This window comes from Cohnella yongneupensis (assembly GCF_042655785.1).
In the GTDB taxonomy this organism is placed as follows: Bacteria; Bacillota; Bacilli; order Paenibacillales; family Paenibacillaceae; genus Cohnella; species Cohnella yongneupensis.
The window spans coordinates 1-57,671 of sequence record NZ_JBHSNC010000005.1 but is presented as its reverse complement, the minus strand read 5'-3'; the positions used below and the strand labels follow the sequence as shown (position 1 = coordinate 57,671).

At 51.2% G+C, this 57,671-nt stretch carries 45 protein-coding genes and 2 pseudogenes (1 of these 47 running past the window's edge); 39 read left to right on the top strand and 8 right to left on the bottom strand.

Going from position 1 to position 57,671, the window contains the following annotated elements; translation table 11 throughout:
- The 7 genes from ACFPQ4_RS01350 to ACFPQ4_RS01320 form a co-directional block, all read left to right on the top strand.
- A protein-coding gene (locus tag ACFPQ4_RS01350; protein WP_378109919.1) for a MurR/RpiR family transcriptional regulator crosses the window boundary here: on the top strand, nucleotides 1–796 show its 3' portion. It extends 74 nt beyond the left edge of the window; the window shows 796 of its 870 coding nt (coding positions 75–870); its start codon lies beyond the left edge, outside the window; its stop codon occupies nucleotides 794–796.
- 170 nt (nucleotides 797–966) lie between these two features.
- A complete protein-coding gene (locus ACFPQ4_RS01345) occupies nucleotides 967–2,544 on the top strand; it encodes an FAD-dependent oxidoreductase (RefSeq protein WP_378109918.1) in 1,578 nt (525 codons plus the stop codon).
- 27 nt (nucleotides 2,545–2,571) lie between these two features.
- On the top strand, nucleotides 2,572–3,516 hold the full coding sequence (locus ACFPQ4_RS01340) for an ROK family protein (protein WP_378109917.1): 945 nt from the start codon (nucleotides 2,572–2,574) through the stop codon (nucleotides 3,514–3,516).
- Nucleotides 3,517–3,540: 24 nt separating this feature from the next.
- A complete protein-coding gene (locus tag ACFPQ4_RS01335) occupies nucleotides 3,541–4,422 on the top strand; it encodes a sugar phosphate isomerase/epimerase family protein (RefSeq protein ID WP_378109916.1) in 882 nt (293 codons plus the stop codon).
- Nucleotides 4,423–4,466: 44 nt separating this feature from the next.
- Nucleotides 4,467–5,231 carry an MBL fold metallo-hydrolase gene (locus tag ACFPQ4_RS01330; RefSeq protein ID WP_378109915.1) on the top strand — a complete coding sequence of 255 codons (765 nt, stop codon included), beginning with the start codon at nucleotides 4,467–4,469 and terminating at the stop codon, nucleotides 5,229–5,231.
- Nucleotides 5,232–5,324: 93 nt separating this feature from the next.
- The gene (locus ACFPQ4_RS01325; protein WP_378109914.1) at nucleotides 5,325–6,383 is read left to right on the top strand and encodes a Gfo/Idh/MocA family protein; all 1,059 of its coding nucleotides are present in this window, start codon (nucleotides 5,325–5,327) and stop codon (nucleotides 6,381–6,383) included.
- A 19-nt stretch (nucleotides 6,384–6,402) separates the two neighbouring features.
- Nucleotides 6,403–7,242, top strand: a complete 840-nt coding sequence (locus tag ACFPQ4_RS01320) for a Gfo/Idh/MocA family oxidoreductase (RefSeq protein ID WP_378109913.1) — start codon at nucleotides 6,403–6,405, stop codon at nucleotides 7,240–7,242.
- An 82-nt stretch (nucleotides 7,243–7,324) separates the two neighbouring features.
- Here ACFPQ4_RS01320 and ACFPQ4_RS01315 read toward each other — a convergent pair whose 3' ends face one another.
- Nucleotides 7,325–8,149 (bottom strand): creatininase family protein, encoded by an 825-nt coding sequence (locus ACFPQ4_RS01315; protein WP_378109912.1) that lies wholly within the window; start codon nucleotides 8,147–8,149, stop codon nucleotides 7,325–7,327.
- A gap of 233 nt (nucleotides 8,150–8,382) precedes the next feature.
- On the opposite strand from ACFPQ4_RS01315, the gene ACFPQ4_RS01310 reads away from it, so the two are divergent.
- From ACFPQ4_RS01310 to ACFPQ4_RS01260, 11 genes are all read left to right on the top strand, one after another.
- Nucleotides 8,383–8,838: a hypothetical protein gene (locus ACFPQ4_RS01310; protein WP_378109911.1), complete on the top strand. Its 456-nt coding sequence runs from the start codon at nucleotides 8,383–8,385 to the stop codon at nucleotides 8,836–8,838.
- Nucleotides 8,823–9,752: a metallophosphoesterase family protein gene (locus tag ACFPQ4_RS01305; RefSeq protein WP_378109910.1), complete on the top strand. Its 930-nt coding sequence runs from the start codon at nucleotides 8,823–8,825 to the stop codon at nucleotides 9,750–9,752. Before ACFPQ4_RS01310 ends, ACFPQ4_RS01305 begins: the two co-directional genes overlap by 16 nt.
- 30 nt (nucleotides 9,753–9,782) lie before the next feature.
- Complete coding sequence (locus ACFPQ4_RS01300; RefSeq protein ID WP_378109909.1) at nucleotides 9,783–10,925, top strand: GNAT family N-acetyltransferase; 1,143 nt, start codon at nucleotides 9,783–9,785, stop codon at nucleotides 10,923–10,925.
- Between the two features lie 557 nt (nucleotides 10,926–11,482).
- Entirely contained in the window at nucleotides 11,483–12,790 is a 1,308-nt protein-coding gene (locus ACFPQ4_RS01295; RefSeq protein ID WP_378109908.1) for an ABC transporter substrate-binding protein, read from the top strand.
- A gap of 95 nt (nucleotides 12,791–12,885) precedes the next feature.
- Nucleotides 12,886–15,783 (top strand): extracellular solute-binding protein, encoded by a 2,898-nt coding sequence (locus tag ACFPQ4_RS01290; protein WP_378109907.1) that lies wholly within the window; start codon nucleotides 12,886–12,888, stop codon nucleotides 15,781–15,783.
- 45 nt (nucleotides 15,784–15,828) lie between these two features.
- Entirely contained in the window at nucleotides 15,829–16,701 is an 873-nt protein-coding gene (locus ACFPQ4_RS01285) for a carbohydrate ABC transporter permease (protein ID WP_378109906.1), read from the top strand.
- Nucleotides 16,702–16,704: 3 nt separating this feature from the next.
- Nucleotides 16,705–17,589: a carbohydrate ABC transporter permease gene (locus tag ACFPQ4_RS01280; protein WP_378109904.1), complete on the top strand. Its 885-nt coding sequence runs from the start codon at nucleotides 16,705–16,707 to the stop codon at nucleotides 17,587–17,589.
- A 29-nt stretch (nucleotides 17,590–17,618) separates the two neighbouring features.
- On the top strand, nucleotides 17,619–19,670 hold the full coding sequence (locus tag ACFPQ4_RS01275) for a YIP1 family protein (protein ID WP_378109970.1): 2,052 nt from the start codon (nucleotides 17,619–17,621) through the stop codon (nucleotides 19,668–19,670).
- Between the two features lie 4 nt (nucleotides 19,671–19,674).
- Nucleotides 19,675–22,221: a DUF5696 domain-containing protein gene (locus ACFPQ4_RS01270; RefSeq protein ID WP_378109903.1), complete on the top strand. Its 2,547-nt coding sequence runs from the start codon at nucleotides 19,675–19,677 to the stop codon at nucleotides 22,219–22,221.
- 5 nt (nucleotides 22,222–22,226) lie between these two features.
- Nucleotides 22,227–23,129: a carbohydrate ABC transporter permease gene (locus ACFPQ4_RS01265; protein WP_378109902.1), complete on the top strand. Its 903-nt coding sequence runs from the start codon at nucleotides 22,227–22,229 to the stop codon at nucleotides 23,127–23,129.
- Between the two features lie 19 nt (nucleotides 23,130–23,148).
- Nucleotides 23,149–24,141 carry a carbohydrate ABC transporter permease gene (locus ACFPQ4_RS01260; protein ID WP_378109900.1) on the top strand — a complete coding sequence of 331 codons (993 nt, stop codon included), beginning with the start codon at nucleotides 23,149–23,151 and terminating at the stop codon, nucleotides 24,139–24,141.
- Nucleotides 24,142–24,320: 179 nt separating this feature from the next.
- Here the strand turns inward: ACFPQ4_RS01260 and ACFPQ4_RS01255 are convergent, their stop codons facing one another.
- Nucleotides 24,321–25,880, bottom strand: coding sequence for a DUF4127 family protein (locus tag ACFPQ4_RS01255; RefSeq protein WP_378109898.1), 1,560 nt, complete (start codon nucleotides 25,878–25,880; stop codon nucleotides 24,321–24,323).
- 151 nt (nucleotides 25,881–26,031) lie between these two features.
- Between ACFPQ4_RS01255 and ACFPQ4_RS01250 the strand changes: the two genes are divergently transcribed.
- Both ACFPQ4_RS01250 and ACFPQ4_RS01245 read left to right on the top strand, forming a co-directional pair.
- On the top strand, nucleotides 26,032–26,784 hold the full coding sequence (locus ACFPQ4_RS01250; RefSeq protein WP_378109897.1) for an N-acetylmannosamine-6-phosphate 2-epimerase: 753 nt from the start codon (nucleotides 26,032–26,034) through the stop codon (nucleotides 26,782–26,784).
- 12 nt (nucleotides 26,785–26,796) lie between these two features.
- Nucleotides 26,797–28,014 carry an alpha amylase family protein gene (locus ACFPQ4_RS01245; RefSeq protein WP_378109896.1) on the top strand — a complete coding sequence of 406 codons (1,218 nt, stop codon included), beginning with the start codon at nucleotides 26,797–26,799 and terminating at the stop codon, nucleotides 28,012–28,014.
- Here the strand turns inward: ACFPQ4_RS01245 and ACFPQ4_RS01240 are convergent.
- Both ACFPQ4_RS01240 and ACFPQ4_RS01235 read right to left on the bottom strand, forming a co-directional pair.
- Complete coding sequence (locus ACFPQ4_RS01240) at nucleotides 27,997–28,911, bottom strand: DMT family transporter (protein WP_378109895.1); 915 nt, start codon at nucleotides 28,909–28,911, stop codon at nucleotides 27,997–27,999. The genes ACFPQ4_RS01245 and ACFPQ4_RS01240 overlap by 18 nt on opposite strands.
- Before the next feature lie 460 nt (nucleotides 28,912–29,371).
- Nucleotides 29,372–29,809: an IS30 family transposase gene (locus tag ACFPQ4_RS01235; protein ID WP_378109893.1), complete on the bottom strand. Its 438-nt coding sequence runs from the start codon at nucleotides 29,807–29,809 to the stop codon at nucleotides 29,372–29,374.
- A gap of 550 nt (nucleotides 29,810–30,359) precedes the next feature.
- Between ACFPQ4_RS01235 and helD the strand changes: the two genes are divergently transcribed.
- Entirely contained in the window at nucleotides 30,360–32,798 is a 2,439-nt protein-coding gene (gene helD, locus ACFPQ4_RS01230; RefSeq protein WP_378109892.1) for an RNA polymerase recycling motor HelD, read from the top strand.
- Entirely contained in the window at nucleotides 32,798–33,316 is a 519-nt protein-coding gene (locus ACFPQ4_RS01225) for a cupin domain-containing protein (RefSeq protein ID WP_378109969.1), read from the top strand. Before helD ends, ACFPQ4_RS01225 begins: the two co-directional genes overlap by 1 nt.
- Nucleotides 33,317–33,387: 71 nt before the next feature.
- On the opposite strand, the gene ACFPQ4_RS01220 is transcribed toward ACFPQ4_RS01225, so the two are convergent.
- Nucleotides 33,388–33,837: a MarR family winged helix-turn-helix transcriptional regulator gene (locus tag ACFPQ4_RS01220; RefSeq protein ID WP_378109891.1), complete on the bottom strand. Its 450-nt coding sequence runs from the start codon at nucleotides 33,835–33,837 to the stop codon at nucleotides 33,388–33,390.
- Between the two features lie 196 nt (nucleotides 33,838–34,033).
- On the opposite strand from ACFPQ4_RS01220, the gene ACFPQ4_RS01215 reads away from it, so the two are divergent.
- The 8 genes from ACFPQ4_RS01215 (at nucleotide 34,034) to ACFPQ4_RS01180 (ending at nucleotide 38,853) form a co-directional block, all read left to right on the top strand.
- On the top strand, nucleotides 34,034–34,822 hold the full coding sequence (locus tag ACFPQ4_RS01215; protein ID WP_378109890.1) for a DeoR/GlpR family DNA-binding transcription regulator: 789 nt from the start codon (nucleotides 34,034–34,036) through the stop codon (nucleotides 34,820–34,822).
- Nucleotides 34,812–35,870, top strand: coding sequence for an oxidoreductase (locus ACFPQ4_RS01210; RefSeq protein ID WP_378109889.1), 1,059 nt, complete (start codon nucleotides 34,812–34,814; stop codon nucleotides 35,868–35,870). Before ACFPQ4_RS01215 ends, ACFPQ4_RS01210 begins: the two co-directional genes overlap by 11 nt.
- Nucleotides 35,867–36,346 (top strand): heme-degrading domain-containing protein, encoded by a 480-nt coding sequence (locus tag ACFPQ4_RS01205; RefSeq protein WP_378109888.1) that lies wholly within the window; start codon nucleotides 35,867–35,869, stop codon nucleotides 36,344–36,346. The genes ACFPQ4_RS01210 and ACFPQ4_RS01205 overlap by 4 nt, the downstream gene beginning before the upstream one ends.
- A 111-nt stretch (nucleotides 36,347–36,457) precedes the next feature.
- Complete coding sequence (locus ACFPQ4_RS01200; RefSeq protein ID WP_378109887.1) at nucleotides 36,458–36,889, top strand: rhodanese-like domain-containing protein; 432 nt, start codon at nucleotides 36,458–36,460, stop codon at nucleotides 36,887–36,889.
- A 171-nt stretch (nucleotides 36,890–37,060) separates the two neighbouring features.
- A complete protein-coding gene (locus tag ACFPQ4_RS01195; RefSeq protein ID WP_378109886.1) occupies nucleotides 37,061–37,834 on the top strand; it encodes a TerC family protein in 774 nt (257 codons plus the stop codon).
- Between the two features lie 94 nt (nucleotides 37,835–37,928).
- Nucleotides 37,929–38,126, top strand: a complete 198-nt coding sequence (locus tag ACFPQ4_RS01190; RefSeq protein WP_378109972.1) for a hypothetical protein — start codon at nucleotides 37,929–37,931, stop codon at nucleotides 38,124–38,126.
- Nucleotides 38,047–38,349 (top strand): YetF domain-containing protein, encoded by a 303-nt coding sequence (locus ACFPQ4_RS01185; RefSeq protein ID WP_378109968.1) that lies wholly within the window; start codon nucleotides 38,047–38,049, stop codon nucleotides 38,347–38,349. Before ACFPQ4_RS01190 ends, ACFPQ4_RS01185 begins: the two co-directional genes overlap by 80 nt.
- A 219-nt stretch (nucleotides 38,350–38,568) precedes the next feature.
- Nucleotides 38,569–38,853, top strand: coding sequence for a hypothetical protein (locus tag ACFPQ4_RS01180; RefSeq protein ID WP_378109885.1), 285 nt, complete (start codon nucleotides 38,569–38,571; stop codon nucleotides 38,851–38,853).
- Nucleotides 38,854–39,040: 187 nt separating this feature from the next.
- Here ACFPQ4_RS01180 and ACFPQ4_RS01175 read toward each other — a convergent pair whose 3' ends face one another.
- Nucleotides 39,041–43,135, bottom strand: a complete 4,095-nt coding sequence (locus tag ACFPQ4_RS01175; protein WP_378109884.1) for an S-layer homology domain-containing protein — start codon at nucleotides 43,133–43,135, stop codon at nucleotides 39,041–39,043.
- Nucleotides 43,136–43,400: 265 nt separating this feature from the next.
- Between ACFPQ4_RS01175 and ACFPQ4_RS01170 the strand changes: the two genes are divergently transcribed.
- Nucleotides 43,401–46,007 carry a winged helix-turn-helix domain-containing protein gene (locus ACFPQ4_RS01170; protein ID WP_378109883.1) on the top strand — a complete coding sequence of 869 codons (2,607 nt, stop codon included), beginning with the start codon at nucleotides 43,401–43,403 and terminating at the stop codon, nucleotides 46,005–46,007.
- A gap of 106 nt (nucleotides 46,008–46,113) precedes the next feature.
- Here the strand turns inward: ACFPQ4_RS01170 and ACFPQ4_RS01165 are convergent.
- Nucleotides 46,114–46,287 (bottom strand): annotated as a pseudogene (locus ACFPQ4_RS01165) (stalk domain-containing protein); the annotation flags it as partial.
- Between the two features lie 97 nt (nucleotides 46,288–46,384).
- Between ACFPQ4_RS01165 and ACFPQ4_RS01160 the strand changes: the two are divergent.
- Complete coding sequence (locus ACFPQ4_RS01160; RefSeq protein ID WP_378109882.1) at nucleotides 46,385–47,326, top strand: LysR family transcriptional regulator; 942 nt, start codon at nucleotides 46,385–46,387, stop codon at nucleotides 47,324–47,326.
- 18 nt (nucleotides 47,327–47,344) lie between these two features.
- Here the strand turns inward: ACFPQ4_RS01160 and metE are convergent, their stop codons facing one another.
- Complete coding sequence (gene metE / locus ACFPQ4_RS01155; RefSeq protein WP_378109881.1) at nucleotides 47,345–49,615, bottom strand: 5-methyltetrahydropteroyltriglutamate--homocysteine S-methyltransferase; 2,271 nt, start codon at nucleotides 49,613–49,615, stop codon at nucleotides 47,345–47,347.
- A gap of 253 nt (nucleotides 49,616–49,868) precedes the next feature.
- Here metE and ACFPQ4_RS01150 point away from each other — a divergent pair, with 253 nt between their 5' ends.
- The 7 genes and pseudogenes from ACFPQ4_RS01150 (at nucleotide 49,869) to ACFPQ4_RS01120 (ending at nucleotide 57,455) form a co-directional block, all read left to right on the top strand.
- Nucleotides 49,869–50,657, top strand: coding sequence for a hypothetical protein (locus ACFPQ4_RS01150; RefSeq protein ID WP_378109880.1), 789 nt, complete (start codon nucleotides 49,869–49,871; stop codon nucleotides 50,655–50,657).
- A 25-nt stretch (nucleotides 50,658–50,682) separates the two neighbouring features.
- The gene (locus tag ACFPQ4_RS01145; RefSeq protein ID WP_378109879.1) at nucleotides 50,683–51,039 is read left to right on the top strand and encodes a hypothetical protein; all 357 of its coding nucleotides are present in this window, start codon (nucleotides 50,683–50,685) and stop codon (nucleotides 51,037–51,039) included.
- 149 nt (nucleotides 51,040–51,188) lie between these two features.
- Nucleotides 51,189–52,048 (top strand): annotated as a pseudogene (locus ACFPQ4_RS01140) (NAD-dependent epimerase/dehydratase family protein).
- 97 nt (nucleotides 52,049–52,145) lie between these two features.
- Nucleotides 52,146–53,060 carry a DMT family transporter gene (locus tag ACFPQ4_RS01135; protein WP_378109878.1) on the top strand — a complete coding sequence of 305 codons (915 nt, stop codon included), beginning with the start codon at nucleotides 52,146–52,148 and terminating at the stop codon, nucleotides 53,058–53,060.
- On the top strand, nucleotides 53,057–54,610 hold the full coding sequence (locus ACFPQ4_RS01130) for an SAM-dependent methyltransferase (RefSeq protein ID WP_378109877.1): 1,554 nt from the start codon (nucleotides 53,057–53,059) through the stop codon (nucleotides 54,608–54,610). The genes ACFPQ4_RS01135 and ACFPQ4_RS01130 overlap by 4 nt, the downstream gene beginning before the upstream one ends.
- 307 nt (nucleotides 54,611–54,917) lie before the next feature.
- Complete coding sequence (locus tag ACFPQ4_RS01125) at nucleotides 54,918–56,594, top strand: SGNH/GDSL hydrolase family protein (protein WP_378109876.1); 1,677 nt, start codon at nucleotides 54,918–54,920, stop codon at nucleotides 56,592–56,594.
- 93 nt (nucleotides 56,595–56,687) lie between these two features.
- A complete protein-coding gene (locus ACFPQ4_RS01120) occupies nucleotides 56,688–57,455 on the top strand; it encodes a YheC/YheD family protein (RefSeq protein WP_378109875.1) in 768 nt (255 codons plus the stop codon).
- Nucleotides 57,456–57,671: the final 216 nt, after the last annotated feature.

Here is a 57,671-nt window from a genome sequence, read left to right as displayed (position 1 = left end):
GAAAGCGGAGAAGAAAGTAGCGGACGTCGTTCGGAATAACCCGGAGGAAGCGGTACTGGCCACAGTCACGGATTTATCCGAACAAGCCGGCGTAGGCGAAACTTCGGTCATCCGTTTCTCGAGGAAATTAGGCTTCCGCGGGTTCCATGAGTTCAAATTGTCGGTCGCTCAGGATTTGGTGGACCGGCCGCACTCCGTGTCGAACACCGATATCGAAGATGATGACGATTTAATGACCGTAGCCCGCAAAGTGACGATTAAACACGAGATGTTGCTGAAAAACACGCTGGATCTCGTGAACGCGGACAATCTTCAAGCGGCGGTGAATAAAATTCTCGCCGCCAATAAGATATACGTCTACGGAGTAGGCTCCTCCGGCATTACGGCGTTGGATCTCCATTACCGACTGATGCGGATCGGGATGAACGTAGAAGCCCACAGGGACGCGCATATCATTGCGATGTCCGCCGCATTGGTGAAGAAGGGCGACCTAGTATTCGGCATATCGACGTCTGGGAGTACGCGGGACTTGGTGGATCCGATCCGTCAAGCCAAAAAGAACGGAGCGGACGTGATCTGCCTAACGAGTCATCTTCGTTCCCCGATTGCCGCTCACGCCGATACGGTGCTGCTGATGCCTTCCAGGGAAATGCCCATGGAGGGCGGGGCATTGTCCACGAAATACGCGCAAATTCATTTGCTCAATATTTTGACTACCTTGCTCACCATGAAAAGGGAAACAGCGAAGGATTCGTTGGAAAAGACGGCGATCTCAGTGGCGGACAAGCTTTACTAAAATACGAATTTGGCAAGGGAAAGGTCTTAGGATCTTTCCTTCTTTTTTGCTGGAAATTAACTCCTTTCAATGGTGGATTTTTTGTTCTATTACAAAATAAATAGTGGAGTAATTATTTATTACGTGATACGATAATAGCATAATAATCTCTGCAATTGAAAGGGACGCATATGAAAACATCGGCAGATATCGTAGTGTTGGGTGGAGGGTTAGGCGGCTGCATGGCCGCATTGGCTGCCGCAAAAAGCGGTCTTCACGTCATTCTCACGGAGGAGACGGACTGGCTCGGAGGTCAATTGACCAGCCAGGCTGTTCCGCCGGATGAGCATCGATGGATCGAGAGCTTCGGTTGTACGCGTACTTATCGGGAATTCCGCGAACGGGTCCGGCGTTATTATAAGGATAATTATCCTCTGAAGGAAGAGCCGTCCCTTAACGAAAGACTGAATCCAGGCAACGGGTGGGTCAGCCGGCTTTGTCATGAACCGAAGGTCTCGCTGCGGGTAATTGAAGATATGCTTGCGCCCTACACGAGTAACGGGCGTATCCTCTTGTACCTAGGATTCCGACCGGTAAAGGCCGATGCGAACGGAGACTTCGTAAACTCGGTAACGGTCTTTAATGAGTCTACGGGCTCACGGGTGACGCTTACGGCAGCGAGCTTCTTGGATGCCACGGAGTGCGGTGATTTACTTCCACTTGCAGGCATCGAATATGTTACGGGAGCCGAGGCGCGTAGCGAGACCGGGGAACCCCATGCGCCGGATATCGCGGATCCGCTCGATATTCAATCGATTACGCACGTGTTCGCTCTCGACTACGCGGAAGGCGAAGACCACACGATCGGAAAACCGGAGCAGTACGATTTCTGGCGGACGTTCGTGCCAGGCTTCTCCCGTCATCCGTTGCTAAGTTGGGTCATCCCGGATGTGAGCGCAACGGATGAGATGAGAGAAATCGTCTTTATGCCGGATGGAATCGAACCGATGCCTTTATGGACATATCGGAGAATTATAGACGCTTCCTTATATGAGGCTGCTTTCTACGAAAGCGATATCACTTTGGTGAACTGGAGCCAAAACGATTATTTCCTCGGCCCCGTTTATGAGGTTTCGGAGGAAGAGAGACTTGTGAATTTGTTAGGAGCGAGGCAACTTAGCCTCTCGCTCGTATACTGGCTGCAGACGGAAGCGCCCCGTCCCGACGGAGGCAAGGGTTATCCCGGCATAAGGCTTCGTAAGGATGTTCTAGGGACGGAAGACGGATTGGCCAAGTATCCGTATATTAGGGAGTCAAGGCGGATCAAAGCCGTACAGACCGTTACGGAAAACGACGTCAGCCGGGAGGTGCGCGGAGATCGGGGAATTCGCAGGTACGAGGACAGCGTCGGGGTAGGCAGTTATCATCTGGACCTTCATCCGACGACCCGGACCAACCGGATGTGCTACATTCCCAGTTATCCTTATGAAATTCCGCTGGGCGCATTGCTGCCGATTCGGGTCAAAAATGTGCTCCCGGCTTGCAAGAACATTGGGACGACCCAGATCGCCAACGGATGTTACCGCCTTCATCCGACGGAGTGGAATATCGGCGAATCCGCGGGGTACCTAGCCGCTTATGCGATTAAGAATGGAATTACGCCGCATGAGGTGCGTGCCGATAGCGACCATCTGAGCTCGTTCTTGGAGCTGTTGGATCGGGAAGGAATTCAAACCCACTGGCCGGATGAAGTCGCGAAGCAGGAATGAACATGTCGTAAAGGAGTGTCGGCAGCAATGAAACATTCAATAGGGGTAGATATCGGGGGAACGAAAATTCAGTTTGCGACGGTCGATCCGGAAGGGCGGATCGTGCATAGGCACTTGATTCCGACCGAAGCGCACCTTGGGCCGAAGCAGGTCATGGACAAAGTGATGATCGGCATTGACGCGCTGGCGTCTTTATACCCTTCTTTGAACGAGATAGAGGGGATTGGCATCGGTAGCGCAGGCCAAATCAATTTCCGGACGGGGGCGGTCGAATTCGCCGGAGATACGATGCCGGGGTGGACCGGAACGGAAATCAGGAGAGACGTGGAGCAACGTTTCCGCAAGCCGGTGTACGTCGATAATGACGTGAATGTAATCGCGGTTGCGGAGAAGGTCTTCGGCGCAGGCCGAAATTATAACAGTTTTGTCTGCTTGGCTTTGGGAACCGGCCTCGGAGGAGCTATCGTGGAAGCCGGTCAACTCGTGCGCGGATATTTCGGCGGAGCCGGAGAATTGGGGCACGTATCGGTCGATTTCAATGGTCCGCGTTGCGGCAGCTGTGGCAATAATGGCTGCATCGAGTTGTATGCATCGGGTACGGGAATTGCCAGATTAGGCAGCATTGCGCTCGAAGGAAGCTCGGCTGAGCACGGCTGGGAAGCGAATTCCAGGAGCATCATTCAAGCATGGCTACAAGGCGAACCTCTTGCCGCCGAGGTGATGGATCAGGTCATCCGGGCACTTGGAGCAGCTATCGCAGGGTTCATTCATATGTTTAATCCCGAAGCGGTTATCATCGGAGGGGGCGTGTCGGAAACGGGGCGCGTCTTTTTCGAAAGACTGGATCAGGCGGTACAAGCTCGAACTTCGACTGCCATGTATAAAGCATGCAAGCTTCTTCCCGCTTATGTCGGCGCGGATGCGGGTGTGATCGGGGCCGCCGCTCAAATATGGTACCATGGCGATTTTTAATGAAAATAGCAGGGAGGAATTACGTTGAAATTGACGAACAAAATCGGAGTCATCGCGGACAGCTTTCGTTTGCCGGTGCGAGAAGCGCTGCTCAAAGCCAAAGAAGTCGGTGCCGAAGGAGTCCAGATTTATGCGGTGAGCGGAGAGATGGATCCCGAGAGCTTATCCGGACCGGCACGTAAAGAGTTGAAGAAGTATATCGAGTCTCTCGGTCTCGACATTTCCGCGCTCTGCGGCGATCTGGGAGGACACGGGTTTCAGGACGGCGCCGCCAACGCGTTGAAAGTGGAGAAGTCAAAGCGCATTCTGGATCTGGCCGTAGAGTTGGGCACGAACGTCGTGACGACCCACATCGGCATCGTCCCGAGCGAACATAATGCCGTGTATGAGTCCATGCAGTCAGCATGCGAGGAACTGAGCCGCTATGCGACCGGCATGGGAGCGTACTTCGCGATCGAGACCGGACCGGAGCGCGCGGCGCATCTCAAGGCGTTCCTCGATACGTTAAGTACCAAAGGCGTATCCGTCAATTTCGATCCCGCGAATATGGTCATGGTAACCGGAGACGACCCCGTGCAAGGAGTTAAATTGTTAAAAGATTATATCGTACATACGCATGTCAAAGACGGGGTCCGTTTCAAGGAAGTCGATCCGCGCGAAGTATACGGGGCTCTTGGCTTCGAACCGATGGACCACGGGAAGATCGCCGAGATGGTCGCATCCGGCGAAGCTTTCAAGGAGGTTCCGCTCGGAGAAGGGGGCGTGAAGTTCGATGAGTACTTCCAGGCTCTTCAAGATATCGGGTATAACGGCTATCTAACGATCGAGCGCGAGGTCGGGACCAGCCCGGAAGAGGATATCCGGAAGGCCGTGCAGTTCATCCGGCAATACCGGAAACAAGCATGAAGATACATTTTCTGGGCACCTCAGCAGCGGAAGGATGGCCAGCCTTGTTCTGTCGCTGTCCGCATTGCGCCAAGGCTAGGGAACTAGGCGGCAAGAACATCCGCACGCGAAGCTCCGCCATTATCGACGATACGCTGAAAATCGACTTCCCTCCGGATACGCTGCATCACGTTCTGCGCGACCGGATCGATCTCGGATTGGTGAAGGACTTGTTTGTGACCCACACCCATTCGGATCATCTGAGAGCGGAAGATTTGGAAATGAGACTGCCTGTCTACGCGCATGGACTGGATCATCCGCTGCGCGTTTACGGACATGACGCCGTTGTCCGTAAATGTCGGGAAGCGGTCGGAAGACCCGGCGCCGAGCACATTTCGATCCGGCGGATTTTGCCGTTCGAGACCGTGGATACGGGGACGACACTCGTAACGGCGTTGCCCGCTAATCATGATCCGGACGAAACTTGCCTGCTCTATTATATTGAGAAAGACGGTAAGAGCATCTTTTACGGGCATGATACCGGCCTTCTTCCGGAAGAGACCTGGAGCTGGCTGGCGAGCCGGAAGCTGGACTTGGCGATCCTCGACTGCACGAACGGGAATCTTCCGTTTACCGGAAGCCATCTGAATATCGAAGCGGTACTCGCTATTCGAAATCGGCTGAATGACGCGGGGATTCTCCGGAACGGGGGACAAACGGTCGTAACCCATTTTTCTCATAACATCGGCTTGCTTCATGATGATCTGACGGCGATATTCAACCCGGAGTATATCATCGTCGCCTATGATGGCATGGTTATATCCATTTAAAAAAATATAATATCCAAATTAAATAAAAAATGTGGAAAATAAATCCCTTTGGTGTTACCCTAATAGCGAATACAAAACGTGGAGGTACGAACTATGTCCAAGATCAAAGTCGCTATCATCGGCTGCGGTACGATTGCAAATTCCGCGCATATCCCGGCTTACCTAAAGAATAACGAAGCGGAGATTAAATATTTCTGCGATATTAACCTGGAGAAGGCCGAGAAGGCCGTCAAGGATTACGGTTGCGGAACGGCAATCGCGGATTATAGCGAGCTTCTGTCGGATCCGGAAATCGAGGCCGTATCGATTTGCACGCCGAACAATGTTCATTCCTCTATCGCCATCGACTGTCTGCGCGCAGGCAAAAACGTTCTCTGCGAGAAACCGGCCGCCAGAACATACGCCGACGCGCTGGAAATGCAGAAGGTTCAGCACGAAACCGGCAAAGTGCTTAATATTGGCGTCGTAAACCGTTTCAATACCGGAGTAAACATCATCAAGAACATGATTGAAAACGGCGAATTGGGCGAGATCTATCATGTATACGCGAGCTTCCGGTCCCAGCGTTCGATCCCGGGTCTTGGCGGAGCGTTCACCACGAAAGAAATCTCGGGCGGCGGAGCACTGATCGATTGGGGCGTTCACTTCCTCGACATCGTTATGTACTGCACGGGCGACCCGCGTCCGAAGACGGTAACCGGGAAAGCCTACAGCAAATTGGGACGCGATATGAAAAACTATTCCTATTTGAACATGTGGGCGGGACCACCCAACTTCGAAGGGACCTATGACGTGGACGACTTCGTCACCGCTATGATCCGCACGGAAGGCCCCTCGATCACCTTGAACGGCGCTTGGGCTCAGAATATCGGCGTCGATGAAATGTATATCGATTTCTTGGGCGATAAAGCGGGTATCCGTCTCCAGTATGGTTCCGATTTCAAACTATACAGTGCCCAGAACGGCGCTTTGCTGGAAACAACGCCGAAATTCAACGCGAAGGACATGTTCCAGAACGAGGTTGATGCCTTTTTGCAGTGCATCGGGACAGGAGAGAAACTTCCGTCTCACATCGATACGGTCATTTTATCTTCCCAAATCATGCAGGCGATTTACGATTCTTCCGAAAGCGATTCAGAAATCAAATTTTGAGCGGATTGGGGAAAACGAGATGAAAAAAGTAGGTTTTATCGATTATTTTCTAGATGAATGGCATGCGGAGAAATTTCCGGAATGGATTGAAGAAGCGTCTGGCGGTCAATATAAGGTCGTCTACGCTTATGGTAAGATCGATTCTCCGGAAGGCCTCTCCAATGCCGACTGGTGTGCGAAAAAAGGCATTGAGCTGCTTGGATCGATCGAAGAAGTCGTCGAGAAAAGCGATTATTTGATCGTCTTATCCCCCGACCATTCGGAATTTCACGAGGAGCTTTCCCAGCTCCCTCTTCGATCCGGTAAGCCGACTTATATTGATAAAACCTTTGCGCCCGACAGAAAAACAGCCTTGTCGTTGTTCGACCTCGCGCATAAGCATGGAACGCCTATGTATTCCTGCTCCGCGCTGCGGTTCGCGACGGAATACACGGAAACCGATCGGCAAGGAATCGCAACGATCGCGAGCATCGGACCAGGCCGGTTTGAGAATTATGCGATCCACCAGATCGATCCTGTCGTTTACTTGATGGGGAGCGCTCCTCGGCGTCTCATGTGGATCGGGACGGACAATTCTCCGGCATTGCTCATTCAGTTCGCGGACGGGCAGCAAGCGGAAATTCGCCATTTTGGTTGGGAATGCCCTTTCGGCTTGGTCATCAATTATGCGTCGGGCAACGCCAAATCCGTCAAACCGGAATCCGATTTCTTCGCTGCCTTCATTAAAGGGATGGTTGCGTTTTTCGAATCCGGCATACCGGCGGTAAACGAGTCGGAAACAATCGCCATCATTACGATTATCGAATACGGCAAGCTAGCGGCAGAGACCCCATACCAGTGGGTCGATCTTCCGGAATAAAGCTTAGGGACTGCACGAAAAAGGGAGTTTGTCTTCACCGTCGCGGTGATGGACACGCTCCCTTTGACATGATCGGTAGGTATTACTCGGTTCGATGAATCCTCGATACTTGGTCGCATTTGTCGAAGAACTCTTTCTGAAGCTTCAGCGCGGTGTCGTCCTGTTTGAGCCGTTTGACCGCCTTGGCAAAATTGGCCGCGCAGAATTCGATGTACTTCTTGCCGTATTCAGCCGTAGAGAGAGAGGGATTTCCGGCAATTTGGTTCGGGTACTCCGTGTACCAGTGAATGCCGGCCGATAGTTTCTCCTCCGACATCCAGCCCCCCCTGCCCATCGGATCCCATTCGCCCGGATTCAATTTGTCCATCTGCACCAAAGAGGGATCGATGTGCATGATTTGCGACGTTTCCATGTGATCCGCGTGTCCGTAATCTCCGGGCGTATCGAAGCTGCTTTCGAGGTGTTGAAACTGATCTTGCGTCAGTTCCCACAAGTCGTAGGTAAAGACGATATAATCCCTTTTTTCGTCCAGCATCGTCTGCGCGAAGTATCTTAGCCAGTAGTTATTGCCGCCGTGCGCGTTCGCGAGGACGATTTTGTCGAACCCGTTACGCCGGATTTCTTTCACGACTTCACCCAACAGCATCATCTGCATCTTGCTGCTGATCGCCACCGTGCCCGCCCAATGCCGGACTTCCGATACTTGACCGAATAAATAGTAGGGGAAAATGACGAAAGGCTCAAGTTCCGCCGCTTGTTCCGTAACCTCTCTAGCAATCATCATATCCGTGCCGAGCGGTAAATGGTCCCCGTGCTTTTCAAGGCAACCGATCGGGAGCACGCAAACGCGGTTAGTAGATAAGACGGCTTCCTCGAATTGTTTGGTCGATAAATTTTCCCATAGCATCGTTATTATCCTTTCCGGGTTATGATTTTCCGCTTCGTACTAATGATCAAAGTTCATCTTCATCATACCTAACTAAGGCAAACATATAAATACAAAAGCGGATAAATCCTTCTAAAAACTTATAAATGGTGGATATTATAGCGTGGTTATATGTTACGATAATCGCGAAATAAATACTATCGGCCTTGCAGAACTTTATAGATTTGATTAAATAGCGAGAAGGGGCTATCGGCATGAATATGATCGATTGGTCTGAAACTTTGGGGTATGAGCTTATTCAATTAGAGGAGCAGGGAGTGGATCTTAGCTCGATTCCCAGCCATTTGCGCGACATAACCGGATCCCCGGAAGAACTGGCCGCAAAGTGCCGCGAGCTTTATCAAGGTCAAGCGCAATTCCAGATCAGGGATGGATACCCGTATATTGAGCCTTCTGACTTGACGGCAATAGAGAGGGAATCTCGGTTCCGAGCTCCCGGAGAATTCGTTGCCGATAGCGGCATTCTCTTAGATCGGATTCAAGGCGCATGGCTGAACGGGGCGGGGGCATTGCCGGACAAGTGGATTCGTCCGCTCCATGACCGGATTGAAAGTTACATTGCTGGAGAAGGCACGCAGTCGATCGAAAAGTTGGCGCACCGGTCCATCGCTGTGGTGAACGGGGGGAGAGTAAGATGGCTGCTTCTTTAACTTTTAATTCGAACGGACAGTTTAAAATCGTTCAGTTTACGGATCTTCATTGGGCAGACGGGGGTGACAATAACCGGAAAACCCTCGAGCTGATGGAGCGCGTAATAGCCGAAGAGCAACCGGATTTAGTTGTCGTAACCGGAGATGTGATCGAGGATGGATGCTGCACGGATCCCAGCCAGTCGATTCGGGAAGCGGTGGGGCCGATGGAAAAAAGCGGGACGCCTTGGGCCCTCGTGTTCGGAAACCATGATTCGGAGGCGCGAATATCCCGCGAGCACTTGTTGGCTTCATTGGCAGGCGTTCAACATAGCCTGACGGAAAGGGGGCCGTACTCCATAACGGGAATAGGCAACTACATCATTCGGTTGAACGGACGGGATGGAAACCTAGTTAACGCGCTATTTTTTATGGATTCCGGTGACTACGCGGAAGCGAGGATCGGCGGTTATGCCGGCTTTCAAAGGGATCAAATCAATTGGTTTGCACGGGAGTCTGAGTCGTTGGCGGGGGAAAACGGCGGCGTTCCGGTTCCGGCAATGGCCTTTTTTCATATTCCGCTTCCGGAGTACAATGACGCGTGGGATTTTCATCTCTGTTACGGCCACAAGCGGGAACAGGTCTGTTGTCCTCTGATCAATACGGGAATGTTCGCCACCATGGTACAAGCGGGCAATGTTTACGCAACCTTCGCGGGTCACGATCACGACAGCGATTTCTATGGCGAAATGTTTGGGATTTCGCTTGGCTATGGAAGAAAGACCGGTTACAACAATTATATGAGAGAGGACTTAGCGAAAGGTGCGAGAGTAATCGTGTTGGAGGAAGGAGTACGCGGTTTCCGGACATGGTTGCGGCTCGACAACGGCGAAACAATGGAGCAATCCGCTCATCTGCCGGAAGGAAGAAAATAGAGCGTTTTTAACGATGAGGAGAGTAAACCGATGGCTGATGTACGTATGTTGACAAAAAGCGAAATGAAGGAAGCCATCAGTCTTGCGGACGCTACGTTTCGGGATGCGGAACAGCCTTCGATGGCGGGGGCATTCCCGTTTATATTCTCGGATTGTTCCATGCAAGTTTCGTTTGCGGCTTTTGAGAACGGTCAACTGGTTTCTTTCATGGGGCTTGTTCCTTGGATCGTGCGGATTGGGGATGCTCGTTTGCGGGTGTTCTCGCTGGGCTCGGTATGCACGCATCCCGATGCTAGAGGCCGGGGGACGGCAACCGAAGTGCTAAGAGCGGTATACGATTATATTCGGCGGGCGGGAGCTTCGCTGCTATTGGTGTCAGGCTATCGCAAGCTATACACCCGAAGCGGGTGCGCGCCTTTTGGGCGTGTCCGGAGATATGCTTGGGATGAAGAGGCGGCCAACCGGGTATTAAGCGTGGAAGGAGGGCCAAGCTCACGGATGAGGGAGATGGAGCATGCCGATCTGTTTGCGCTTTACGAGATCGCATCGGCACGCTGCGTCCGCTATGATCTGGGAGTCAACGAGTTGGCCACCCTTCTGAAAGCCGAAGCGCTCGCCAGTTGCATGAAGGTGAAGCATCGGATTATGGTTTTCGAAGAAGAGGGCATCGTGAAGGCGTTCGCGGTGTTCGGAGTGGCCGCCGATTTCAGCCGCAGAGGCGTCGTGTTGGAGTACGGTGGCGATCCGGATAAGGTTATGCGACTGGTCGGACAAGCAATTAGAAGCTTTCCCGTGGCCGGGGTGGATTTTCCCGTTCCGTGGTATGAGACGGAGCTGCAAGATCAGTTGGCGCTTGCGGGATTACCCTACTCGGAAGAAGACCATTTGGGTACGATCAACATCGTAGACGGAAACGCGCTCATGGAACAGCTTCGTCCTTGGTTGGAATCCCGGGATTCCGAGGCTTCGTCCGCGCTCAACATCGTTCGGCTGGAAGATGGTGCATGGCAACTACAAGCAGGCGATCAACGCATCCGTCTAACGGCGGATGAACTGATTAAGTTCGTCTTCGATTGCTCCAGCGCCGAAGTTAAAGAGCCGGAAGTGCCGATCCGACTGAAGACGTTGTTCCCGGTTCCTTTCCCTTACACGGCAGGTCTGGCCTACGTTTGACCCCAGAACATTTATTTTACCAATCAGGCTAGATAGGGATACGGCTTTAGGGGGAGCGCCCAACCATTGGTTGAGGCGCTTCTTTTCGTTTGCGCTGTGCAACAGCGGGAAAAGAAATATTTATTCTATTTTCAAGTTTTGAAAATAGTATCCATTATATAAGGGGGGTCTGTAATATTTAAAAACAATAGCAGAGCTGGAAAAATGGTTTTTAGGAGCCATTTATTGAGATTCCTACTTTAATTACAATAAATATATCCTCTTTATATTAATTTAAAAAAGAATTATTTATCCAAAAGCATTGACTAAAATGGCATGCCTATAATATATTATGAACATTAATACTATCTAATCGGATGGTATGAAAACGAATTAATAATAACGATCGCAAGGCTGCTCTTCAGGAACGTTAAAGGAGGTGCTGTAGTTCGTAGGGTTTGCGGCTACATATAAGTAAGGGCTTCCGCCAAAAATTTAGAGAAGAAATCGTTTGAATATCCTTTAAGCTCGATTTACTTTTATCGCAAGGCACTTACAAATCGGGGGGGTTAACTTTAATGAGAATAATGAAAGCACTTACATTGTTTGCGTTGGTTATGGCGCTCATGTTTTCGGTTGTAGTCACCAGCGGTAGCGCGGCCGAGAAGAAAATCGACATGAAAGGTAAAACGTTTACGATCTTGACTTGGGTGAAAGAAGACGTTCCTTCTAACAAAACGAAGGAAGGCGCGCTTCGACTCGCACGCCAAAAAGAAGTCGAGAAGAAGTATAACGTAAAGGTCAAGTGGCAAGTCGTTCCTTGGGGCAAGAGCATCGAGATGCTAACGAATGCCGGCCTTGCCGGTGAACCGGTAGCCGACATCATGTTATTAGACTTGTACTTCTCGCCTGCGGCCATTAAGCAAGGATTGCTTCGCCCAGTCGACGACTTGTTCGATTTCAAGGATAAGAAATGGCCGAAAGACATGACGACCTACGGGAAAATCTACGGCAAAACATACGGCTTTAAGGACTATATCAACGTAGGCGCGGGAATGTATTATAACAAGACCATGTTTAAGAAACTCGGTTTGCCGGATCCGAACCAATTGTATCAGTCAGGCAAATGGGACTGGAAAGCGTTTAAGGATATCGCCATAAAAGCGACGAAAGATACGAACGGCGACGGACAAATCGATCAATGGGGCATAACCAATGATGCAGGTATCCTGGCCCGTCTTCTCGTTTCCTCCAACGGCGGTAATATTCTTACACAGAAGAACGGCAAATATGTGTATACCGGCGACGACAAAAAAGCGATGGAAGCACTTAACTACTTGAACGATCTGTTCAACAAGAGCAAAGTTGCGGCACCGAATAAAGGTACCGATGATTGGACCGGATCGCAAAAACTCTTCAGCGCGGGTAAAGCAGCTATGATAGCTGGCGATCTCTGGGAAGCGAAAGAGCGCAAGGAAATGACGGACGATCAAGGCTTCGTGCCGTTCCCTAAAGGTCCGAGCTCTACATCTGCTACCTACTTCAACGCAGTTGAGAATTTTACGATGTACTATATGCCTACAAACGTCAAGACTCCGAAAGAATCCGCGAAGATCTGGGAAGAACTCATTCTTTGGGATCGCGTAGACAAAAACAAAAAAGCATTGTTCGAAGATCAAGGCGTAGCGTCCCCGCAAGATGTACAAAACATGATCAAAGCAACCGAATTGGGGAGACCGCTCTTCGTTCCGGGTATGGCCGGCGCAGCTTGGTACGGCGCGGTGCAAAAAGAGATCGCCATGAAGGGAACTGCACCGGAAACGGCGCTAGCGAAAGTTAAGCAAACGGCGATAGCCGATATCGAAACGACTTTGAACAAAAAGTAAATCAAGCCTGACAGTTTCACACGAGGCCCCGCCCAATGAATATCGGGGCCTCGTTTTTTATGAAATTATAAGAAGCAGGGATTGGGGAGGTTTGCGTGCGAAATAAACGATATAAAGGATTGCTTGCCATTGTCATCTTGGCCTTGTTGGTTTTCTCGTTTAAAGCGGCATTTTCCCCGGGAAATCATGCATCGGGCAATACGGACCAAACGGAGCAAAGCCAGGAATCGGCCGACAATACGGACAATCTTGCGGAGACAACAGCTGAAGCAGCAGACTTAATGCCTCGATATGAACAGTATATTGCCCGATATTCGAACGCGCCCCGTCCAATCGAAAATGTGGTCATCGATGCGAAATCGTTCTCCGGCACGGACGACATGAACGCGACCGTATTGGATAACTTCAAAGGCGCATCCGGCCCGGTGATACAAACCGAAGAATCGGGATCGATCCACTGGGACGTTGACGTGCAAGAAGAGGGATTGTACCAAATCGGAATCCGGTATTTCCCTATTGCAGGCAACAGTTCCCCGATAGAAAGAGAATTGCAGATCGATGGGGTCGCCCCTTTCGATGAAGCGAAGAGACTTTCTTTCTCGCGGGTATGGGGCAATGAACTGTCCAGCGTTAAACAAGATGGCAACGGAAACGACCTGCGACCCAGACAAATCGAAAAACCGGTGTGGCAGCAAGATGTGATCAAAGACCCGGAAGGTTATCACAACGAGCCGCTCTCTTTCTATATGACTAAAGGTCAACATCGAATTTCTCTCTTGTCCCTCCGGGAACCGATGGTAATCGATACGATACAGTTATTTCAAGCTGAGCAAATTCCCTCCTACGCGGATTTGAAGATACAAAACGATAAGCTCGGATTAAAAGATACGAAAGAACTCTTCATTAAAGTTCAGGGCGAGAATGCTTCCGCCAAATCTAATCCTTCCTTGTATCCGTTAAATGACCGATCTAGTCCAGCTACGGAACCTTATCATGTATCTAAGATCAGAATGAACACGATCGGGGGCGCCAATTGGAAAATTCCCGGCCAATGGATATCCTGGGATATCGATGTCCCGGAAGACGGTTTGTATCAATTGGGCCTTCGGTATAAGCAAAGCTTGGCCAGAGGCGTTAATGTTACGAGAAAGCTTTACATCGACGATAAAATCCCCTTTAAAGAGGCGGAGACGGTACCTTTTGAATTCGGAGGGAAATGGCAAGTCAAGTTGATCGGCGGTGATGAGCCCTATTCCTACTATTTAACCAAAGGCAAACACACGATCAAACTGGAGGTTTCGATGGGCGAGCTGGCGGATGCCATCCGCAAAGTCCGCGCGAGTATCCAGCAGCTGAATGCCTTGTATTTGAAAGTCATTATGATTACGAGCGCAACTCCCGATCAGTTCCGCGATTATCAGCTAGAACAGCAAATCCCTGAGCTTGTGAGCGTGCTGCACACGCAAGGCAAAATGCTGAGTCATGCTGCCGATGAAATGGACCGCATGATTAATGGCAAAAGCGAGAATGCCACGGTCCTCCGCACAACCGCGTATCAACTGAACGACATCAGCAGCAACCCGGAAACGTTAACCGACCGGTTAAAGCAGTTCAAAGATAACGTTAGCGCTCTAGGTACCTGGATGTTGCTTGTCAATCAGCAGCCCCTCGAAGTCGATTATTTGTTTTTGAAGTCGTCTGATGTAAAAACGCCTAAAGCCGGTGCCGGATTCCTCGATAACCTCGGGCATGAAATGGGTTCTTTCTGGAATTCCTTCTCGGAAAATTATAATAGCGTAGGTACGGGAGGCAACGGACAAGAACCGGTAACCGTCTGGATGTCGGGCGGTAGGGATCAGGCGCAGCTTCTGCGGTCGTTGATCGATTCCTCTTTTACGCCGAAGACCGGCATCCCGATCGATTTGAAGCTTGTGGACGGGAAAGCGGTTTTACCGGCCGTTCTGGCTGGTAAGGGACCGGATGTAGCCATCGAGACGTTGGATGTCATTAACTTCGCCATGCGGAATGCGCTTGAGGATCTTTCGCAAATGCCGAATTTCGATCAGGTGAAAAACCGTTTCATGGATAGCGCGTTCTCAGAATTCAAGTTCAAGAACGGTATCTATGCGATTCCGGAAAAACAAACGTTCGATATGATGTTTTACCGTAAGGATGTATTTAAACTATTGAATCTTAAAGTTCCGGAAACGTGGGAAGATGTCTATCACCTCATCCCCGAATTGCAGAAGCACAATATGGAATTCGGAATGCCCACCTATCCCGCATTTGAAATGATGTTATATCAAAGCGGAGGCCAGTACTACAAAGGGGACGGCATAGCAACCGATTTGGATTCGAAGTCCGGCATCGAGACTTTCCGGAAGTGGACTGAGCTATACACGAGCTATAAGCTTCCTATCGAATTCAACTTTATCAACCGATTCCGAACCGGAGAGATGCCTATCGGGATCAATTCGTATCCGAGTTTCAACTTCCTGACAATCTTTGCTCCGGAAATCAGGGGCCAATGGGCATTTGTGCCCGTACCCGGAACGCTTGGTGAGGATGGCATCATCCATCGGGAAGAATTGTCTACGGCGACGGGGACGGTCATGTTGAAAGACGCCAAAAACAAGGAAGCCGCATGGAAGTTTATCGATTGGTGGACCGATACGGAGGCTCAAGTATCGTTCGGCCGGGAAATCGAAGCGATTCTCGGCGAGTCTGGCCGATATGAAGCGGCGAATCTTGAAGCGTTAAAACAGCTGCCCTGGTCGTCCAATGATTATAACCAACTCGTAGAGCAATTGAAGTGGGTAAAAGGATATCCGGCAGTACCCGGCGGGTATTCTCTGACCAGACATCTGCAGAACGCATTTTACGAAGTGCTCTATCAAGGTTCCGATCCTCGCGAAACGCTTGAAAACTATGTTCGCACGATTAATGAAGAGATTACGATTAAACGCAAAGAATTCCATCTGCCGACTCAATAGAAGGGAGGGTTTCCTATCCTGTCGCTTAAGCTAAAGCTTAAGGAAATGAAGGAGAAAAAGGCGCTATATTTACTCATCGCACCTTATTTTCTTATTTTTTTCCTATTTACGATCGTTCCCGTTATTTTATCGGTTGTGGTCAGCTTCACGAACTTCAATATGCTTGAGTTCCCTTCATGGCTTGGCTGGCAAAACTATGCCCGGCTGTTCGTACGGGATGATGTATTCCTGATCGCGCTGAAGAATACGCTCATTTTCGCGGCGATCACCGGACCGGCCAGCTATATCATTTGTTTTGTGCTCGCTTGGGTCATCAACGATTTGGGACCCAAAATGAGATCGGTCGCCACCTTGGTCTTCTATGCTCCTGCCTTATCGGGCAATGCGTACATCGTATGGACCTTGATGTTCGGAGGAGACTCCTACGGATATATCAATGCTTTCCTGATAAAATGGAGAATTATTTTAGAACCGATCATCTGGCTGAAAGATCCTCGATATATTATGCTGATTATCATCATTGTCCAGCTCTGGCTGAGTCTGGGAACCAGCTTCCTCGCCTTTATTGCGGGACTGCAAAGCTTGGACAAGACGCTGTATGAAGCGGGAGCGATCGACGGCATCCGAAATCGCTGGCAGGAATTGTGGTTCATTACCTTGCCAGGGATGAGGCCGATGCTATTGTTCGGCGCCGTCATGCAAATAAGCGCATCGTTCGCGGTATCAGAGGTGGCGGTAACGATGGCCGGTTTCCCGAGTGTTAACTATGCCGGCCACACCATCGTCACCCATTTGATGGACTATGGCACGATCCGCTATGAGATGGGTTATGCTTCGGCAATTGCCACTATTCTCTTCGCAATCATGCTTGGCACGAACCTAGTGGTAAATAAAATGCTGCAGAAAGTCGGTGAATAACCGATGAAGCTTGCGTTACAATCGCTCCGTTGGGGGAAAAGAAAAGTCAACCGGTCTTGGTACGGAAATATATTGAACGTACTGCTCTTGGCTGCACTCGGTTATTTTATGGCGCTTCCGCTCGTATTCGTCGTCAGCAGCGCATTCAAGCCGCTTGACGAAATTCTGACGTATCCACCTAAATTTTTCGTGCAGCGGCCGACTCTGAGCAACTTTTCCGATTTGTACAATCTGCTGTCGGGTTCATGGGTCCCGTTCTCCCGATATGTATTTAACACCTTCTTTATTGCTATCGTAGGTACGGGAGCCCATGTGATCATTGCCTCCATGGCTGCGTATCCCGTAGCCAAACGGAAGTTTCCGGGCAGGACTTTCCTGTTTACCGTCGTTGTGCTATCGCTCATGTTCTCCGCTACGGTTACTCAGGTCACCAATTACATGACAATGTCATGGCTTGGCATGATCGATACGTATTGGGCGATCATCATTCCGGCAATCGGCTCGTCCCTCGGATTTTATCTCATGAAACAATTCATGGAGAACATTCCGGACGCTTTGCTTGAGGCGGCACAAATCGATGGCTGCAGCGAGTTTCGCATCTTCTGGAATATCGTGATGCCCGTCGTCAAGCCTGCGTGGTTAACGCTCATTATTTTTTCCTTCCAATCCCTTTGGGGTGCAGGAAGCACCGTCGGCTCCATGTATATTTACAGCGAACAATTGAAGACGGTCGACTTCGCTTTGCATCAAATTCTAGCGGGCGGCATTATCCGCATCGGCCCGTCTATGGCGGCGACGTTGATGTTGATCTCCGTTCCGATTCTCATCTTTGTTTTCGCGCAAAGCAATATCATTCAAACGATGTCCTCCTCAGGTATGAAAGACTGATAGGAAAGGGGAAGCTTGCCTTGGGTAAAATGAAAAAAATAATGATGCTTTTCCTCTTCCTGGTCTTCTCGGTCGGTCCTGTAGGTACGACATTGGCTGCTCCGTACGAAGGATACAACTATTCCTTCTGGGGAGATACGATGGCGGCGCCGCTGCCGTTTCTGCCGGATCGTCTAGTGGATGGAAATCAATTAAACATCGGCCCCTTCAAGGATCCCGAAGATTTTACGGTCACGAAAGATAACGAGATTTATGTCGTAGATACGGGAAACAATCGGATTGTTGCCATGGACTCCGACTGGAATGTGATTCGGGAGATCGAAACGTTCCAGAACGGAGACAAGGAGGAAGTGTTCAACCAGCCTAGCGGTATTTTCATTAACAATAATCAGGAAATGTATATCGCCGACACCGGAAGCAAGCGGATTATCGTGTTGACGCTTGATGGACAGTTTGTTCAGGAAGTAGACGCTCCGAAATCGGATGTGCTGCGCGAGGGATTCGTCTACATGCCCGTTAAAGTGGTCGTCGATTCGGCCAATCGGGTTTACGTCATCAGCAGAGGCGGATACGACGGAATCGTACAGTTCAGTTCGAGCGGTAATTTCACCGGTTTCATCGGATTAAGCGAAGTAAAGTTCGACCCGATGGATTTGTTCTGGAAACGAATTTCGACTAAAGAACAGCGGAGTAAAATGGAACTGTTCATTCCTTCCGAGTTCAGCAATGTCGATATCGACCAAGACGGGTTTATCTACGCAACTTCCGCCGAAGAGTTCGGTACGCCGATGCGACGTCTCAATCCTTCCGGGGTCGATGTGCTTCGACGTTCCGGATATATCCCGATTGCGGGTGATGCTCACGTCGGATTTAACGGTTCGCGAATGGGGCCTTCTAAGTTCATCAGCGCTGCCGTGGAACCGAACGGGATCTACAGTGCACTCGATAGTACTCGCGGCCGTATATTTACCTATGATCGGGACGGAAAGCTGCTGTATCAGTTCGGATCTCTCGGAGAACAATTCGGAAATTTCAGTAATCCGGTTGAGATCGACACGATGGGCGACCAACTGATCGTTCTGGACAAAGGCTTCGCCCAATTAACCGTCTTTAAGCCGACCCGTTACGGCAAGGTCATCAAAGAAGCGGCCATCTATACCGACTTAGGGGAAGAGATAAAGGCGACCGCGGCATGGGAAGAGGTCAGGAAATTAAATAACAATTTGGAATTCGCCTACCTTGGAATTGGGAAAACGGAATTACGCGAAGGCAAAAACCTGGAAGCTATGGGGAATTTTAAGCTCGGGACATCACGAGATTATTATTCGCGAGCCTTCGAACGATACCGTAAAGATTACATGTGGAATCATTTTGGAACAATAGCGGCCATTATTCTCGGGAGTATTGCAGCGATTATCGTAGCGTTTCGTCTCCGCAAGCCGACAACCGGAGAGCCAGGGGTGGTTGGAACCGCATGGCTGGCCGTTTTTCATCCGTTTCGGGGCTTTTGGGATGCCAAATACGAGAAGAAGGGAAGGGTATGGCTTGCGCTCGTTCTTCTCTTGATTCTCGCCATCCTCATGATCCTGAAGCAGCAATATTCCGGCTTTATTTTTAATTTGGACGTGATGGTCTATGACGCCAAAACGATGGATGCGGTCAAGTTTGTCATTATGCCGTTTTTCCTGTGGTGTATCGCCAACTGGTCGCTGACGACTTTGATGAACGGGGAAGGGAAATTCAAAGAAATCGTTACGGTAACCGGATATGCGCTGATTCCTTTGGTACTCGTCCAAATTCCGCTCATTTTAATGTCTAACGTCCTTACGGTGAAAGAAGCGTCTTTCTATACGTTGATGCAGAATTTCGCTTCAATCTGGTTTCTGTGGCTGATCTTTGTCGGCATGCAAACAGTTCATCAGTATACGATCAAGAAAACAATCGTGACAATGGGGCTTACGATGGTCGTCATCGGCATCTTCCTCTTCATTGGGCTCTTGTTTACCGCACTGTTACAAGAAATGCTTTCATTCGGATCGACTGTATACAAAGAGATCATGTTTAGGATTGGAGAGGGATGATTCTATGAAAATACGCACCAAAATAGTATCATTCCTGATCATTGTCGTTATCGTTGCCGGATATATCTACTTGGGCAACAGAGGATTGAAGGCGGAGGGGGTTCCGGCGTACTCGGCAACGAACATCAGCCTGTCCGGTACGCAAGTGAAAACCGCCGATTTCACCATCGAAACCCACCCGGATCTACCGGATATGGAAGCCATGATGGAGAACGATTCGCTTGTGTTCCTCATGAATAAGCAAACAGCCGAATTCGGCATCTTCGATAAGAGAACCGAGAAGGTGTGGAGCTCGAATCCGTTGGATCGCGACTACGATTCGGTCGCGTCCGGAGCGAATCTGGGGAAACTTGCTTCGCAGATGTCGCTCGTGTATTTGACGAGTAACGGCCACACGAAAGAGTTCGATAGTTATAACGACAGCGTTCAATACGAACAAGTAGAAGTGAAGCAGGAAGCCGATCGCGTGACGGCTACTTATCTTTTCGGGAGTCCGATCAAAGGTCTTGACGAGGTGGTTCCAACCAAAATCAGCAAGGCAAGATTAGAAGAGATGGTAATGGCCAAGCTGGACCAAGACGGAAAAGACGAAGTCGATTCCCGGTTTAGTCTCGATGAAACCACGAATGTCTATGAGCGGCGGGAGATTCCTAAAGCGGCTGTCCAAACGCTTATCGATCTGTTTAAACAAGCGGGCTACACGGAAGCGGACTTGACTCTCGACAACCAAGAGAACAAGGTCGATGGCGGAGGATCGGGAGACGCGAAATTTACCGTGGCGCTACAGTACGCGCTTGACGGAGACCAACTCATCGCATCGGTCGATACTTCGACGATTCAGGAGACTCCGCCTTATCGGATCCAGTCGATCGCGCTTCTGGAAAATTTCGGCGCAGGAAACGAGAGCGACGAAGGTTACATGCTCGTGCCCGACGGTTCCGGATCGCTGATCAATCTAAACAACGGACGCAATACGATTAACGCTCAACCGATCATCGTTTCCTTATATGGCGAGGATGGAGCCTTGGATAAGCGGTTGAAATATTCCGATTACTATCCGGCGCGGCTGCCGGTATTCGGAATAATGAAAAATGAAGAGGCCTTGTTCGGCATCATCGAAGAAGGGGACGCGCTTGCGACGATAACGGCGGACGTGAGTGGAAGAGTAAATGCCTATAATACGATCAGCAGCAGGTTCACGATTCTGCCAAGCGATAACGTCAGATTGGCCAATGACGAGACGACGATCAAGATGCCAGATAATAGCTATCGGGGTAAATTGCAAGTCAGGTATTCCTTCTTGTACGGAGATCAGGCTAACTACTCGGGTATGGCTACCGCGTACCGCAATTATTTGACCCATAGATACGGATTAAAGAAGATTTCGGCCGAAGGCGACGAACCCTTCTATCTGGAGCTTACCGGAGGGATTCCGAAAAGCAAAAACTTCCTTGGGTTCGACTATCATTCCTTGGTGCCGTTAAGTCCGTTCGATAAAGCCCGGGAGCTGATTAGTCAGCTCAACGACAAACAAATCCGTAATATTCAGTTGATATACAAGGGCTGGTTCAATGATGGGCTGAATCATAGCTTGCCTACGCGAGTGAAGCTGGATTCGGCGCTTGGAAGCAAAAAAGAATGGCAACAGCTGGCTGAACAATTAAAGGGAACGAATGGCCAGTTGTATCCCGATGTCGCTTTTCTTCACGCTTACGGCGGCAATATCAATCCTTCTAAAGATGCGGTTCAGCTTCTTTCGCGGAAAATCCGGGACGTTTATCAATTCGATGCTCCGACTTATTGGAAGGATTACAGCAAATTCTCGCATTACATTTTATCTCCGAGCGTTCTCGGGACCGTGGTGTCAGACTTCTTAGATGGCTATAAGAAGTACAATCCGGGAGCGATCTCGCTGCGCGATCTGGGAGACGAAGTCGATTCCGATTTCCGTCACAACAGGGAAGTTACTAGGGAGGATGCCAAACATATCATTACGGAGCAATTGAAAGAGCTCAAAGCTCAATCTCCCAGCGTAATGGTAAACGGCGGTAACGAATATGTTCTCCCCTACGCCAATCACGTCTTGAATGTGCCGTTGAACAGCAATCAGTTTATTTTGTCCAACGAATCTGTTCCATTCTATCAGATGGTTCTTCACGGTTACGTGGAGTATGCAGGCAAGGCCTTTAACCTTCAGGACGATCAGGATGTACGCAAGAATGTGCTGAAGTCGCTCGAGACGGGCTCCAACGTGTACTACAGCTTAGTTCTCTCCAATGAGGATATGATCAAAAATAGTTACGGATACGATGCAATGTTCTCCAATGGATACGAAGCTTGGCTGCAAGAGGCCATTGCGGCGTATGGAGAGGTCAACCAAGTGTTGAAGCAGGTGAGGGGGCAGACGATCGTGTCTCACCTGAAAGTTGCGGAAGGCGTCTACAAGACGACTTTCGAAAACGGGAAATCGATAATCGTCAACTATGGAAGCCAAATGGCCGACGTAGACGGTACGACGGTTGAAGCCGAGAATTATAAGGTCGTGGGGTGAAGTCGATGAAAAAAAAGCGGACGCTCAGCTTGGAACGGAAAAAAGAACTATTCGGATTTTTGTTCGTCTCCCCATGGCTGTTTGGTTTTCTGCTATTGATGGTTCTTCCGCTTTACCAATCGATAAGTTTTAGTTACAGTAAAATCACCATTGAAGCTTCGGGTTTCGTCAGCCAAAATGTCGGACTTGATAATTACAAAACGGCGCTTCAGTCCGATCCTTGGTTCAACCGTATTCTAACCGAAGCGATTTCCAAAATGGTTCTGAACGTGCCGCTCATCATTTTCTTCAGTTTGTTTGCCGCGACTTTGCTTTCGCAGAAATTCAGAGGCAGGGCGTTCGCCAGGGCGGTCTTCTTCCTGCCGGTCGTCCTTGCGTCGGGAGTCATTGCCGGTTTGGACTCTGGTAACTTGCTGGGACAATTCATGGGCGGCGCAAGCAGCAATTTGGAAGGGAATTTCTCCGGGTTCAAGAGCGTGGATCTGAGACCGTTGTTATTAGAATCGGGACTGGATCGAGGAATTGTAGGCTATTTAACCGGTGCGGTCGACCGAATCTATCAAATTATCAGTTCTTCGGGCGTGCAAATCATGATCTTCCTGGCCGGCCTCCAATCGATTCCGCCTTCCCTCTATGAAGCGGCCAAGATGGAGGGGGCGACGGGGTACGAATCGTTCTGGAAAATAACCCTTCCGATGATGACTCCGCTTATATTAACGAATACGGTATATTCGATTATCGATTCCTTCTACAACAACGGCGTGACGAGTTATATGCAGAACATTACGTTCCAGCAATTGAATTTCGGTTTGAGCGCTGCTATGGCTTGGATCTATTTTATCGTGATTACCGTGATTCTGGCGATTTCGACTTACGCGCTATCCAAACGGGTGTTCTACCAAAACTGACGGAAGGGAGGAAAACTTCTTGAAAACAGACTTGCAAACGGTAAAAAATACGGTGAACAGTCGGGCCTTTGAATTAAGTAAATGGCTTTACGAGACCAATCCGGTCGAAAAGACGAAATACTGGCTTTGGGTGCTCGTTCGAACCGTGCTCATCTTCGGGATTTGTTTCATTATCCTGTACCCCGTATTGCTGAAAATATCGATTGCTTTTAAGGACCCGGTTGATATTTTCGATTCGTCGGTCGTGTGGATTCCGAGACATTTCACGCTGGACAATATTAAACTCATGATCGATAGGCTGGATTACTGGAAGGCTATCACCGCCACGTTTACTTTAAGCGCGGGAGCTTCTATTTTACAGTTGATCTCGTGCGCTCTGGCGGGTTATGGATTCGCGCGGTTGCCATTCCGAGGCAGCGCGATCCTATTCATGCTCGTGATTTTTACGATCGTGATTCCACCGCAGACGATTATGGCGCCCACGTATTTGCATTTTCGCTTCTTCGACGTATTCGGCATTTACCACTTATTTACGGGTAAGCCCGGGTTTAATTTGTTGGAGAGCTATTGGCCGACTTTCATTTCGGCGGCGCTGGGAATGGGCATGAAAAACGGACTATATATTTTCATTTTCCGGCAGTTTTTCCGCGGTCTTCCGAAGGAATTGGAGGAAGCCTCCTACGTTGACGGTGCAGGGGTACTCAAAACGTTCGCCAAAGTCATGCTCCCGAACTCGATTCCGGCCATTTCCACTGTGCTATTGTTTTCCTTTGTGTGGCAGTGGAACGACGATTACTTCGTCAACATCTTCATGGCGAACTCCGTTTCGTTGTCGCGGCAACTGGGAATGTTGACCTCCTTGGCAAGGCCGGAGTATGTTGGCGGATTTGCCTACTCTTCAATGTTGATCAATACCGGAGCGCTGCTAGGCATTGCGCCCATATTCCTCCTCTACTTATACGCGCAAAGGTATTTCGTGGAAAGCGTCGAGAGAGCGGGCCTTGTCGGTTAATTAACAACTCATACGATCGATGAACGATCGCGCAAACGACCGGCACGCTGCTGAGAGTAACCGGCCGTTTTGCGCACCGAATTTTGGGTTTAGACCACGCGAATAGGCTGTCCCAGATGCCGTTGGCATCTAAGGGGACAGCCTGATAACGGGATATTTGAAGGTGTTTAGGAGTTAGTTTATTCCGCCGTCACCTTGAGGTCGAACCCGACTTCGAACATTCGCTTCCAAGGAAGAACTACATTTTGCAGCTTTAGCCGATCCGTTCCGAAGTCTTGTAAATAACGGCTAATAAACGCTTCCATCTTAGAGTGGATTAATTCCGTTACTTGATCGTTGACGGAAGAGATATCGAAGTAGTCCCCGCCTAACGGTCCCAAGTGATTAGCGGCGATATCTGCACGAATGATCGCCTGATATCCCCAATCCTCCAGAAGCCGGGATAAATAGAAAGCCTCGCTTTGAAGGGAGCGTTCGGGTGCGGGAATAACTTCATTTTGTCTGTAATAGGATTCTACGATCGAATGAGCAATGACGGTTCCAAGGGTGTTGCCTGAAGTGTTCCAGCCTGCGTAGGCAGACAGCTTGGGCAACAGGCCCGAGCCCGACAGCAACTTAAGAAGTGGCTCGTCCGAGCCGTTACAGACTGCGACGTCCGCGAGCGAGACCATGAATCCTTTCTCGGAGTATCGACGAATCGCTTGCGCGAATTCACGCAAATTGGTTTCCGAGAAGTAAGCGGGATGCCGCTCGCGGAATAACTGGGTCGTTTCCGCCATTTGATACTGCCCGACGGGCGGCGAATTCACCATCAGCACGAAGTCGGCTTCTCGGGAGCTATCGCCGATAAATCCGCCGGCAGCCGTAATCTGGCATTTCAGGCTCTCGCCCAAGCTGCGGTCTTCGTATTTCGGAATTGCATGGGGGCCGGCCGTGGAAGAGAATCGAACGAATACTTCCGGTCGATAGTTTTTGATCTCGCAGAATACTCTGGCGAACAAGGTGCATCCGATTTCGTCGGCACCCGGATAAATATGTACGCGGTCTAGGAGGTTATGCTCCTCGACGGCATACAGAAGTCGGCGTTGCTCGGCAGAGGTATAGCCGTACGTTGCGTTATCGTCCAAAGGAATAATCAGAAAGTCGATGAAGCCCTCTCGTACCATCTCGACGGCCATATGATTCACCGCCGTATTCGTATGCCGACGCCCGATGAAATCTTGGAGAACGTTCTGAGGCAACCGGGATAAGAGCGCTTCAAGCTCCAGTCGCTCGGCGTCGTTTAAGCCTTCCCTGGCTTGTTTATCCTGAAGCCATCCGTTACGGGATAATTCGGCGCCGTACTCCGCGTAGTAATCGGGCTCCTCGTCGCTGCTGCTGTAGGCCGGCGCTCTCATGATCAGATTAAAAGCGTAAATCCGGAGATTAGGGTTTCTTTTTTTGCACTCGGCAATGACGTTTAATCCGATCCGGCACTCTTCTTCGGTAAGGTAATGCAATCTGGAGGGCACGATGCCTCCATAAACGAGCATGTCCAACGAAACGATGATCACATCCGCCTCGGCTGACTGTTCCAGTAGCCACAGAGCTAATGCGGCAGTATTTGCAGGCTGCTTCTTAGCCCCAAGCATCGAGATCGGGGGGGAGATCAAGTCAAGATCGGAAGCTTGGGAGATTTGCATCGGAAACTTCGCATTGCACGGTCTTTCATCTAGAGGAACATAAATAATAGTAGACATAAGGACCTCCTGAAATATTTTCCCCCATTATAGCATGCATATGAACGAAATATCCAAATTTACACCCGAAAATAAATATTTAATCTTTAATAATGATACTGTTATTGCTATAATGATTAACAGCAAAGATTGGAGGTGAGATTCACCTGATATGATTGAAATGAACAAATATACCAACTGGGAAATAGGTGAGTTCTTGGACAACAATCTGATTTCCAACCTCAAGCACGGTTTGATTGTCTCTTGCCAGGCACTTGAGCAAGAGCCCTTGTATGGCTCCGAGGTGATGCTTTCGATGGCAATGGCCGCTCAAGAGGGCGGAGCGGTCGGCATTCGGGCGAATACCCCTCGAGATATCGCCGCCATCAAAAGTAAATGTTCTTTACCGGTTATCGGATTGTATAAAAAACATTATCCCGATTCGGATGTATACATCACTCCTACTATAGTTGAAGTAAAAGAAATCGTTGAGGCGGGGGCAGACTTCGTGGCGATCGACGCGACGGCGCTAGCTCGTCCCAATGGGGAGTTGTTGGGCGATTTCGTACGTTCCTTACGGGCGAATTTCCCGGGCACGCTTATCGTGGCGGATGTCTCGACATTCGAAGAAGGAGTCGCCGCCATGGATCTAGGGGTCGATCTCGTGTCGACCACGATGTCGGGTTACACCCCGCACAGCTTGCAACAGGAGCAGCCGGATATTGCCTTGGTTGCCCGATTGTCCGCGCTTGGCAGAACGCCGGTATTGGCTGAGGGGCGTATCTGGACTCCGGAAGAGTGCGTAGCATGTCTGGAAGCCGGTGCTCACGCCGCAGTCGTAGGTACGGCGATTACTCGTCCTCAGGAAATCACGAAAAAATTCGTTAAATCCATTCATGAATCATTTCATAAGATGGAAGTTTAGGATGGTGGGATCATGTCGATAAACGAGCTTTTACCGAAAGGTCTTAACGTGCTGTGGGTGGATTTTCTGGCGAACGGAGCGCGTCTTGCGAATTCCGAATACCGCAAAGAAATGGTACGCAAAGCAAAGGAGTCGGGAGTCACGCATCTGGTGGTGGATGCTAAAATCCCCTACGGACATACGACTTATCCAAGCCGTTACGCTCTCCATGTGGGCGACTGGTCAGACAATCGTTTTCAAGAGTGGCGGGGCAAGGACTTTTTAAGAGAAATTATCCGCGAAGCGCGCGGGGCAGACTTGAAAATATTCGCGAATGTCGACGTGTTTGCGGAGGGCACGAAGAAAACGAGGGACGGACTGGCTTTTGAGAAAAAAGAGTGGCAGGTTGCCTATATAAATCCGGAATCGTCCAAACTGTCCGCTTATGCGGAGGATCATGACGATGACACTATTTTTGTAAACCCGATTCACCCCGAAGTCGTCAACCATCAGCTCTCTATCTTGGAAGAAATCGTTTCCGGTTACGACATTGACGGGATCGTATTAGATCGCTGCCGATATCCTAACGTACACGCCGATTTCAGCGAGCTTAGCAGATCGGGGTTCGAAGCTTATATCGGACAACAAGTCGAACAGTGGCCTGCCGATATTCTCGAGCCTGGTCCGGGAGGCAGAAGAGATGAGATCAAGTGGGGAAAATGGTTTCCAAAATGGACGGAATGGCGGGCGCTCAATATCAAGAAGTTCGTGCAGCAAGCCAGAACGGTCGTAAAGACGGCTCGCGAGGACTGTTTGTTCGGTATCTATGTCGGTTCATGGTACCCGCTCTACTATCAAGAAGGAGTGAATTGGGCAAGCGAGTCTTACCGTACCGATTTGCCTTGGGCGTCCGCGGACTATCATCGCAGCGCTTACGCGGACGAACTCGAGTTCATAATGACCGGCTGCTATTACCCGGAGGTTACCGTAGAGGAAGCCGCATTGAACGAGAGACCCGCATCATGGTACAGCGTTGAAGGCGCAATCAACATGAGCTTGGAAGCGATCAATAACAAAATTCCGGTAATCGCAAGTCTTTATTTGCACGATTACAACCGAAATCCCGAGCAGTTCGCCAAAGCGGTTCACATGTGTCGGGAAAGAACCCATGGGGTCATGCTGTTCGATGCGATTTATTTGGAAATGTACGGCTGGTGGGACGAATTGCACCCGTTACTTCAAAGAACTTGATTGCTCTTTAGACCCGGCTTTCGACCGCGATTCGGTCCTAATGCCGGGTTTTCGTATTTTATCCGTTGCGACTTGCAGGGCGATTCCGGACAAGATGACTATAAAACCGCCTATCTGCGCAGTCTTTAATTGCTCGCCTAATAGAATGACAATGAATAGCAAAGTTACGAACGGCGTCAAATAAGACAAATTCGCGATCAGGGTCGAGGAGGGTGATCGGAGCCCGCGAAACCAAAGGATGTTTCCGAGCACGATATTGCTGACTGCCAGCCATATTGTCGTTCCGATCCCTTTCATGTCCGGCGCCGTCAGGTTGGAAAAGAAGAACAATCCGAATGAGGACAGGACGAAGGATGTTATCGTAAAGAGATAAATGCCCAAGTCCTGATCCGTTCGGCTTTTTTTGCCGAACACCGAAAAAAGCGCCCAACAGAGTGCGCCCGAGATGGCGAGAAGGTCCCCTCCCAGATCCGTTAGGCGTATCGCGGACATGTTCCCGTCCGTTACGATGATGATCATCCCAACTAAACCAAGCAAGATGGATGCGGTTTTGGACGGCGTGAGCCGTTCGCCGAACATGAACGCCGAGAGCAGTACAATGAACAGGGGGAACAGGTAGTTCAACATCGAAGCTTCGACGACCGGTATTTTGTTAAGAGACAATATATATAACAGAAAGTAGAAGTAATAGGGCAAGCCAATCAGAAGCAACTTGCTTATATCCTTCAGAGAAAGAGACAGCACAGCCTTCATACGACCGGTGTAGGCGATGATAGCGGTGTTGATCAGCGTAGCGGAGCCGAACATATAAAACTGAATTTGATAGTTATCGAGCGATTCCAACGCGATTTTGCTGGCTGCGGCGAAAGAGCCCCAAAGAAAAAGCAAAACGGTCATCAATAGGTACGGGTTGTCGAAACTCCTCTTATTCAGAACGATAAACTTCCCTTCTTGCAAACCGAATTGTGTCGTTAGAAGTGTTCTTATTAGCCGCTACTACAGTTGAAACCGATGAACGCACCTACGGCTACGACGGGAATCATCCAGGCGTTGAGCGTCAGCGTTTGCGGCGCACTTGTAAAGGGGTTATGTCCATGAGGTCTCCTTAGGCTTCGATTATCATCATTATAGCATGAGGAATGGACGATTTTCGTTAAAAAGCTTACTTGCGTCAGGTATCGAAGTTGATAACGACGGATTGTCAAGCTAAGTTCGACAACTCGCTCATGAACGATTGGTGAGCTGACTTCCAAACCAAACATTTCCTTGGACGGTTGTTGATGAGCTGGAGGGTATGGGCAAGATCTGCATCGGTAACCTCTCATGCCCCTTAGGATAGAACTCTCAAAGGAGTCCGTTACCGTTTTCGTTGGAGCCTCGTTGCCAAGATGAGTAAGGGTCTGCGAAGTAGACATCGAGCCCGTGAAAAGTCTCTAAGGCCTTGTAACAAGCAAACTCTTTGCCCTCGATCCGCTGTAGCTGTTTGGAATGTCCCTTGAGGGTATTGGCTTGCTACAACGCCAAATGCGACCTCCATCGAATGAGCGGTACGGTCAGGCATTTTTACGGCCAGATACATCCTCGTCTTACGCTCGATGAATGTCGCAGCACAGGCGCGGCTATTCCCCCGCCTTGAGACAACAGTATCTAGTTCCCAGTGCCCGAACGATTCTCGCTTTCTGATCTCCTTCGACCGTTGGCTAATCGTTTTGCCAACAAGGAATCGACCACGTGGATTCCTCGGCCGATAGTTTATCTGCCGTCCTGTACGATTCCTGGAAAAAGGAATGGTCAAATCTCTTTAAGGGTAAATTCGATTGATTGTAAATCGTTGCTTAGTTGCCACAAGTCTTAGCCGCCTCGATCTACCTGGGCGAGCAGGCGGTTAAGGCTTCGAAATGAATGTTCCAGGAAAAAGAGCGTCTAACCGTTATGACTTTCGTGCGGATGGACGTTCTTTTTTCATTATGACTCTAACTAAGCTGGCTGGACGGCAGGACGACCGCGGACCGCGGCATCATGTCCAAAACGGCGAAAATTAGTGGGTGCCGATAGGAATAGTATCCTGCCGAGGGCGGTTGATTACAGGTGACGTTTAAACGTTCCATTTCGATGAACGGTGTTTGAGTATAAAACAAAAACCCGGCAAAATCTGCCGGGTTGAACTGGTTATATTAAATTGCGCGCAAAGCACCACTGTGGTATTATTAGAAAACCACCGGTCTTTTTTTGTTCATAGGTCATAGTTAGTGCATCTTATCTACAATATAATCTTACCACGCGGCATTTCGGGTTGTCAAGCGTCCTTTTTCTTCAGCTATAACGAGGGGGAGCGTGTTCGGGAAATGATAAACGATTGGGAGCAAGAACAGGAGCGGCTGGATCAAGTAACGGAGAAGCTGCGCAAGAGAATCGCCGAGCTGGAGCCGGAAGTAGCCGGACTACGGAGTCAGGCGGGGGAAATCCGCAAACGATTCTGGGAAGAAGTGACGGTCAACACAAGTAACAACGAGGATTTCGAGGAAACCTTCTACAGTATAAAGCAGCAAGAGGCATTGTTGTCGGAACGGGAGCGTAGCTACAAGCTGCGCGTGCAGCAATGGAAAGGCATGAACAAGCTGCTGCAGTCTCCGTACTTCGGGCGCATCGATTTCAATGAGGATGGCCTGGGCTTCAGCGAGCAGGTGTATATCGGCGTATCGTCCTTCGTCGATTCGGACGGCCTCAGTTTTCTGGTCTATGACTGGCGTACGCCTATTGCGAGCATGTACTACGACTATTCCCCTGGCGAAGCCGCCTATGACACGCCGGGTGGGCGAATTACGGGGACGATGGAGCTGAAGCGGCAGTACCAGATCCGAGAGGGCCGGCTTCAGAACGTGATCGACACGAGCTTAACGATCGGGGACGAATTGCTGCAGCAGGTGCTCGGCAAGAGTGCGGACTCTCAGATGAAGAGCATCGTGGCAACGATCCAGAGAGAGCAAAATGCCATTATTCGCGATGACAAAAGCCGGATGCTTATCGTGCAGGGAGCGGCGGGAAGCGGGAAAACCTCTGCGGCGCTGCAGCGGGTGGCGTATTTGCTGTACACGCACCGGGAGAAGCTGAAGGCGGATCAGATCGTTCTTTTCTCGCCGAATCCGATATTTAACAGCTATGTATCGACCGTTCTTCCCGAGCTCGGCGAGGAAAATATGCAGCAGACGACCTTCCAAGAATACCTTGAGCATGGGCTTGGAACGGAATTGCGCCTAGAAGGTCCGTTTGATCAGATCGAATACGTGCTCACGGAACAGGCTACGCGAGAATACGAGGCGCGGTTGAAGGGAATCGAATATAAGGCGTCCGTTGCGTTCCTTCAAGCTCTTCAGAGTTATGCGGGGTGGCTAGGTCGGGAGGGTATGCGATTCAACGGTATCCGTTTTCGGGACGGCGATCTGATTACGATAGAACAAATGGAAACCAAGTTTTACGGGTATGATCCGTCCATCCGCTTGGCTAATCGCATTGCCATGCTACAAGAGTGGCTGCTTCAGGAGCTGACCTTGCTGGAACGCAAGGAGCGGGAGGAGCCGTGGGTGCAAGAGGAGTTCAATTACCTCGACAAGGAGCAATACGCCGCCGTGCATAGCGAGCTGCACAAAGAGCGGGGTGTCTTTGATTTCGCCGAACAATATGAAGAAATTCAAGAGTTTCTGCAGAACAAGCGCCGGCGAGACGAGGCCGACTTCGACTATGCCGAGCGGGAGGAAGAGCTGCTGCGCGACATGATCGTGAAGGAGCATTTTAAGCCGCTGCGGCGAAGCGTGAAGCGGATGTTGTTCATAGACATGGTTGGCCTGTACGCCCAGTTGTTCGGTGATGAAGATGCTTATAAGACGATGACGAACGAGGCCGAGGTTCCGGGACATTGGTCGGAAATGTGCGAGCAAACTAAGGAGAAGCTTGGACGACTGGAGCTGTTCTATGAGGACGCGACACCGTACTTATATTTAAAAGAGCTTGTGGAGGGCGTTCGGACGAACACGGAAGTACGGCATATTTTCGTCGATGAGGGTCAGGATTATTCGATGTTTCAATATGAATATCTCAAAAAGCTGTTCCCCCGAGCTCGCATGACGGTACTCGGCGATTTCGGGCAAGCCATCTTCACTCAGGCAACGGAACTGTACGGGGCAGCTTCGCCGCTAATTCGGCTTTACGGCGAAGCCGACACTAACCTGATTCGCCTTGTTCGCAGTTATCGGTCAACCCGCGAAATCGTGGAGTTCACGAAGGCGTTGCTGCCGGGCGGAGAGGACATCGTGCCCTTCGACAGAACCGGAAATAAGCCGCGCCTCACTGTGGCCGGTAGTGGTGAGCAGTTGGCGGCACGAATGATTGAGGATCTCGCGGCACTTCATGCGGAGGGCTTCGATTCCATCGCCATCATTACGAAGACGGCCGCCGAAAGCGGCGAGGCTTACGACCGCTTGACCGCGCAGGGATGCCCTTCGTTGCGGCTGGTTACGCAAAAGACGCTTACTTTCGAGAAAGGAACGATGGTCATTCCCGCCTATCTCGCGAAAGGTGTTGAATTCGACGCCGTTCTGATCTATGATGCTTCATCGCGGGCATATCATCGGGAAAGCGAGCGCAAACTCTTTTATACGGCATGCACGCGCGCGATGCACCGGCTTCATCTATATGCGACGGAAGAGTGGACGCGATTCATTCAAGAGTTGGATAGTTCTTTGTACGAGGCAGACCCATTAGGAATCGGAGGTGCTCAGCTCACATGATGCAACAAAGTCCGGAATATTGGATTTCTAAGCTTGAATTGACTGCTCATCCCGAAGGCGGGCACTATAAAATCACGTATGAAGCGGAAGAAAAGATTTCCGATCAGGAGTTATCCGTTAAGTTCAAGGGTCAACGGTTGCTTTATTCCAGCATCTATTTTTTATTGCAATCACAGGATTTTTCCCGGCTCCATAGTTTGAAATCGGATGAACTGTGGTACTTTCATGCAGGGAGCTCCTTGACCGTTCATGTCATTCACGAGGATGGCAGCTATGAGGAAGTCCAATTAGGGGCTGACTTAGAAAGGGGCGAAAGGCTGCAATATCTAGTTCCGAAACGTGCGATTTTCGGTTCTTCCGTTAGGGATAAAGATACGTATTCGCTTGTCGGGTGCATGGTCGCACCTGGTTTTGATTTTCAGGATTTCGAATTATTTACGCAGCAAGAGCTGCTGGCGCAATATCCTCAGCATAGCGAAGTCATCAGGAAATTAGCTTATGAAGAGCTTCCGGTGTAGACCCGGCGTGTCGTAATGAAAGGGGATGTCCCAGAGGTCATTTTTTAATGACTATGGGATATCCCCTTTGTTCATTTAGTCTGACCGACGGATTGCCTCAAGATCTTAGTAGTAAGGCCGGCAAGTAGCGAGCGCTCAGCTTCAGTAATGACTTCCGTTGCAGCGTGTATGGCCCGTTCGATCTCTTGGGCGACAATGGGAATGAGCTCCCATCCGGCAGAAGTTACCCGGACATTGAACCCGCGCTTGTCGTGCTGGGAAACCGTACGTTCGACGAGACCGCGGCTCTCGGCTCGATTGATGAGGCCCGTGATGCTGGATTTGTCGAGTTGGAGATATTGGGCGAGTTGCAGCATGCTGGGTTCGCGGTCCCGTAGAATGCCTAGAAGGCGAATTTGAATGATCGATAGATTATGGGCGGCTCCGACTTGACCTAGTATGCTTTGGATCAGAAAGGACAGTTGCACCAAGCTATCCACGGTCGAGTGGTCGTCTTTAATCGTAAAAGGGTCGTCGTTCAATGGGTTCACTCCGAACTCATCGGCCCGCGAATAAGCGGCATGACGGTTATGTTGAATTACATTATTCACCTCACATTGCATCACAATAAACATCGACTTTGTACGTGACACAAACTATGTGACTTATGATTTACATCGGACTATATAAGTAATATACTTAATAACACTTAAGTGTTTATATATTATTTCATTAAGGGTGAGTAAGCTGACGCAAGATGAGCGGTTAAAGGGAATTCTCGAGCACATGAAGGAACACGGAAAAATCCGACTTGAGCAAATCTGCGAAATGTACCAGGTATCTCGAGATAGCGCCAGACGCGACCTGGTGAGATTAGAAGAAGCACGTCTGATCGCCCGTACCCATGGGGGCGCGATTCTTCCTTCACTGGGCATAGCTACAATACCCTATGAGGAACGCATTCATAATGTAGATGCTAAGCAACGCATCGGCCGGGCGGCGGCCTGTCTCGTTCAAGACGGAGAGACGCTGTTCGTGGATGCGTCGACGACTGTGCAAGCCGCAGTAGAAGCGTTCTCGGCAAAGGATATAACCACGGTCACTAACTCGATAGATGCGGCCACTTTACTGGGCAAAAAGCAAAACGGAAAAGTTCATCTCCTGGGCGGCGAATACAATCCGTGGCATAGGAATGTAACCGGACCTCAGACGCTAGCGATGATCCGCGATTATCGGGTGCAGACCTTGTTATTAGGAGCTTGCGCCATTACTTCGGATGGGTTGTCCAGTCCGCTAGTGGAAGAGGCGTATGTAAAGCGTGAGATGGTGGCAAGAGCGGATCGGGTAATCGTCCTTGCGGATCAAGGGAAATTTCAAAAATCGTTTCTTCATCATGTGTGCGGGGTAGAGAACATCCATGTGCTAATTACGGATGCCGAGCCGCCCGCAATGGTGAAAGAGCTGCTTGCTAAACATCGGATTGAAATCATCATCGCGAACGAAGGAGAACACGAACATGACAATTAATGTGGGCTTAGTCGGATACGGGCTATCCGCTTCGGTATTTCACGGGCCGATCATTCAAAGAATAGAGGGAATGCGCCTTAAAGCCATTGTTTCATCGAATGCCGAAAAGGTGAATCGGGACTATCCGGACGTTGAAGTTTTTGACGATGTCGACTCGATGCTGCTGCGGGGCGAGATCGACTTGGTCGTCATCTGTACGCCGAACACGACGCATTATGAGTTTGCGAAGAAAGCTATTTTGGCCGGGAAGCACGTGGTGGTTGAAAAGCCGTTCACCGTGGATGCTAGCGAAGCGGAAGAACTAATCTCACTGGCTAAAGCTCAAGGCGTGAATCTGTCGGTTTATCAAAATCGCAGATGGGACAATGATTTCTTAACGATTAAGGCTTTGTTGGAAACGGGCATGTTAGGTAAATTATCGACTTATGAAGCCCACTTTGACCGATTTAGACCAGTAATAAGGGACCGCTGGCGCGAAAAGAACCTTCCCGGCTCGGGAATTTTGTATGACTTGGGTTCGCATTTGATCGATCAGGCGCTAAATTTGTTCGGCATGCCTCAAACCCTATGGGCCGATATCAGGTCGGAGAGGGACGGAGGCCAGACGGACGATTACTTCCACCTTATACTCGGTTACCCGAACCTAAGGGTTATTCTGCACTCCGGATCTCTCGTGAAGCTGGCGGGGCCGCGGTTCGTGTTGCATGGCGACAGAGGAAGCTTCGTCAAATACGGATTAGACCCTCAGGAAGATCAACTTAAACTGGGCATGCATCCCGGCGATTCGGGTTGGGGCGAGGATCGCCCCGAGCTGTATGGAAAGCTCAGTACCGTAGTCGGCGGACTGTCGATGGAAGCCATAATATCGACAATTCCGGGCAGCTATGAAGCCTTTTATCAAGGGATGGCCGCAGCCATTCAATCAGGCGCACCCGTACCCGTACAGGCGGAACAAGCGCGCGACACGATTCGAATCATCGAATACGCTCTTCAAAGTCACCGAGAGCAACGCACGATACAAATCCCGTCGCAGGAGGGGGCGAAATGAGTTTGCCGAACCTGGACAAACAGTTGGCCGAAATTGTTCAACAGGAAGAACAATTGCAATTTTCCCGATTCACGAACGAGATGGCGCTCGAAATCGGTATGCTCCTATACGCGGAGGCCAAAAAATCGGGAAGTGCGGTAACGATCGATATTTCGAGGAACGGACAATGCCTCTTCCATTATGAGATGGAGGGGACTTCTAAAGATAACGCGGAGTGGATTCGCCGTAAAAATAACGTAGTGAATCGCTTTTACCGGAGCTCGTACTATGTGGGAACCCGTCTGCGAAGCCAAGGCACGACGATGGAGGAGAAATACGCGATATCGACGGTAGAATTCGCCGCGCATGGCGGAGCGTTTCCGTTACGTATGAAGGGAGCGGGAGTCATCGGAACGATAACGGTATCCGGGCTCCCGCAAAAAGAAGATCATGATTTAGTGGTGCGAGTTCTTCGCGACTATTTGCAAGCGCATTGAGAATCATCAAAATTATTGATAATATCCATAGAATACTATCGATAACTCCATCATTAGGGGCCGTGCTATAGTGATGTCAAGCAAACGACAACGCTATTGGAGGTAATCCTAATGACTACGATCCGCTCGCTTGTACTTGAAACTCCCGCCGCTTCTCCGGAGCATACGCATCGCCACTATATGAACAAGCTTTCCGTGGAAACGGACGTTTCGGACGTCTGCTACGACCTGAAGAACGGCGTCGCCGACTTCCTGCTCATCGACGTACGCAGCTCTCAAGCATACGCAGAATGCCATGTGCCGGGCGCGATCAGCCTCCCGTCCAACCAAATCAACGCGGAGACGACCGCCGCATTTTCCAAAGAGCAAGTTATCGTCGTCTATTGCTGGGGACCGGCGTGCAACGGCGGAACCAAAGGAGCGGCACGCTTATCCGCCCTCGGCTTCCGTGTGAAGGAAATGCTCGGCGGCATAGAGTACTGGCGCAAGGAAGGGAACGACGTAGAGGGCACGCTGGGACATTCGGCTTGCATGATCGGGTAATAGAATACGCAAGGATCAAGAACGGCACCTCTAGCAGGTGCCGTTAGCTGTATAAAATTGAATTCCAACCGCAATGTATTACGTATAAGCACCTAAGGGGCAGCTAGCATTATTTACACAAGCGTCTACTGACTGCTAAACCTTACCACGATTAGAGAAGGGGGATTCAAGTTGGGATCCATTTGGTTGGAGTATGCGTGGGCATTACTTATTCTTATTGGGTTGGAGGGCTTATTGTCGGCCGACAATGCGCTCGTGCTTGCGGTAATCGCCAAGCATTTACCTGACGAGCAGAAGAATAAAGCAATCAATTACGGAATCATTATGGCATTTGTTTTTCGGTTTGCTGCTCTCTTCGCGATATCATTCATTGCGAACGTGTGGCAAGTGCAAGCGATCGGCGCGGCCTATCTTCTTTACCTAGGTTTAAAGCACATCATCCAAGCGAAATTCGGCAAGAAAAATGAAGATGCCCATAAGGACGATAAACAAGCAGCCGCGGGCAAAGGCTTCTGGCCTACCGTAGGCAAGATTGCGCTTGCGGATCTCGCTTTCGCGATCGATTCCATTCTCGCCGCCGTAGCGCTTGCGCTTGGACTTTCGGATTCGCCGCTTGGCGAGTTCGGCGGCATGGACGGAGGCCAATTCATTGTCGTGGTTCTTGGCGGAGTCGCGGGGTTAATCTTAATCAAATACGCGGCGACGTGGTTTGTAAAGCTGCTAGGGCAGCGCCCGGCACTGGAGACGACGGCTTACGCGATCGTTGCCTGGGTCGGGGTGAAGCTTGCCGTCATTACGCTTGCCCATGAGGATATCGGGGTCTTGGGTCACCATTTCCCTCATAGCACGGGCTGGACGATCGTCTTCTATGTCGTTTTGGTTGCGATTGCCCTGCTAGGGTGGTTCGCACCGAGCAGCAAGGTTTCTAAGGCGGGTCATCCGTAAAGGAAAGATAGGAGCTGCCGGATTGGCGTTCATACTAAAACCCTTAGATATTTCGCCGCGAAGAGGATAGGCTAACACCTTAAGGGGGTATTCCATGCATTTCGATTGGATATGGAAAGCCATTCTCATTATTACGGTCGGTTCGCTCCTTCTTCGGCTTACGGGCCGAACTTCCATAGGGAAATTATCGTTTGCTTGCGCGATTTACGTCTATCCGTACCGTTTGGATCGGGAAATCCATACCCATCATCGCGGGCGGAAAGTTGGAGCGGGGCGCAATGGAATCGCTTAAGCTTACCGACGAGGAGCTCGATGCGCAGCTGCGCATAGCAGGGGCGTTCGATCGAGCTGACGTTGAATTCGCCACGATTGAAGCTAACGGTCACCTGACCGTTCAGCTCAAACCGCATAAAGCTCCAGCGACGAAGCAGGACATTGAACAGCTGAAGCAACTGATCGAGTTGCAGTATTCCGCAAGTTTATGTAAAACAAATAACGGCGTTGAAGGGCAATAAAAACGGCAGAGGGCGCCAATTCGGCGCCTTTTTTTATGGCCGAATTTGTCCGTGCGGACTGCAAAATGACCAAGTATGGATAGAAAAGATCAATAATTACATAGTTGCACATGCGTGTTCTCGCCTATTTGGTCGACAACGATTGCTATATAATTAAGCAATAAGTTCTATTACAGAGAGAAATAATTTCGTGGGTTTCGGTCAAAGGGGATAAACGGCATGAGAATTTCGACATGGCTGAAAATCATGCTAGTTGTATTCGGCGCATTGTTTGCGGGCGTCTTTATTTTCCTGAGCGCACTGAATCAAAGCTTCAAAAACGAAAGCGTCGCGGAGCAACGTCAGATCGCATTCAAGCAACTCGGGATCGAGTTGGTCGTGGCTTCCGACTATTTGACGAATGAGGCCAGAGCCTTCGTCCAGTTCGGAGAGAAGCCCATGCGGATAATTATTGGAGAGAAGTTAACGAGACGAAGACGCGAGAATAAATTGTTGCCAAGCTAACTGCGTCGACGCAGGTTCTCGTATTGATGAGCGAATATCATGAATCTAAGTCGGGTGAGGTGAGTACGGCGTCCGAAAAATGGTTAAGAAGGTTTTAGTCGGGTAAGGAAGCGGCATAGAAAAGGCCATGAACGACTACTGCGAGGGTAGCGTTCATGGCCTTTGATCTACTAGAAGTCTGGCGGTTTTAGATGTACAAAGCTTCTAGCAGCCTATAGATCGTAGCGGCGGCTTCCGCGCGCGTGGCCGAACGGAACGGGCGGAATGCCCCGGTATCGTTGCCTTGCATGAGGTTGGAGGCGCTGACGGCTTCAATGGAAGCTCGTGCCCAGGTCGGGATTAGGCCAGCATCCGTGAACGTAATCGAAGCGTTGTGCCCGGAAGGACTGCTGAACGTCTTAAGCGCGTTGGCTAGAACGACGGACATTTCGGCACGGCTAATGAGCTGATCGGGTTTAAACAGCCGAGCTCCGTTCGCCTCGTATCCGTTCATCAGACCGGTCTGCATTACGGCGGCTACGGACGCTCTTGCCCAAGCCGGAATACTTGGGTTGTCCTTAAACTCGGTAAGGTCGTACTCGCCATGGAGCGATAGCGCTTCGGCTAGCATTTTAGCAAATTCCGCGCGGGTTACGTTGTCCTCCGGATGGAATAGACCGTCCGAATAACCGTTGATTGCTTTCATCCCGATCAAGCGGGCCGCATAAGGGGCTGCCCAATGCTTCGACAAGTCCGGGAACAAGGCGACTTGGTCATCGAATACGGCGAATTTCGTGAAGTGATTGACGTATACCGTTAAGGTGCCATCCGCGTTCAAGATTCCGCCTACGTAGATCCACCGTTTCAGCCGTTCGTTGTAATAGTAAACCGCCGGGCCGTGGCTGTCGGTTGACGGATGCGAGTCAATAAAGAAAGTGATTTCGATCGGTTTTAGGAAAGTACGGTTGGTCGAACTTGAGAATTCGAACACCTCGCTTAGTGCCGGTAGGGATGGAAGCGACGGGATCTCGTTCGGCGGTACGACGGTGACATGCATGGTACCATCTTGTTTGACGGCGCCTGCCGGCACGACTACTTTTACCTTATTCGACAGCGTCCAATCCGAATCTTGATCCAAGTACACGTTGAAGGACGCGGTCGTGTCGGAAGGATTGGTTGGAGGCGATCCCGGATCAACCGGTGTGGTCGGCGGAGTCTCCGGCTCATCCGTGTCCGGTGGCTCAGGCGCCTGAACCGCATTCGCAAAGTCGAAGGCGAACGCATTCGACGTCACCTGACCGGTAGCTCCGACAATGAAGGCTTGTGCAACGGTAACGCTCGCGTTGCCGACATCGTCTACGTTCTCGTGATGGGCAGCTTGCCCGGTGAATGCAACCGTCAACTGCGTATCGCTATCCCGCGTCACGCTGACGCCAAGCCCCGCGGGCAGGCGGTTCACCGTCATGCCGCCGGTTACATCCGCCACGAATGTACCGTTGGCGAGAGTAATCACTTGCTTGGCGGTTATCGTGCCGTCATTCGCGGCGGCTTCCGCGATAATCGCGCTACCGACCGTAAGCGTTGGAGCTTTCGGCACGACTGTGATCGTAAACGTGATGCTCGCCGACGTGTCGACACCTCCTGCTCCCGTGCCGCCGTCATCGGTTAGCGCTACCGTTACTTCGGCTTCACCGACTGCTCCGGGCGTCGCCTTATAACTCAGCGTACCGTTACGATCTATCGCGGGTTGTTGCACGAACAATCCGGTATTGTCGTTGCTGACGAGGAACGTGACTTGCTGATCGTCATCCTCCGCCGGTCCGGCGGAAACGTTCGTTGCCCATCCGGATACCGTCTGTACCCCTGCGTCCGTCTCGACTTGTTGATCGGCTCCCGGGGTGAACGACGGTGCATCGTTCACCGCCTGCACATCCACCGTATAAACTTGCGTGGTCGATTTTACGTCGTTGGGTTGGCCGTTTCCAATATCCGTGACGGTTAGCGTAACCGTATCCGTTCCGTAGAAATCGTCGTCAGGCGTATAAGCAAGCACGTCCAGCATGGCATTCAAATCCGCTTCGGCGCCGGAATAGACGAGCGAAGAACTCCCGATTGCCCCTGCTTCGAGCGTTAGACCGTCGATCTCCGATGGAACCGTCAACGTGCCGTGTTCCGCGACTAGTTCGGCCGTCAGAATGCCGTCGGCTGCATCCCTATCCTCAATTTCCACGGGCGCGAACGCGGCCGACTGATCCTCAACGGTCGCAAAGCCTACATTCAGCGACGGGTCTGCGACGTATGGATTCAAAGCTTGCGTGGCGTTGCCGGAAAGAACGCCGTTCTGATCGCCACCTGCTAAGTCGGGCACGCTATTGCCGCTTCTATTCTCCATATCGAGGTACAACGCCAATCCAGGCTCGGTGCCGGTTGGCTTCCACATCAGATTGTCGCTGATCTCCTCGCCGCTTAAAGCCCGATTCCAGATGCGGACTTCATCGATGTCGGCAGCGCCGTACCGGCCAGCGGTTCCCGAACCCGAAGGGTCATCCATACCGACATAGAAGTTGTTATATCTGCCGTAGTCTCCGTCTCGTTGCGGACTGGAATCAAATCCCTGTCGAACGAGTTCCCCGTCTAGATAAACCTTGTAATAGGCAATGCTAGCCCCAGGTTCAAGCGAATAAACGAAAGCGTAATGATGCCATTGGGTAATATCAACGGGTTGAAAAGCATTGACTACGGTTAAGTCATTCGTCCGTTGACGATTCAGCATATATACGTTGACCGAGGTGCCGCCTTTGTTCGGATGAAAAATAATGCCTTCCCGTCCGCGCGAAGAGAGAAGGAATCCGTTCTCGTTCCAGGTCGGCGTAGGGGAGCGTGCCCAAAATTCCAACGTAATATACGATTCGACCCAGACGTTCGAAGCTAAGGCGTAGCTGTCGGTACCATTGAACCGTAACGCATGGGTTGTGCCGATCATCGGCGAATGGTTATATTGGTCGACGGTAATCGTGAAGGTATGGGTCGCCGTATCGACGCCTCCGTACGCCGTTCCGCCATCGTCCTTCAGGCTGACGCTGACCGTCGCCGTTCCATGGACATTGGGCTGCGGGCGATAGGTTAACGTACCGGAGCTGTCCACGGCCGGTTGTTCTAGGAACAGAGCCGGTTTACTGTTGGTCGTTATAAAAGTCAGGCTTTGGGCTTCATCCGGCGATCCGGTAGACATCGCGGTCGCAAAGCCGGCAACCGTCTGCCGTTCGGAGCCTTCCTTGACCGACAAATTCGTTCCGAGGTTGAAAGTTGGAGCATCATTCACGTTGAATATCGGAATAGGCAGCGTAAATACCGCGCTCGCGGCCGCCCGGTCGTCAGCGGAGCCGGAATCGGTCACGGTAACATTTAACGTATCCGACCCGGATGCGACCAGGTTCGGGCGATAAAAGATTTTTTGCAGCGCATCCGTCAGCATGTCCCTTGTACCGGATAACGTCATGGACGGACTATCATTGCTGCCGTCGGTCAAAGTCAGGCCGACGATCGAAGGAAGTCTCTCGAGATTCAAAGCACCCTTATAGACCGACAGGGCAACCGAGTACAAATCCGTATCGGAGATCGCGTCTCCGTCGGTGAACGTAATCTTCGGCAGCAGCACCGGACCGTCTTCTTCGGCGACGAACGGCTTAGCCGGCCGCGTCCCTACGGTATAACCTCCGACGGCGGTAGCGGGTATGGAATCGAAATTCAAATAACGGACAAGCCCCGGTTCATTGCCGGCTAATGCACGGTTCATATTTTTACTAATGTCTGCGGCCGAGCGGGCCGTGTTCCAGAATCGTACCTCATCGACTTCTATGTTGCCGTAACGATTGGTAAAATCATTGCCCACGGAGACGTTCACGGTCTTGTTTACGTACCTGGATACGTACGGATGAACGGCGGTACCGACCAGAACGCCGTCTAGGTAAAGCTTGCAAGTTTCGGAATAATTGTAGAGGTCGTATACGAACGCATAATGATGCCATTCCGTGATATCGTCCACATGGAAGCTGGCGGCGACTTTTACCGGAAATGTGGCGGGAGCGGAAGAGACTAAATAGACGTCAACGTCTTTCGTCCCCTTATTCGGATGCAGAATAAACCCGCTGTCATCCCGCGAAGATAGCAAAATACCGTCTTCGTTCCAAGTATCCGTCTCCGATCTTGCCCAAATCTCGGCCGTGAAGGTAATCCCGGTCGGCACGCCTTGGACGACTACGGAAGCGTCCGTGCCGTTTAACCGCAGTGTCTGGTCATCCATTACGGATATGACCGGAGGCTCGTTCGAAGCCGCGTAAACACGCGATAATACAGGAAAACACGACACAATCATAAGACAAGCCATCAGGGTGGCTATTTTCCGTTTATTCCGAATCCAGATCATGCGCACAGCCTCCACTTTTAAACCATCTCTATTAAACACCCCCCATTCTAGCACGGGAAAAAAAGGTCGACGATTAACGAAAGTTAACTTTTATCGTCGATGTTCCGAATTATAAAGAGAAGACAAACCGTCCGGAGGAATTATGAGCACATTAATCGATCATACGCTGCTAAGAACGAAAATTAACGCACCCGCCGTCAAAGACGGACTGGTTAATCGGACTCGCTTGCTAAGGAAAATAGCGACGGGCTTGAAAGGTCGCTTAACCGCCGTCTGCGCGCCGGCCGGATACGGAAAGACGACGTTGCTGGGCCAATCGGTGCGAGAGAGCACCCATGCGACCGCTTGGGTTTCGCTCGACGAGCTGGACAACGATCCGGTGAAGTTCTGGCGTTATACCGCGACCGCGCTGGCGGAGGCGCTTCCCGCGGAAGCGTTACGGCGCAGCCTGCCGCTCGCGAAGGCGCTGCCGAACGTATCGATTCATGCTTTTCTCGATACGCTGAGCAACGAGCTGTATGCCTCGGAGGCGCCGATCGTGCTTGTGCTGGACGATTATCACGCCATAACCGACGATCGCATTCATCAGAGTCTCGCGTATTTCATCGATTACTTGCCGCCCCATGCTCATGTCGCGATCACGAGCCGTACCGAGCTTCCTTTTCCGACGAGCAAATGGATGGCGCGGGAAGAGCTGACGGAGGTGTCCGCCAGCGAGCTTCAGTTCACGTTGGACGAGCTGGAAGTTTACTCTGCCGGCGCGTTGGACCATTCGTTATCCCGTCGTCATCAGATCAAGCTGCTGGAGCGGACGGAAGGCTGGGTGACGGGGCTTCAGATGGCGTTCATCTCCATGCGCCTGAAGCCGAATCCCGAACGGTTCATCGACGAGTTCAAAGGGTATAACGAGCGCGTGTCCGAGTTTTTGTTCGAAGAGGTATTCGAGAAGCTACCCGTCGACGTCCAGCAATTTCTGCTGAAAGTTTCCGTCGCGGACAGGCTGGATGCGGAGATCGGCGACGCCGTGGCCGAGCGTACGGACAGTCATCTCATGCTTGCCAAGCTGAAAGCGCAAAATCTGTTCGTGGTTCCGCTGGACGAGCAAGGCGAGTGGGTTCGGTTTCATCACCTGTTCTCTCAATTTCTTCGTTCGTGGCTAAGGCGCACGGATCCGGAAGCTTGGCTTGAAGCCCATCGGCGGGCAGGGCAAAGCTTCGCTTCCCGAGGACTGCTAGGAGAAGCGATCGATCATGCGATAACGGCGCAAGACTTCGCGCTTGCGGAACGGCTACTGGAGCGGCATATCGCCACGGCGTTCGGGCAGGGGGAGTTTGCCACGTTGATGCGCTGGTTCGGCTCGCTTCCGGGGTCTACGGCGCGTCCGCCGGAGATGACGTTGCTATTTGCCTTTATTTTGGCGATAACCGGGCAGTTGGAATGGATGGAAGCAGAGCTAGGGCGGGTTCAAAGTCAGCTTGAGGCTGTAAGCGATGAAGAATCTCGTCGGCAAATCAACAGCGGCTTGCTGTTCGTGAAGCTGAACGGCCTCTTCTTCAGCGGTCGGTTCGATCGGTGGCATGCGGTCGCGGAAGGCCTTAACGACGATTTGCGCGAGATGATGACGGAGAACAAAATCTTCTACAACTTCAACTTTAATAGCACTGAACCGTTCGTCAGACGAACGGCGATGGGACTGAAGGGCATGCTTAGCCCGGAGATGAACGCGCTTGGTCTGCGGTTCTTGCAGGTGCTGAATAAGCATGGCTGGAACGATTCGTTCATTGGCTTATACGTCCGCCAATCGATGTGCGAAGGCTTGTACGAGAAAAATCGGATGGACGACGGGAAAGCGATGCTGCGGGAAGTCGAGAAGAGCGTCAATACGCTCCGAATTCCGGGATTGTTCGTGCCTATGCGAATTATGCAGGCTCGCTACCATATCGCCGAGGGCAAGTATTACTTAGCGCACGACACGGTAGATGAAGCGCTTGAAATCGCCGAGGCGTTCGCCGAGCCTTATTGGGACTCGTATTTGCGGGCTTGCAAGGCGCATGTTTACTTGGCGGAAGACCGGGTCGCGGAGGCGAAAAAAGAGCTTGCCGCGCTACGGCTCTCCGACAAGGACAAGCCGACGTTCAGCCGGGAATTCGAATATTTAACTTTCGTTCGGCTGCTCATGAGACAGCGGAAGCTCTCTCAGGCGCTCCGCCTGCTGGAATTGCTTAAGCCGCAAGCGGAGCGGGAAGCGCTCCTCTCGAGCATGGCCGAAATCACGATTCTTCAGGCGCTCGCCGAGCAACAAGCTAAGCGGCGCGCGAACGCGTTCCGCTATCTTCGCGAAGCGCTCGCGATCGGGGAAGAGAACGATTACGCGCGCAGTTTTGTGGACGAAGGCCAAGCGATGGCAGAGCTGCTGGAGTCCTATCTGAACGATAAAATCAGAAACGGTGGATTTGAAGAGGGCGAGAGCGCCTCGGAGGCGTATGTTCGAAAGCTGATCGGCTTGTTCCCGGATCAAGAGCGTGCCGGAGCCGCCTCTAAATCGTCCGCTTCCGTCGAACCGTTAACCGAGAGCGAGGCCGCGATGCTGCAGCTGATCCGCGACGGGGCTTCCAATCGGGAAATCGCGAAAGAGCTGGCTTTGTCCGAAGGTACGGTGAAAGTATATTTGTCTCGCCTATACGGCAAATTGGGAGTATCCTCCCGCACGCAGGCTTTGAACAAAGCCCGAAACTTAACCGAAATTTAACCGAGCTTGATGTTGGGCAATATGTCTCGGGCGAAGCAGATGATCGGCCAATCGGGTATATAAACAAACAAGGGAAATATGTCTGGAAGCCAAGCATGTAGCCGGTTTACTCCTGGACGATCCCCGTTATCGTTACAGAGCCGTCCGCCGAATCGGCTTGGACGTCCAACTTCAAGATGTGGTCGAAGAACTCGTCCGGCACGTAGAGCTTACCTTTTATCAGCTTCGATGCCGCGAAGAGCTCGATAGGCGCCATTTTGTTCAGAATATAGCTGTTCTTGTCAACCGTTACGGAAGTCGGAGGCTTCTAAAGTTCAAGACCATGAATGGCCGAAATCCGATATACTTAGAGCAACACCTTATAAGGACGGATCGTTATGACGCTCCAGCAATTAAAATATATCCTCACGATCGTAAGATGCGGCTCCATCAGCGAGGCGGCCAAGCAGCTGTTTATTTCTCAGCCTAGCCTGTCCAGCGCGGTCAAGGAAATGGAACAGGAAATCGGCGTGGACATCTTCCTGCGTTCGTCCAAAGGCATTGCGCTGTCTAACGAAGGTGCAGAATTTCTGTCCTATGCGAGGCAAGTCGTAGAGCAGGCGGAGCTGCTCGAGCAAAAATATATGAACAAGCAGCCGTCGAGGAAGCTATGCTCCATCTCGACGCAACATTATGCGTTTGCCGTTCAAGCGTTCGTCAGCCTATTGAAGGACTTGAACGCGAACGAGTACGAGTGCACGCTCCGGGAGACTAGAACGTACGAGATTATCGAAGACGTACGGAATATGCGCAGCGAGCTTGGTATTCTGTATCTCAACGCATTCAACCGGAAGGTGATACAGAAGCTTCTGAACGAGAACGACCTCCGATTCCGCCCGCTGTTCGTGGCCGAGCCGCACGTCTTCATTAGCACCGCGCATCCGCTAGCCGCCAAGCCGATCATCGAAATCGAGGATTTAGACGAGTTCCCTTGTCTGGCTTTCGAGCAAGGTGAGTACAATTCGTTCTACTTCTCGGAGGAAATACTAAGCACGAGAACGCACAAGAAGAAAATTTTGGTCAGCGACCGGGCGACGTTATTCAATCTCCTCATCGGGCTCAACGGGTATACGATCAGCTCGGGCGTGCTCAATCAGGACTTGAACGGCGAGCAGATCAAATCCGTACGCTTGCGGACGGACGACCATATGGAGATCGGATACATTACGAGCAAAAAGGTGAATTTAAGCCCGCTTGCGGCGACGTATGTCGGCAAGTTGAAGAGCATTATCGCGGATTTCGGCTATCCGATTATAAGCGAAGAGGATGAACTCGGCTGAGTTCATCCTCTTTTTTCGTTACAACGTTGCTCGTACTTCCCGCGCCGCCTGAACCAAATGCCTCAAGCTAGCCCAAGTTTCCGTAACTCCGCGCGTCTTCAGTCCGCAGTCCGGATTGACCCAAAGCTTGGCGACATCGATCTTGTCCAGCATGCGATGCAGCCCTTGCTTGAGCTCATCCACGCTTGGAATCCGCGGTGAGTGAATGTCGTACACGCCCGGTCCGACCTCCGTCTGGAAGCCGCACTCGTTGATCGCATCGATAATCGCAAGATCCGATCGCGAAGCCTCGAACGTGATGACGTCGGCGTCCATCGCATCGATATCGCGAATAATATCGCTGAACTGGCTATAGCACATGTGGGTATGAATTTGCGTCTGCGCCTGGACGCCGCTATGCACCAATCGGAACGCGGGGATCGCCCAGCTCAAGTACTCGCTCTGCCAATCGGACTGCCGGAGCGGGAGCTTTTCCCGTAAGGCTGCCTCATCGATCTGAATGATCTCTATGCGATTCGCTTCCAAATCCAACACTTCGTCCCTAATCGCCAAGGCGATCTGAAGGGCGCTATCCTTCAATTGAATGTCTTCGCGGGGGAAGGACCAGTTGAGGATCGTAACCGGGCCGGTCAGCATCCCTTTCATCGGTTTGTTGGTCAAGCTTCTCGCATAGGCCGAGTATTCCACGGTCATCGGCTTGGAACGGCTAATATCTCCCCATACGATCGGCGGCTTCACGCATCTCGTGCCATAGGATTGTACCCAAGCATTTTCCGTAAAAATAAAGCCCTCCAAGCATTCGCCGAAGTATTCGACCATGTCGTTGCGCTCGTACTCCCCATGCACCAAGACGTCGAGGCCGATCTCTTCTTGAAGCGCGATGCATTCCGCTATTTTGTCGCGGTTGAACTGCTTGTACTGCTCCTCGGAGATGGCGCCTTTCTTGAAGGAGAAGCGATTCGCCCGAACTTCGGCCGTCTGAGGGAACGATCCGATTGTTGTCGTAGGCAGCGGAGGCAATCGGAATTTGGACTTCTGGATCGCTAACCGTTCGGAGAACTCGGGCAGTTTAGTAAAGTCGGCTTCCGACAAAGCCGCGGTTCTCGCCTGCACGGCCTCGTTATTAATAAGCCGCGAACCGTTGAAGAGCTCTTCGTTCTGTTGATAGTACGAGGAAGAATAGGGGTCCGGTTGCTCCAAAATCGCCTTGAGCGCGGCGAACTCCTGAAGCTTCTCCTCCGCGAACGCAAAGTGGCGTTTCGTCTCCTCCGGCAGCTTAGCTTCATGCTTCAACGTGTAAGGCACATGCAGGAGCGAGCAGGAGGAGCTTATGACGACTTGCCGTGCAAGCTCGCGTAACTCCTGAATGAGCACAAGGGTGCTTTTAAACCGGTTTCTCCAGATGTTCTTCCCGTTCACTACGCCGGCGAACAACACTTTATCGTCCGCGAACCCGTATTGTCGTACGAGCGCCAGCGACTTCTTGCCTTCGATGAAATCAATGCCGATCCCGTCGAACGGCAGCGCTTGAAGCTCTTGATAGCAATCTCTGACGTCTCCGAAGTACGTCTGAACGAGAACTTTAACGTTCCCCTTGGCGGACAGGATGCCAGAGTACAGCTTAGCGAATAGCGCGAGATCCTCCGGGGATAAATCCGTGACCAGCTGGGGCTCATCCAGCTGAATCCATTCCGCGCCAAGCTCGTTCAGCTTCGCCAGTACGGCTGCATATGCCTCAGTGGCTTCTTGAACGAAATCATCGGCTTGCTTGGCACCGGTATATTTGGCAAGCTTAAGCAGCGTAAAGGCTCCGATCAATACGGGCTTCGTCGCGATCTGGTGCTGCTTGGCTTCCAACAACTCATCGAACAGCTTCGTTCCCGTTAGACGGATGCGCGTGGAATCATCGATTTCAGGAACCATGTAGTGATAGTTCGTGTTGTACCATTTTTTCATCGCCAACGCTTTAACGTCGCCTTGCGGACCTTGATAACCTCTAGCCATCGCGAAGGTCGTCGCCAACGGAGGAAGATTCAGCGCCCGATAGCGCTCCGGCACGATGTTGAGCAAACAAGCCGTATCCAGTACTCCGTCATAGAAGGAAAAATCGTTGGATGGAATATAATCGATGCCGTTCTGCTGCTGGATCTTCCAATGCGCGAGCCGCAGGTCGGCGCCCGTACGATGAAGCTCGTCGATTGAAATTTCACCTTTGAAAAACTTCTCGGACGCGAATTTAAGCTCTCTTAGCGCACCGACCCTTGGATAGCCGATAATAGACGTTTTCAAGTCGAACAACCCCTTGCTCTGAATGTTGATCTCATTATAGAGCGGGGGGCTTGCTATCGAAAAAGACATAAATACTATGCCGTGGTATAGTTTTTAGCTATGGTGGTTCATGTCCCGGTCGATTCATTCACTACAATTAGCATTGATTAACACGAAATCACTTCTGGTATATTTGATGACGGATATGAGTATAATCAACTTGTAATCACACGAGTGATTAGCTTGTGAATATTAGTTGATGGTGGTGTATAAAATGTCATGGAGTACGGATGACTCGAGAAACCTGGAACGTATTGCTGATGCTCTCGAAAGAATATCGGCGTTTCAAGAAAGGCAAGCCATTGTTCCGCCGAATTTCGAGGAACTGTTAAAAGAGGTATCAACGGACAACTTGGAAGCCGACTTTTTCTCGCGAGTGACTCGGGTATATGCTGAAGAAGGGCAGTTGGTTCAACAACGAGGCGGCGGTAAAAAATCATCAAAGAGGGTTGCAAGCGAGTTCTCGGAAATATATCCGGCGTTCTTTGCGGAGCATGTACCCGGTGTAACGGTTAAAGCCGTAAAAAGCGGGCTTCTCATCGTTAGGCGCGAAGATAAACCGGTGTGTGGTTTGAAAATTTACACAGACCTCGGTTACGGCAGTCGCGGGGAACAATGGTATGAAAACATGAATTACTTTGTACAGTTAGCGTCGGAATACGATGTTTCTAGCGATCGAATGTTTTTCTTGGTCGTTTCCTTCCGGAATGGATTGGACAATGAACATGTTCAAAAAGTTCTTGGGGTTAAGATTTCTAATAAAGATCTTCTTGAGGCTGACAATCACAATTACCTTGAACAATATGCAAAAGGCTGGGTAGAGGGAGCAAAAAACAATCCGTTACCAAACCCCCAACAACAATGTTTCTTTCTAGCGACTAAACTGCATCCTAACGTTATTGAGGAGGTTCTAGCTGAAGATTTGTCGGGGTACGAATGGTTTCGACCTTCCGTTACAGAGCTAATCAATACAATTAAGTCAACTGCTCTAGCATCCAAATAAACTTGATATACTAGGGAGGTAGTATATGTCTAGACCGAAACTTTTTTCCGTGGCTAAGAGTGGCCTCAACGCTAATGTATTCATCGACCAAGCAAAAGCCTTTTATGACAGGACCGCAAAGAAGGGTGAAAGGGTTATCCTTCTGGAGGGATCGATACTAAAAGCACCAGATAACACTAAATGGATATATCGAGACTTGGAGATATTAGCGATACATGGATATTTGGAACGTATTGGTACGCAGTACCGAGTGAAGAGACCTATAGCGGGGAGCACTAGCGGGACAGCGGCAGCTGTCTTGGGTGCAGGATTTAAGCCTGCTGGATTTCATCGTTGGAAATTCAATAATGGCCGAAGTATTTACGAGTCTGGCGAAAAGTAAGAAGTAATTCAAAGAACACAAGACTACTAATCGGTGTCTTGTGGTTTTTTGATTTCAAGAAAAGATCATATATTGTTTACCCGATAAACAAAGTTTGATAATCTAGATATATTCTACACTAATACATTAAGCCCAAGGGGAAGATTATAATGTCTAATAAAGCAAAGAAAGTCGTCGTTACCGGCGGTAGCGGCATGTTAGGGCGATGGGTCGTCAAACATTTCGTCGAGCAGGGCTATGAGGTACTTAACGTCGATACGCGTCAACCGGAGGAGCCGCTGTGCCGACGTTGATTGTGAATTTAGAAGATTTGGGTCAAACTTACAGCGCGCTTGCCGGCGCATATGCGGTCGTCCATCTGGCGGCGATCCCGAGAGCGGGGATGGTACCGCCCGAAACGACGTTCCGCAATAACGTCATGTCCACTTATAACGTACTGGAAGCGGCGTCTGGACTTGACATCAAGAAAGCGGTCGTCGCCTCCAGCGAATCCTCGTACGGCATCTGCTTCGCCGTGCATCCGTTCGGGCCGCAATACGTGCCGATGGACGAAGCGCACCCGCAATTGCCGCAGGACAGCTACGGCTTGTCCAAAGTCGTGGGCGAGCTGACGGCGGATATGTTCTACCGCAGGTCGGGCATTCAGGTCGTGTCGCTGCGCCTGGGTAACGTCATTCCGCCGGAGTGGTACGAGCGGTTCCCTTCGTGGATCAACAACCCGGAGGAGCGTGATCGGATTCTATGGAGCTATATCGATACCCGCGACGCGGCGGAAGCCTGTCGTCTGGCGATCGAAGCGGAAGGACTCGGTTCCGTTGCGCTGAATCTCGGATCGGACGAGACGAGCATGGCCGTTCCGAGCCGCGAGCTGATGGCCGCGCGTTATCCCGAAGTAACGGATTTCCGCGCGCCGCTTGAGGGACATGAAGCGCTGCTCAATAGCGAGAAGGCGATGAAGCTGCTCGGCTGGCAGCCAAAATACAAGTGGCGCGAGCAGCTCGGCAAGTAAGCGATTCATGAGGTTGTCCCCGTCTCGTAGTTGTTCGAGCGGAGCGGGACAATCTCTTTTTTGTGCGTAAATTCATTCGCGAAGAAGGTGCACGGTCTTGAGTTACGTTCTGCTCCTGTTGGCTACGCTGGCATGGAGCTTCGTCGGAGTTCTGGTCAAGACGGCGTCGACGATGGTGGACAGCTCCATCATCTCGTTTGCCCGGTTTTTTTTCGGCGTGATCTTCCTCGGTATCTTCCTGTTCATTCGGGATCGTAAAATTCAGCTTCGCATAGGCATGAAGTGGATCTGGATCGGGGCAATCGGCAAAGCAGCCAACTATGCGTTTGAAAATATCGCTTTAAAGATAGGCTATTCCTATGGCAACATTCTCGTACAACCCGTCCAGACCGTCGTGCTGATGATCGCGGCCGGCTTTCTATTCAAGGAACGCATATCGACGCGCGGTTGGTTCGCGGCGGCGTTATGCGTGGCCGGCGTCATTGTCGTCGGCTGGAACGGCACGCCGTTGGACGAGCTGGCGCAAGGCAGCGGTTTAACGACGCTGTTGTTCACTTTGGCGGGGATCGGGGCGGCCGTGCACGTATTAAGCCAGCGAATGCTTCTGAAGACGATGGATAACGGCAACATGAACTTCTCCGTCTTCTTAATGAGCACGGTAATTGTCGCCCTTCCGATTCCGGTCCAATCGCACGGTTTCGTTGGACCTGTAACCGCCTGGGCATGGGGAGCGTTAGTGCTGCTTGGCGTCATTACGGGCCTCAGCTTCTTCTGGTTCGCGGAAGCCATCAAGAAAGTACCGTTCGCGATCGTCGCGATCGTCGGCAACTGTACCGTCTTGTTCGCGATCTTGTGGGCGTATTTGTTTTTCCGCGATCCGATCACGGTTTACATTATTTGCGGTACACTAATATTCGTGGCCGGATTCGTGTTGCTTAACTTTCCGATGCCGCGCCGCAACGCAAAAACAGCGTGTCTAATGACGCCCAGAAGGCAGGATAGTCTTACATGACCGAACCTAAACAACAGAGATTTCGCTTTAGCGAAGCGCCGATATGGCAAATTCAGCGGAAGTATTATGAAGAAGAGGGATTGAAGGCGTGGAAGAACGACCAGGTCCCTCAGTATATTACGAGTAATCCGATGATCGCCTCTGCCTACGCGGAGATGATCTTCGGGCTGCTTCAAGACCGGGCGAACAAGGGGCATCTCTCCGAGCCGGTCACGATCGTGGAGCTTGGAGCCGGAGCGGGACGATTGGCGTATCATGTGCTGCATGAGCTGCGTCAGCTCATAGATTATGCGGGAATACCGCTGCCCTCGTTCCGCTATGTGGTGACGGACTTGGCGATGAACAACGTGCTGGCTTGGAAGGAGCATCCCGCGCTGCAGTCTTATATAGCCGATGGATGGGTCGATTTTGCGCGATTCGATGCCGTCTCGGATACGGAACTGAACCTTGTCGTATCGGGCGAGACGATTAGCGAAGGGGATTTGCAGCAACCGCTAATCATAGTAGCGAATTACTTCTTCGATGGCATTCCGCAGGAATTGATTTACGTAGGAGACGGGCAAATTTACGAGGCGGACGTGTTCGTCGAGTATCCGGACGATAACGAATCGCTTAAGCCGTCGGAGTGGTTGGATCGGATAGCGCTGCATTACGAGCATAGACGAGCGCCCGAGTACGAACAGGATACGTATCCATACCGGGATACCATCGCGCTATATCAGGAGAAGCTAGAAGACTCGCATATTCTGTTTCCCGTTGCCGGGCTAACTTGTCTAGAGCGGTTAAATCGGTTGTCTCATGCCGGGTTCCTCTTAATAACCGCGGACAAAGGGGATCATCAGCTCGACATCATGCAATTCGCGGGTCCGCCGGAGTTGATTTTGCACGGCAGTTTTTCGATAACGACTAATTACCATGCCATTCAGCACGTGTTTGAGCAAAAGGGAGCCGAGGCGCTATTCCCCCCGCAGCATTATAAAAATATTAACGTCGGCTGCATCCTCCATTTGGACAATCCTAAGACCTATGCCAATACAAGGCTAGCTTATCGGCGGTGCATCGAACGTTTCGGTCCGGACGAGTTTTTCAGCCTGAAGGAGTGGGTGGATCGCCATATAGACGGCATGGGGATGCAGCAGATTTTAAGCTTTTGGCGGCTGGGCGGCTATGACGCGGAGTTTTTCATCCAGTGCGCGAAGCGGATCTCCGGTCTGATGGAAGAGGCGAACGACGAAGAAAGGCAAGATATCGTGCGCGGCATAGAGCTGATGTGGTCGTCGTACTACGTCATGGCGGTGCAACGGTACGATCTCGCGCTCGACGCGGGATTGATCCTGTTCGAGATGGGCATGTACGAAGATTCCAAGCGGTACTTGGAATTCTCGGTCGAACAAGAACAAGACGAGGTCGTGTCCACCGTCTATTATTGTCTTGCGATCTGTTATTTCGAGTTGGAGCTGATCGAAGAGGCGCTGCATTACTTGCGCAAACTGCTCGAAGTCGAGCCGGAGCATGAAGAGGCGCTGGCGTTGTTGAGTCAATTCGAGTAACGTAAATTCATTACAAGTTCTCGATCGGATTGATCGGGCTGTCCGGGATGTGGAGCCAATATCCGCAACGCAACCGCTGACAAGAGAAGCCTAAAAATAACGATGCTGGCCACGCTTGGCGTACGGACGTGACCTTGCATCGTTATTTTTGCTACTTGGACATTTCTGATGCCCAAATACAATTGACATAATGAATAAAATCATCACGGTATAAGATCAGATTCTACTATTAGCGGCTTCTTCGGTCTATGTGATAATGAAAGTGATGATGTTACTCGATCACATAGCGAAGGAGCCGATGTTCGTTTTGAAACCTCTTTTCCAGCCGGATGCTACACTACCGAAGGAGCAAAGAATCGTTTTTCTGGGCGACAGCTTAACCGATAATGGCACGTATATCGCTTACTTGGACGCTTATTTCCGCTTGCATGCGCCGGACAGCAACATTACGCTCATCAACTTAGGGGTAAGCAGCGAGACGACTTCGGGGCTGAGCGAGCCGAGTCACCCGTTCCCTCGTCCGGTCGTATTCGACCGATTGGGTCGCGCGCTGGAGAAGAGTCGCCCGGATTGGGTTCTCGTCTGCTACGGACTGAACGACGGCATCTATTATCCGTTCAGCGAGAAACGCTTCGCGGCGTATCGCGATGGTATGCTGCGGCTGCTGCGAACGATTCGCGCGTACGGCGCAAAAGCGATCGCGTTGACGCCGCCGCCATTCGATGCTCTCTCGGTTCAGGAACCGGAACGGTTACAGCCGGAAGGCGAGTCGGAGTATAGCTATGATAGGGCATATGCGCAATACGAGACCGTGATGCAGCGGTATGCCGATTGGATTCTATCGTTGGATGACAGCGAAGCGGACGGAGTCGTCAACATTCATGGTCCGATGCTTGCGCAGGTCGCGGCGGCGCGTCGCGTCGACCCGGGTTATCGATCGGGCGATGGCGTTCATCCGAACGCTCGAGGGCACTGGGAGATGGCGAAGGAGATCCTTCGCGCTCTGTTCAACGTGACGCTGGAGCGAACGCCGGATGATGTGACGGACGATGAGCCGCAATCGAAGGTTTACGCCCTTGTTCAGCAACGTCATCAACTGATGAGCGCGGCATGGAAAGAGCATGTCGGCCACACGAACCCATCGAAGGCCGAGCATGCCAAGCCGCTGCCCGAAGCGCTTGCGGCGAGCGAAGAGCTAGAAGATCGGATTCGCCAGGCAGTGTCGGAGCATCCGGAAGAAAGGCGTCGGCTTCGCGAATCGGAATGGCGGGGCTGCAAGAGACTCGACTTCATGTTAGGCGGGAGAGAAGGTTTGCTCGTTCTGCCGAAGACGCCGGCAGCAGGGAATCCGTGGATCTGGCGCGCGGAGTTCTTCGATGCGTTCGCCTCTGCGGATGAAGCGTTGCTTCGGCAAGGCTGGAGCATCGCCTATTATCGGCTGAGCGATATGTACGGCAGTCCGGGAGCCGTCGAACGGATGCGCGATTTCCAACGCGATATGACGGAGACGTGCGGGCTGGCAGACAAGACGGTGCTGTTCGGGTTCAGCCGTGGCGGCTTGTATTCGTTCAACTATGCGGCTACGTATCCCGAGCAAGTCGCGTTGCTCTATCTCGACGCGCCCGCGGTCGATCTGCGAAGATGGCCGGGAGATAAGAGCAGGGATTCATTTTCCGCGCAGGCGTGGTTGGAGTGCTTGACGCAGTACGGGCTTACGGAAGATACGTTCGCGGATGCGCGCGTCTCGCCGATCGACCGGGTGGAGCCTGTGGCTGCCGCGAAGATTCCGATTCTGATCGTGACGGGGGATCAGGATGAGGCAGTACCCATGGAACAGAACGCGTTGGTGTTGGCGGAACGCTATCGTCAGCTAGGCGGGGAAGTCGAACTGATCATCAAGCCGGGCGGAAAGCACCATCCGCATAGTCTGTCCGATCCGGAACCGATCGTGAAGTTTATCGTGGACCGGGTTCGTTTCGTTTAAATTAGCAGTTTCTAGCGCGACAAGGGTATCCGCCGTTACGTTTCGCCTTGGGGTGAAGTAATCTATCCCGAGTGATGCGAAGGAGCGGATGAGATGCGTACAAAAGGCAGCCGCAGCATATCGGTCAAAAGCAAATGGACGAAGACGAAATGGCTACTGGCGGACCGCGCGCTAAGGCAGTTCGTTCCCGAGACGAAGCTGTTTACCCTTTCGTCGTTGAACGATATGACCGGTCGGTATAAGATGGTGTACTTCAAGCCGACAGGCGGGTCGGGCGGCAACGGAATCGCGCGCATCGTGCGGACATCATCCCGGAAGTTCCGCGTCAAGAAAGACGCGAGAACGTTTGAAACATCCTCCACGGGTTCCCTGTACGGGCGATTGAAGCGAATCGCCCGCGGCAGGAGTTACTTGCTCCAGAAAGGCATCCACTTGCAAACGTCGGGCGGCAGACCGTTCGACTTCAGGATGACGATGCAAAAGCCGGAGAAGGGTAAGTGGGTGCCTTCCGTCATGTTCGTCAAGCTAGGCAAGCCGAACACGGTCGTCACGAACTATCATCAAGGCGGCAAGCTAGCGCTTGTCGGGGAGACGCTGCGCCGCTCGGGTTATTCCTCGGGTCAGATCGAGCGGTACAAAATGCGGCTGAGAACGTTAGGCCTGCAGACGGCGCGCTGCTTCGAACGTCGGAGCCCGCGGTTCAGAGAACTGGGTCTGGATGTGGCGCTCGATCGCACGGGGCGGCTGTGGATTCTGGAAGTGAACACGCGGCCGAATTTCTACGCGCTGAAGTCGCTTCGCGACAAAAGCCTGTTCCGGACGATGGTCCGGTACGGCAAGAAGTACGGAAGAACGAGATAAAACGTATGGAAGAACGAAATGCGTCCCCCTGGCGATATGGCGGATCAACCGGTTCAGACTGATCAATCTGCGAATTAAGTTGCGAAACAGGTGTTTGCGCCAAGCTTAGTACCTTCAGCGTCCTCATCCGATTGTTCTTATACGACGGCGAAGAGGCTGTCCCAAAAGTCATTGACTTAGGGACTGCCCTGTTTTATTCATTATCGATTTAGGTTT

Excerpts from the sequence above, each read along its gene's own strand:
- ACFPQ4_RS01345 (WP_378109918.1), top strand. The coding sequence starts at position 967 with ATGAAAACATCGGCAGATATCGTAGTGTTGGGTGGAGGGTTAGGCGGC.
- ACFPQ4_RS01340 (WP_378109917.1), top strand. The coding sequence starts at position 2,572 with ATGAAACATTCAATAGGGGTAGATATCGGGGGAACGAAAATTCAGTTT.
- ACFPQ4_RS01325 (WP_378109914.1), top strand. The coding sequence starts at position 5,325 with ATGTCCAAGATCAAAGTCGCTATCATCGGCTGCGGTACGATTGCAAAT.
- ACFPQ4_RS01320 (WP_378109913.1), top strand. The coding sequence starts at position 6,403 with ATGAAAAAAGTAGGTTTTATCGATTATTTTCTAGATGAATGGCATGCG.
- ACFPQ4_RS01315 (WP_378109912.1), bottom strand. The coding sequence starts at position 8,149 with ATGCTATGGGAAAATTTATCGACCAAACAATTCGAGGAAGCCGTCTTA.
- ACFPQ4_RS01310 (WP_378109911.1), top strand. The coding sequence starts at position 8,383 with ATGAATATGATCGATTGGTCTGAAACTTTGGGGTATGAGCTTATTCAA.
- ACFPQ4_RS01305 (WP_378109910.1), top strand. The coding sequence starts at position 8,823 with ATGGCTGCTTCTTTAACTTTTAATTCGAACGGACAGTTTAAAATCGTT.
- ACFPQ4_RS01300 (WP_378109909.1), top strand. The coding sequence starts at position 9,783 with ATGGCTGATGTACGTATGTTGACAAAAAGCGAAATGAAGGAAGCCATC.
- ACFPQ4_RS01295 (WP_378109908.1), top strand. The coding sequence starts at position 11,483 with ATGAGAATAATGAAAGCACTTACATTGTTTGCGTTGGTTATGGCGCTC.
- ACFPQ4_RS01285 (WP_378109906.1), top strand. The coding sequence starts at position 15,829 with ATGAAGGAGAAAAAGGCGCTATATTTACTCATCGCACCTTATTTTCTT.
- ACFPQ4_RS01280 (WP_378109904.1), top strand. The coding sequence starts at position 16,705 with ATGAAGCTTGCGTTACAATCGCTCCGTTGGGGGAAAAGAAAAGTCAAC.
- ACFPQ4_RS01275 (WP_378109970.1), top strand. The coding sequence starts at position 17,619 with ATGAAAAAAATAATGATGCTTTTCCTCTTCCTGGTCTTCTCGGTCGGT.
- ACFPQ4_RS01270 (WP_378109903.1), top strand. The coding sequence starts at position 19,675 with ATGAAAATACGCACCAAAATAGTATCATTCCTGATCATTGTCGTTATC.
- ACFPQ4_RS01265 (WP_378109902.1), top strand. The coding sequence starts at position 22,227 with ATGAAAAAAAAGCGGACGCTCAGCTTGGAACGGAAAAAAGAACTATTC.
- ACFPQ4_RS01255 (WP_378109898.1), bottom strand. The coding sequence starts at position 25,880 with ATGTCTACTATTATTTATGTTCCTCTAGATGAAAGACCGTGCAATGCG.
- ACFPQ4_RS01250 (WP_378109897.1), top strand. The coding sequence starts at position 26,032 with ATGATTGAAATGAACAAATATACCAACTGGGAAATAGGTGAGTTCTTG.
- ACFPQ4_RS01245 (WP_378109896.1), top strand. The coding sequence starts at position 26,797 with ATGTCGATAAACGAGCTTTTACCGAAAGGTCTTAACGTGCTGTGGGTG.
- ACFPQ4_RS01240 (WP_378109895.1), bottom strand. The coding sequence starts at position 28,911 with ATGACCGTTTTGCTTTTTCTTTGGGGCTCTTTCGCCGCAGCCAGCAAA.
- helD (WP_378109892.1), top strand. The coding sequence starts at position 30,360 with ATGATAAACGATTGGGAGCAAGAACAGGAGCGGCTGGATCAAGTAACG.
- ACFPQ4_RS01225 (WP_378109969.1), top strand. The coding sequence starts at position 32,798 with ATGCAACAAAGTCCGGAATATTGGATTTCTAAGCTTGAATTGACTGCT.
- ACFPQ4_RS01210 (WP_378109889.1), top strand. The coding sequence starts at position 34,812 with ATGACAATTAATGTGGGCTTAGTCGGATACGGGCTATCCGCTTCGGTA.
- ACFPQ4_RS01205 (WP_378109888.1), top strand. The coding sequence starts at position 35,867 with ATGAGTTTGCCGAACCTGGACAAACAGTTGGCCGAAATTGTTCAACAG.
- ACFPQ4_RS01200 (WP_378109887.1), top strand. The coding sequence starts at position 36,458 with ATGACTACGATCCGCTCGCTTGTACTTGAAACTCCCGCCGCTTCTCCG.
- ACFPQ4_RS01190 (WP_378109972.1), top strand. The coding sequence starts at position 37,929 with ATGCATTTCGATTGGATATGGAAAGCCATTCTCATTATTACGGTCGGT.
- ACFPQ4_RS01180 (WP_378109885.1), top strand. The coding sequence starts at position 38,569 with ATGAGAATTTCGACATGGCTGAAAATCATGCTAGTTGTATTCGGCGCA.
- ACFPQ4_RS01175 (WP_378109884.1), bottom strand. The coding sequence starts at position 43,135 with ATGGATGACCAGACACTGCGGTTAAACGGCACGGACGCTTCCGTAGTC.
- ACFPQ4_RS01170 (WP_378109883.1), top strand. The coding sequence starts at position 43,401 with ATGAGCACATTAATCGATCATACGCTGCTAAGAACGAAAATTAACGCA.
- ACFPQ4_RS01160 (WP_378109882.1), top strand. The coding sequence starts at position 46,385 with ATGACGCTCCAGCAATTAAAATATATCCTCACGATCGTAAGATGCGGC.
- ACFPQ4_RS01150 (WP_378109880.1), top strand. The coding sequence starts at position 49,869 with ATGTCATGGAGTACGGATGACTCGAGAAACCTGGAACGTATTGCTGAT.
- ACFPQ4_RS01145 (WP_378109879.1), top strand. The coding sequence starts at position 50,683 with ATGTCTAGACCGAAACTTTTTTCCGTGGCTAAGAGTGGCCTCAACGCT.
- ACFPQ4_RS01130 (WP_378109877.1), top strand. The coding sequence starts at position 53,057 with ATGACCGAACCTAAACAACAGAGATTTCGCTTTAGCGAAGCGCCGATA.
- ACFPQ4_RS01120 (WP_378109875.1), top strand. The coding sequence starts at position 56,688 with ATGCGTACAAAAGGCAGCCGCAGCATATCGGTCAAAAGCAAATGGACG.